Raw genomic sequence first — 57,671 nt, 5'->3', positions numbered from 1 at the left:
GGGGCTTCGCACCAGCGCGCGGCACCCCTGCCACCAGCGAGACTCATCGGCGTACCACTTCGAGGAACCGGTGCGGCACTGCGCGCCGCTCATCCGTCAACCGACATAGGAGACTTACCGTGACATCGGCTGTGACCATTCCCAGGCACGGGGGCACTGGAGGGCCTACGGCCGTTGCCGCGCGGGCGCGGCAGGTCGTCAAGGCATACGGGTCGGGGGAGACCCGTGTCGTCGCCCTCGACCATGTCGACGTGGACATCGCCCGCGGCCAGTTCACCGCGATCATGGGCCCCTCGGGGTCCGGCAAGTCCACCCTGATGCACTGCCTCGCCGGACTCGACACCGTGACGAGCGGCCAGATCCATCTGGACGAGACCGAGATCACCGGCCTGAAGGACAAGAAGCTCACGCAGCTGCGCCGCGACCGGATCGGGTTCATCTTCCAGGCGTTCAACCTGCTGCCGACGCTGAACGCGCTGGAGAACATCACGCTGCCCATGGACATAGCCGGCCGCAAGCCGGACAAGGCCTGGCTGGACCGGGTCGTGGAGACCGTGGGCCTGGCCGGACGGCTGGGGCACCGGCCGACCCAGCTCTCCGGCGGCCAGCAGCAGCGCGTCGCCGTGGCCCGTGCCCTGGCCGCCCGTCCGGAGATCATCTTCGGTGACGAGCCGACCGGAAACCTCGACTCGCGCGCGGGCGCCGAGGTGCTGGGCTTCCTGCGCCGCTCCGTCGACGAGCTGGGCCAGACCATCGTGATGGTCACCCACGACCCGGTGGCCGCCTCCTACGCGGACCGGGTGCTCTACCTCGCCGACGGCCGGATCGTCGACGAGATGTACCAGCCGACGGCCGACCAGGTCCTCGACCGCATGAAGGACTTCGACGCCCGGGGCCGTACGTCATGACCGTCCTGAAGACCTCGATGCGCAACTTCTTCGCGCACAAGGGACGCATGGCGCTGTCGGCGATCGCGGTGCTGCTGTCGGTGGCGTTCGTGTGCGGCACGCTGGTGTTCACCGACACCATGAACACGACGTTCGACAAGCTGTTCTCGGTGACCGCCTCCGACGTCACGGTCTCGCCCAAGGGCGCGTCGAACGACGACACCCCGCAGAACGGCGTGCCGCTGTCGCTGCCCGCGTCCGCAGTGGAGAAGGTGAAGACGGCCGACGGCGTCAAGTCGGCCGAGGGCGCGGTCAGTTCCCTGAACGTCACCGTCGTCGACGGCGACAACGACAACATGGGCTCCAGCACCGGCGCGCCCACCATCGCCGGCAACTGGACCAGGAACGACCTGCGGTCGATGGAGATCACCTCCGGGCACGCACCGCGCGGGCCGACCGAGGTGATGGTCGACGCCGACACCGCCGACAAGCACCACCTCAAGATGGGCGACGAGCTGCGCACCATCGCGCAGACCGGTGACTTCACGGCGCGGATCGTCGGCATCGCCACCTTCAAGGTGACCAACCCCGGTGCCGCGGTCGTCTACTTCGACACCGCCACCGCCCAGCGCGAACTGCTCGGCGCCACCGGCCGGTTCACCCAGATCAACGTCACCGCCGCGGCCGGCGTCTCCGACGCGCGGCTCAAGCGGAACGTCGCACAGACGGTCGGCACGGGGACGTACAAGTACCAGACCGCCAAGGAGAACGCCGACGAGAACCGCAAGGGCGTCGGCGAGTTCATGAACGTCATCAAGTACGCCATGCTCGGCTTCGCCGGCATCGCGTTCCTGGTGGGCATCTTCCTGATCATCAACACCTTCTCGATGCTGGTCGCCCAGCGCACCCGCGAGATCGGCCTGATGCGGGCGATCGGCTCCTCCCGCAAGCAGGTCAACCGGTCGGTGCTGGTCGAGGCGCTGCTGCTCGGCTTCGTCGGCTCGATCCTCGGCGTCGGCGCCGGTGTCGGCATCGCCGTCGGCCTGATGAAGATCATGGGCACGATGGGCATGGACCTGTCGACCCGGGACCTGACGATCAAGACGACCACCCCCGTGGTGGGCCTGATCCTCGGCGTGATCGTCACCGTCCTCGCCGCCTACCTGCCCGCCCGCCGAGCCGGCAAGGTCTCCCCGATGGCCGCGCTGCGCGACGCCGGTACGCCTGCCGACAGCAGGGCGGGATGGATCCGGGGCGTCATCGGCCTGCTCCTCACCGGCGCCGGCGTGGCCGCGCTGTTCGCCGCCGCCTCGGCGAAGAAGGCGAGCGACGGCTCGCTCGTCCTCGGCGCGGGCATCGTCCTGTCCCTGATCGGCTTCGTCGTCATCGGCCCGCTGCTGGCGGGCGGTGTGGTCCGGGTGATCAGCGCCGTGCTGCTGCGTGCCTTCGGCCCGGTCGGCCGTATGGCCGAGCGCAACGCCCTGCGCAACCCGCGCCGTACGGGGGCCACGGGCGCCGCCCTGATGATCGGCCTCGCGCTGGTCGCCTGCCTGTCGGTGGTCGGCTCCTCCATGGTCGCCTCCGCGACCAGCGAGCTGGACAAGTCGGTCGGCGCGGACTTCATCGTCACGGGCCGCCAGCGGATCGTCCCGCAGGCCCAGCAGGCGATGGAGCGGACGCCGGGCCTGGCCCATGTCACCAGCTACAAGGAGATCGGCGCCACGCTGACCTCGCCCGACGGCAAGACCGACGACAAGGGTGTGACGGCCGCGGACCCGTCGTACGCCGGCGACCTGCGCCGCACCACCACCGAGGGCACCCTGAAGAACGCCTACGGCAAGGACGCCATGGCGGTCGGCTCCGACTACGCCAAGAAGCACGGCGTGCACGTCGGCGACACCATCACGGTCGCCTTCAAGCACGGCCGCACGGCGAAGCTCAAGGTCGCCGCCGTCACGGACGACGACACCGCACTCGACAAGGGCTCGCGCTACATGAGCATCGCGACCATGGCGAAGTACGTCCCGAAGAGCCAGATCCCGCCGAACGTGATCATGTTCGCCAAGGCCAGGGAAGGCCAGGAGAAGCAGGCGTACGCGGCTCTGAAGACGTCACTGAAGAAGTGGCCGCAGTACCAGGTCAGGGATCAGACCGACTACAAGAAGGAACTGAAGGACCAGGTCGGCCAGCTCCTGAACATGGTCTACGGCCTGCTCGCCCTGGCGATCATCGTCGCCGTCCTCGGTGTGGTGAACACCCTGGCCCTGTCGGTGGTCGAGCGGACGAGGGAGATCGGCCTGATGAGGGCCATCGGCCTCTCCCGCCGCCAGCTGCGCCGCATGATCCGCCTGGAGTCGGTGGTCATCGCCCTCTTCGGCGCCCTCCTCGGCCTCGGCCTGGGCATGGGCTGGGGAGCGACCGCCCAGAAGCTCCTCGCCCTGGAGGGACTGAACGTCCTGGAGATCCCCTGGCCGACGATCATCGGAGTCTTCATCGGCTCGGCCTTCGTGGGCCTGTTCGCGGCACTGATCCCGGCGTTCAGGGCGGGGCGGATGAACGTGCTGAACGCGATCGCGACGGATTAGCCGCCCAGGCTGAGCCGACGCCACGACCACCGCATACGGGGGTTGCGGGGGAAAGCCCGGTGCCGGGGAGCCTTGGGGGGCTTCCCGGCACCGGGTATGTGTGGGCCGGGATTTCCGGGCCATGGTCGGTGATACCGGCCGGCCCGGCGCTCGAGGACGAGGCCGTCCGGGCCGAGGCGGACGAGGATGTCCGGGCCGAAGCGGGGGTCCGGGGGCGGCAGCCCCCAGCGAGCGGCCACACCGACCCCGGCGACCGTAAGACCGGCGTTGTCCACAGGCCCCGGCACCGGCGAGCGCAGCGTCGTACGCTGGAGACCCCCCGGCCGTCGGACGAGTCGGGTCATTCGTGTTGCCCACCCCCGGACGAAAGCCCCCTCCATGAGCCTGCACGGTCTGCTCGACGCCGTCGTCAAGGACGCCGCCCTCGCGGAAGCGATCAAGGCGGCCGAGGACGGCAACCGGATGCACATCGACCTGGTCGGCCCCCCGGCGGCCCGCCCCTTCGCCATCGCCGCCGTTGCCCGCGAGGCCGGCCGCCCGGTGCTGGCGGTGACGGCGACGGGACGCGAGGCCGAGGACCTGGCCGCCGCCCTGCGCTCACTGCTGCCCTCCGAGGGCGTCGTCGAGTACCCCTCCTGGGAGACGCTCCCGCACGAGCGGCTCAGCCCTCGCAGCGACACCGTCGGCCGCCGCCTCGCCGTACTGCGCCGCCTCGCCCACCCGAGGCCCGACGACCCCGAGACCGGACCGGTCTCCGTCGTCGTGGCACCCGTACGATCCGTGCTCCAGCCGCAGGTCAAGGGCCTGGGCGACCTGGAACCGGTGGCCCTGAGGACGGGGCAGACCGCCGACCTCAACGCCATCGTGGACGCCCTCGCGGCCGCCGCGTACTCCCGTGTCGAGCTGGTCGAGAAGCGCGGCGAATTCGCCGTACGCGGCGGCATCCTCGACGTGTTCCCGCCCACCGAGGAACACCCCCTGCGCATCGAGTTCTGGGGCGACGACGTCGAGGAGATCCGCTACTTCAAGGTCGCCGACCAGCGCTCCCTGGAGGTGGCCGAGCACGGCCTGTGGGCGCCGCCCTGCCGTGAGCTCCTGCTGACGGAAGACGTCCGTACGCGCGCGCGTGCCCTCGCCGAACAGCACCCCGAGCTGGGCGAACTCCTCGGCAAGATCGCCGAGGGCATCGCCGTCGAGGGCATGGAGTCCCTGGCCCCGGTCCTGGTCGACGACATGGAGCTGCTGCTCGACGTGCTGCCCAAGGGCGCGATGGCCGTCGTGTGCGACCCGGAGCGGGTACGCACGCGTGCCGCCGATCTGGTGGCGACGAGCCAGGAGTTCCTGCAGGCCTCCTGGGCGGCCACCGCCGGCGGCGGCGAGGCACCCATCGACGTCGGCGCGGCCTCCCTGCGGTCCATCGCCGACGTCCGCGACCGCGCGCGCGAGCTGGACATGATGTGGTGGTCGGTGTCGCCGTTCGCCGCCGACGAGGAGCTGACGGACACATATGCCGTTGACGCGGCGGGGGACACGCTCAAGCTCGGCATGCACGCGCCCGAGACCTACCGCGGCGACACCGCGCGCGCCCTCGCCGACACCAAGGGCTGGCTCGCCGACGGCTGGCGCACGGTCTTCGTGACCGAGGGCCACGGCCCCGCGGCCCGCACGGTCGAGGTCCTCGGCGGCGAGGGCATCGCCGCCCGCCTCGACGCGGACCTCGCCGAGCTCAGCCCCTCGGTCGTCCATGTCTCCTGCGGCTCGATCGACTACGGCTTCGTCGACCCGGCGCTCAGACTCGCCGTCCTGACGGAGACCGACCTGTCGGGCCAGAAGGCGGCCGGCCGGGACGGCGCCCGCATGCCCGCCCGCCGCCGCAAGACCATCGACCCGCTGACCCTGGAGCCCGGCGACTACATCGTCCACGAGCAGCACGGCGTCGGCCGCTACATCGAGATGGTGCAGCGCACCGTCCAGGGCGCCACCCGCGAGTACCTCGTCGTCGAATACGCCCCCGCCAAGCGCGGCCAGCCCGGCGACCGCCTCTACATCCCCACCGACCAACTGGAGCAGATCACCAAGTACGTCGGCGGCGAGGCACCCACCCTGCACCGCCTCGGCGGCGCGGACTGGACGAAGACCAAGGCCCGCGCGAAGAAGGCCGTCAAGGAGATCGCCGCCGACCTGATCAAGCTCTACAGCGCGCGGATGGCGGCCCCGGGACACGCCTTCGGCACGGACACCCCCTGGCAGCGGGAGCTGGAGGACGCCTTCCCGTACGCCGAGACCCCCGACCAGCTGACAACGATCGCCGAGGTCAAGGAGGACATGGAGAAGTCGGTCCCGATGGACCGCCTGATCTGCGGCGACGTCGGCTACGGCAAGACCGAGATCGCGGTGCGCGCCGCCTTCAAGGCCGTCCAGGACGGCAAGCAGGTCGCGGTCCTCGTCCCGACCACACTGCTGGTGCAGCAGCACTTCGGGACGTTCAGCGACCGGTACTCGCAGTTCCCGGTGAACGTGCGCGCGCTGTCCCGCTTCCAGACCGACACCGAGGCCAAGGCGGTCCTGGAGGGCCTGCAGGACGGCGCGGTCGACATCGTCATCGGCACCCACCGCCTGTTCTCCTCGGAGACCAAGTTCAAGGACCTCGGCCTCGTCATCGTCGACGAGGAGCAGCGCTTCGGCGTCGAGCACAAGGAGCAGCTGAAGAAGCTCCGCGCGAACGTCGACGTCCTGACCATGTCCGCGACCCCGATCCCCAGAACCCTGGAGATGGCGGTCACCGGCATCCGCGAGATGTCGACGATCACCACCCCGCCGGAGGAGCGCCACCCGGTGCTCACTTTCGTCGGGCCGTACGAGGAGAAGCAGATCGGCGCGGCCATCCGCCGCGAACTGCTGCGCGAGGGCCAGGTCTTCTACATCCACAACCGGGTCGAGTCGATCGACCGCGCGGCCGCCCGGCTGCGCGAGATCGTCCCCGAGGCGCGCATCGCCACCGCCCACGGCCAGATGTCGGAGTCCACGCTGGAACAGGTCGTCGTCGACTTCTGGGAGAAGAAGTACGACGTCCTTGTGTCGACCACGATCGTCGAGTCCGGCATCGACATCTCCAACGCCAACACCCTGATCGTCGAGCGCGGCGACACCTTCGGCCTCTCGCAGCTCCACCAGTTGCGCGGCCGCGTCGGCCGGGGCCGCGAGCGCGGCTACTCCTACTTCCTGTACCCGCCGGAGAAGCCCCTGACCGAGACCGCCCACGAGCGGCTCGCGACCATCGCCCAGCACACCGAGATGGGCGCGGGCATGTACGTGGCGATGAAGGACCTGGAGATCCGCGGAGCGGGCAACCTCCTGGGCGGCGAACAGTCCGGACACATCGCGGGCGTCGGCTTCGACCTGTACGTCCGTATGGTCGGCGAGGCGGTCGCGGACTACCGGCGGCAGCTGGAGTCCGGCGAGATCGAGGAGGAGCCGCCGCTCGAGGTCAAGATCGAGCTGCCCGTCGACGCGCACGTCCCGCACACCTACGCCCCCGGCGAGCGGCTCCGCCTCCAGGCGTACCGGGCCATCGCCTCGGCCAACACCGAGGAGGACATCAAGGCCGTACGGGAGGAACTCGTCGACCGCTACGGCAAGTTGCCCGAGCCGGTGGAGAACCTGCTCCTGGTGGCGGGCCTGCGCATGCTCGCGCGCGCGTGCGGCGTCGGCGAGATCGTGCTGCAGGGCACCAACATCCGGTTCGCGCCCGTGGATCTGCGGGAGTCGCAGGAGCTGCGGGTCAAGCGGCTGTACCCGGGCACCGTCATCAAGCCGGCGGTGCACCAAGTGCTGGTGCCGCGCCCGAAGACCGCGAAGGTCGGCGGGAAGCCGCTCGTCGGGCGGGAGTTGCTGGGCTGGGTCGGGGAGTTCCTGGCGTCGATCCTGGGTTCCTGACCGCGCCCCTTCCGGTCACCGTTCGAACGGGGCTGCGTTCGCTGCGTTCTCTGCGCTCTCTGCGTTCCCGGTGCTGAACAGCATGGCCGCGAGGGTGCGGAACACCTCCTCGGGGTCCCGGCCGCCGACGGGGTCGTCCAGGTTGTGGCTGAGGAGCAGCGTGGCGAAGCCGTGGGCGAGGGACCAAGCCGCGACTTCGGCGAGCCGTGCGTCGGCGCCGCGGCGCTCCGGGGCCACGGTGGCGACGGCCTCGCGCAGCGCGTCGCCTGCGAGGGCGCGGGCGGTGGCGAGTTCGAGGTCGCCGGCGCGCAGCAGTTCCGGAGCGAACATCACCTGGAAGTGCGCGGGGTGCTCACGGGCGAAGCGTACATAGCGCACACCCGCGTCGCGCAGGCCCGAGGCGTCCCGCAGCGCGGACGCCAGCAGCCCGAACCCCTCTGCCGCGATGACCGTGAGCAGCCCGGTGCGGTCCTTGAAGTGGTGGGCGGGCGCCGCGTGCGAGACACCGGCGCGGCGGGCGAGGTCGCGCAGGCTCAGCGCCGAGGGGCCGTCGGCGGCGATGACGTCGAGCGCGGCGGTCAGGATGGCGCGACGCAGGTCGCCGTGGTGGTACGGGCGTTGCGCGGAGCCGGAGCCGGAGCCGGAGCCCGAGCCGGTGCCGGCGGCGGGGCCGGAGCCAGCGGCGGCGCCGGGACTGGGGCTTGAGGCGGGCCTGGTGGGGGTCATGCACAGCAGCGTACGCCGAATCTAGGCATTGACAAGTTCCCCACGCTCGGGCAATCTTGTCAGTGTCAAGTTGTGAGTGATCGTCATCCACCCCGGACGCGGTGAGGAGTCACGTCATGTCTGAGCACGTCAGCAGGACCGTCGAGGGCGAGACCGTGCCGGACGGCGCCGTCGAGCCCGGCCGCGCGCGGCAGCTGTGGCACCTGCTCGAACCCCTGCACGCGATCCTGTACTACGCCCCGGAAGCCTTCGAGGAAGCCGCCGCACTCGGATTCGACACCGCGGAGCGCTGGCCGAGCTACTTCCCGTACCGCGCCGCGCCGTTGGGAGCGGTCGGCAGCGAACGCGTGACCTCCGCCTTCTACAGCTTCAACCCCCGCATGGTCGCCGAGCACATCGACTCGGCGTGGACGATCGCCGCTCCGGAAGCGGTCCTGAAGGCCAGGGAGCGGACGGTCGACCGGGCGTACCGCTCGATACTGGGCGACCGCGTCGACAGCCCCGAGCTGGCCGAGGCCGCGGCCCTCGCCCGGCGCGCGGCCGAGGCGGCGAACACCGCGGGCCGCCCGCTCGCCGCCGCCAACGCCGAACTGCCCTGGCCCGAGGCCCCCCATCTGCAGCTGTGGCACGCGGCGACGATCCTGCGCGAGCACCGCGGCGACGGCCATCTCGCGGCCCTCCTCGTCGCGGGCCTCGACCCGGTCGAGTCGCTCGTGTCCTTCGCCGCGATAGGCGCCGCGTCCGTGGAGCGCTTCGAGAGCCGCGGCTGGAGCCCCGAGCAGTGGGCGGCGGCACGCGAGCGACTGACCGCCCGGGGCCTGGTCCACGAGGACGGTGCGGCGACGGAGGCTGGCCGCGACCTGCGCCGCGTCGTGGAACAGCACACCGACCAACTGGCCACCGCTCCCTGGCAGTCCCTCGGCCTGCCCGCGGTGAACCGCCTGACCGAACTGCTCGGCGACTACTGGGTCGCGGTCCTCTCCTCCGGGCTGCTGCCCGCGGAGTCGACCCTGGGCATCGGCAAGGTCTGACCGCCCCCGCACGACGGCCGGACGGAACGGACGGCTGAGACGGACGGCTGAGATGGGCGGCGGATAAGACCGGCCGCACGCCGACGTGCACCCAGCACCCCTCGGGCCCCCGTCCACCCGCACCCCCCCGACGGCTACCGTGGGGTCAGGACCAGTCCGCCCGCTCGGAGGCGGTACAGGGGAGGCAAGGGGGGGCGCCGTGATGCGTCTGAGGAGCGGGGCAGTCACCGCTGTCGTCATGATGTTCGCCGTGGCCGGCTGTACGGCCCAGCAGACCGGGGGGTCTTCCGGACCCGGGCAATCGGGTGGCGGGGGCGCTGCCCTGACCGCCGCGGACTCGCTGACCGTCAAGGGACGTGCGCCGAAGACCGGTTACTCCCGCGCCAGGTTCGGCACAGCCTGGGCGGACACCGACTCCAACTCCTGCGACACCCGGGACGACATCCTCAAACGCGACCTGAAGGAGGTGAAGTTCACCGGCGGCACCTGCAAGGTCTCCTCCGGCCTGCTGGACCCCGACCCCTACTCCGGCAAGGACATCACCTACCGGCGCGGCCGCAGCCAGGTGGACATAGACCATGTCGTCGCCCTCTCGGACGCCTGGCAGAAGGGCGCCAAGTACTGGGCCCCCAGCAAGCGCATAGCCCTGGCCAACGACCCGCTCAACCTCCTGGCCGTCGACGCCGGCACCAACCGAGGCAAGGGCGACGGCGACACGGCCACCTGGCTTCCGCCCAACAACTCCTACCGCTGTGCGTATGTCGCCGCCCAGGTAGCGGTGAAGAAGAAGTACGACCTGTGGGTGACCGCTGCCGAAAAGGCGGCCATGAAGAAGGTCCTCACGACCTGCCCGAACCAGAAACTCCCCTCCGGCGGCAACCCGACGAAGGCACCGGAGCGGTTCCGGGCGCACTGAGGGGACTGGGGCTGGGGGAACCGGCCAATTGGGGGAGGGGAGGGGGAGGGCGGGGGGAGGGGCCCCGAGGAGGTAAAACCGTTTCCCGGCCGTCGGCCCCACCGCATACGGTCGCCCGCATGGACGTGAAGGTAACGAGCCTCGCCGAGCAGCCCGGCAAGCTGGAGCAGGTTCTCGGTATGGCCGACACCTGGCCGGAGTTCACCGTCAACGACCCTGTGGGCAACGCCTACTACGGTCGTATCCCCACCGAACTGCCGGAGTACGTGCTGTTCGCCGAGGACGAGCGGGGCGAAGTGGTCGCGCACGGCTACAGCGTGCCCTTCGCTCTCGGTGCCGAGGGCCGCGGTACTTTGCCCGCCCGCGGCTGGGACCAGGTGCTCGGCTGGGCCTTCGCCGATCTGCGCCGTGACATCCGTCCCGACACGGTCAGCGCCATCTCCATCGTCGTGGCGCCGCACGTCCAGGGGACCGGTCTGTCCGGCCGGATGCTCTCGGCGATGCGTGACAACGCCCGGGCGCACGGCTTCAGCGAGGTCGTCGCCCCGGTCCGCCCCAGCGCCAAGCACCTCGAGCCCCGCACCCCGATCGAGGAGTACGCGTACCGGGTGCGCGCCGACGGTCTGCCGCACGACCCGTGGTTGCGCGTCCACGCCCGGGCCGGTGCCACCATCGACTCCGTCGCCCCGGCGTCCATGACCGTGGCCGCCTCGCTGGAGGAGTGGCGCCGCTGGACCGGGCTGCCCTTCGACACGGAGGGCGACATAGACGTACCCGGCGCACTGGTCCCGGTCCGCTGCGAACCGGAGCGCGGATACGCCGTGTACGTCGAGCCCAATGTGTGGATGCGGCATCCCCTGTGAGTGGCGCCGCATCCCGGCTCAGCTGCCCAGCGCGTCCAGGTCGAGGATCTTGCCGACGGGCTTCTTCGCCGGCACCGGCTGGTTGTAGGCACCGAGGGTGAGGTGCACCGGGTCCTTGACGGACGTGCTGTCGATCTTCAGCAGATACGGCTTGCCCTCGGTGGCGACGTACAGCGTGTACTGGTCCTTGCCGTCCTTCTCGTGCAGGACGATCGCCGGCGTTCCGTCGACCGTTGTCGTCTTCCCCCGGGTGGCGTCCGAGTTGACGTCTGCGGCGCCACCGAGCACCGAGTCCAGGTCGCAGAAGCTCGCGATGTCCTTGGCGTCCTGGCCCTTCACGGCCATCTTGGTCCACTTGCCGGCCAGCATCGCCACGGCGGCGTCGGTGTCGGCCTTGGACTCGCCCTTGCTCTGGGCGCGCAGGAACGCCTCGTCGTACTTCATGTAGATGGTGTCCCCGGTCTTGATCAGGTCGGCCTTGCCCTGACCGCCCATGCTCATGGTGCCGGCGCATTCGCCCTTCTTGTTCAAGGCCATGTCGAGCTGGATGGTGCCGTTGCTCTCGTCGTCGGCGACATCGCCCTTCAGGCGCAGCGACGAGGCGCCGGTGGTGGCCTTCAGCGCCCGGTCGGCGATGTCACCGCCGGTGAGCCCGGCGAACGGACCCTTCGGCTTGCTGTCCGCCTTGTCCTGCCCCGGCAGACAGCCGGTGAGCCCCGCGGTGGCCGCGGCGGCGAGACAGAGGGCGGCAAGTGCGGTGCGACGCATGGGAGTTCCTTGGTGAGTGTGGTGAGCGGAGTGGGTGGATGGTGCTCCGGTGGAGCGGGGATGCGGTGCCGTACGGCGATCGGTGCTGCCGCACGGCGACGGTGATGCCGCACGGCACCGACGGCGCACACTCGGCCAGGCGGCCAGGCGGCCAGGCGGCTGGGCGCCCGGGTCAGGCTGGGTCAGGCTGGGTCAGGCCGTCTTCTTCCAGTCCCCGCAGCCGTCGGTCTTGAAGTAGGCGTCGGTGGAGCGGATGGTGACGACGGCGGTGCCGGTCACGTTGTTGTTCGCGATGATCGAGTTGAGGCCGTGCTCGGCGTCCTTGGTGCGCTCCCAGTAGCAGGAGTCGTCGGCGTTGCCGGTGGACTTGTAGGTCCCGGGGGCGATGTCGGTGCCGACCTTGAACATGCCGCCGTGGCCGTCCATCGTCGAGGCGCGTGAACCCTTCGCCTTCGGGTCGACGGCCTCCCAGTCCTTGCAGCCGCTGGACTTGAACAGCTTGTCGGTGGGCTTGATGGTGACGTAACTGGTCCCGCTGACGTTGTCGTTGGCCAACAGCGAGTCCGTCTCGCCCGAGGCGTCCTTGGCGCGCTCCCAGTAGCACATGTCGTCGGTGTTGCCGCTGGTGCGGTAGGTGCCGGGCTTGACGTCCGAACCGATCTGGAAGTCGCCGTCCCCGTCGAACGCGGCCTTCTTCTTCGAGGCGGCTTCCGATCTGCCCGAGTCCTTCTTCCCGCCGGTCTTGTGCTCGGCGGACGTCGAAGAGCCCTTGCCGCTGCTGTCGGACCTGCCGCCGCTGCCGCCGCTGCCGGCGTTCGCCGACACGGCCCCGATGACGACGATCCCCACGACGGCGCCCAGCGCGACCTTGCCCTTCATGCCCATGGCTGTCCCCTCCCCGAGACGGCGACCGCCTCCCTCTGGCGACCGCTCGTTCGCTGGGTCAATAAGAGCAGAGCCTGTGAACCGAGTCAACACGATTCACACGATGAGTCTCGTACACGGGCGTGAATGGGTGGATCACATGTTCGCCGGTATGCTCGGTGTCACACACGGGACGAGGGGAGCGGGGCGGGTGCAGGACAACGCGACAGAAGTGACCGCCGCCGGAATTGCACGGCTCGCCGGCGTCGGCCGCGCCGCCGTCAGTAACTGGCGCCGCCGGCATGCCGACTTCCCGAAACCGGTCGGCGGCACCGAGACCAGCCCGTCCTTCGCCCTTGCCGAGGTCGAGGCATGGCTGCGCAAACAGGGCAAGCTCGCCGAAGTCCCCTTGCGTGAACGCGTCTGGCAGCAGCTCGCCGGCCACCCGGAGGGCCCGGTCACGGCCCTGGTGCACGCGGGCTGTGCGCTGCTGCTCATCCATGAACGCCCGACCGACTGGCTGGAGATCAGCGCCGGCTCCGACGAGCGGCTGGCCGCGATGCTGCCCGCCGCGCTGGAGCAGGTGATCGCGCCGCGGTTCGGTGTGGCGCGGGGTCGCCGTGTTCACAGCCGACAGGCCGCGGGTGGGGCGGCGGCTGTGAACACTCCGGCCGATGTGAACAGGCCGGGGGCGGCTCACAGCCCCGGAGCTGTGAACACGCGGGCCATGGCGGACGCCCCTCGCGATGTGAACGCCGTGAACACCCCGGCCCAGGTTCACACCCCACCGCCGGCCAACCATTCGGCCGCAGTTCACACCCCTCCCGCGGTCACCGCCCCGCCCGCTGTGAACACCGCCCCGGTCGTGAACGGCACCCCTGCAGTTCACATCCCCACCGCCCCCCAACTCCTCCCCTCCGTCCCCCTCCTGCGCGGCGCCGCCGAGCTGGCGGCCGAGACGGGAGCGCGGCAGACCTTCGAGTTCCTGCTGGGGCGGCACCTGGACGCCAACCCGCGCCAGTACACGCTCACCCCCGCCGAGCTCGCCCGGCTCATGGCCGACCTCGCCGGCCCCGCCCGCACCGTGCTCGATCCGGCCTGTGGCACCGGCGCCCTGCTGCGTGCCGTCGAGACCCGCCCCGACCAGCAGCTGTACGCCCAGGACAGCGCGCCCGACCTCGCCGCGCTCACCGCGTTCCGGCTCGCGCTGCATGCCCGGGCCGGCGTGCGCGGCGCGGCCGGCGACACCCTGCGCGGTGACGCGTATCCGGAGCTGCACGCCGACGCCGTCCTGTGCCACCCGCCGTTCAACGAGCGCAACTGGGGGCATGACGAACTCGCCTACGACCCCCGCTGGGAGTACGGCTTCCCGGCGCGCACCGAGTCCGAGCTCGCCTGGGTCCAGCACGCGCTGGCCCGGCTGAAGGACGGCGGCACCGCCGTGCTGCTGATGCCGCCCGCCGCCGCCTCCCGCCGCTCCGGCCGGCGCATCCGTGCCGACCTGCTGCGGCGCGGTGCGCTGCGGGCCGTGGTCGCGCTGCCGGTGGGTGCGGCGCCGCCGTACAACATCCCGCTGCACGTATGGGTGCTGCGCCGCCCGGACAAGGCGCCCGCGCAGCCAGAGGTGCTGCTCGCCGACACCGGGCAGTTCGCCACCGAGGGGCGCGGCAGGCCGGACTGGCATGCGGTGCGGGACGCCGTCCTCGACTCCTGGCGCGCCTTCGAACGCGCCGGGCGGCTGGACGAGCGCCCGGGGCTGGCCCGTTCGGTGCCCGTGATCGAGCTCCTCGACGACGACGTGGACCTCGCCCCCGCCCGCCACCTCCCGCCGCCCGCCGCGGCCGACGGAGCGGAGCAGCTCACGGCCGTGCGCGAGCGGCTCGGCGAGACCCTGCGCCTGACCACCGCCCTCACTCCGCCGCCCGCCGACTCCGCGCGGCCCGTGCGCTGGCCGCTCACCACCATCGGTGAGCTCGCGCGCGGGGGCGCCCTGGTGCTGCGTACCGGCGGCAATGGCGGCCGCGCGCGCGTGCCCGTCCTCACCGACCACGACGTCCTCGCCGGAACCGCGCCCTCCGGGACGCTCCCCGAGAGCGACGAGGAGGCCGTGCTCACCGAGCCGGGCGACGTCGTCGTCCCGGTGCTCGGCGGCGGCTCGGTGGCGCGCGTGATCGACGAGGCGACGGGGGGTGCCGCCCTGGGGCGCAACCTGGTGCTCCTGCGCCCCGATTCCACGGCGCTCGACTCGTGGTTCCTCGCCGGCTTCCTGCGCGGCACCGCCAACAACCGCCAGGCCAGCAGCTACGCGTCCACCGCCACACGCCTCGACGTGCGCCGCCTCCAACTGCCGCGGCTCCCGCTCGACGAACAGCGGCGCTATGGCGCGCGCTTCCGCGCCCTGGACGAGTTCGAGCGGGCGCTCAGGCGCGCGGGCCGGCTCGGGGAGCAGCTCGCGCGCGGGATGTACGACGGCCTGACCGACGGCACGGTGGCGCCCGAGTGAACCGGCGGGGGCGGCGGGTCCTGTGCTGCCGCCCGCTCCCGCCCGCTCCCGCCCGGAACGTCCGGCTCCGCGCGTCCCTGTCCGTACCTGCGATGTTGTGGGAAGTGATCGGCACGACAACGGTTCGGTACAACCCGGACCGCTTGTCCGTGTCGGGCCATATGCTCGAAGCGACAATCGCATGACCGGCGTTGTCCGTGCCGCGGACGCCGCCGGACGGACATGTACGCCCTCTTCAGGCATCAGGAGCACACATGCAAGGCCACGGCTACGCACAGCCGGTGAAGCGGCCACCGGACACCGCGGTGCTGGTCTTCCTGCGCGTGCTGTTCGTGGTGATCGGGTTCACCTGTATCGGCTTCGCGGCCTGGGCGATGCTGTTGCGCCTGGCCATAGTGACCCGCAAGTCGCTGGACTGGGGCCTGTTCGTGGCGGTACTGGCCGCCGACGTCCTCAGCATCGTGCTGCTGGGCAGCGAATCCGGCGACGAGATCCACACCGCCGGCGGCTACCTGGGCATCTACTTGCTCCTCGGCACCCTCGTCGCCGCGACGGCGTACTACCTCGCGGCGGACATACGACACTTCCAGCGGTTGCGGGACGCCTACCGCGCGCAGCAGCCGATGGGGCCGGCGTACGCCTATCCGCACCCCGCGTCGCCGTACACCGCGGCGACCGTGCCGAGCACCCCGCAGTCCCCGCACACCCCGCCCCCGATGCCCCACACACCTCACACTCCCCCGCCCCAGCCGCCGACAACGGCGCCGCCCCAGCGTCCGGCACCCGCCCGTATCGACCAGGTGCGCGCCGAGCTGGACGAGCTCAGTGACTACCTGCGCAAGCACGACGGGCATCACGAGGGCAACTACGAGGGCGGACGGTGACCGTGGCGACAGGACGTGTCGTCGCCGGCCGCTACGAACTGTCCACGCTCATCGGGCAGGGCGGCATGGGCCAGGTCTGGACGGCGTACGACAAGCGGCTCGACCGGCGCGTGGCGGTCAAGCTGCTGCGCCCCGACAAGGTGGCGGGGCAGGAGGCCGACGAGCTGCGCCGCCGGTTCGTGCGCGAGTGCCGGGTGACCGCACAGGTCGACCACCCCGGTCTGGTCACGGTGCACGACGCGGGCAGTGAGGGCGAGGAGCTGTTCCTCGTCATGCAGTACGTCGACGGCGCCGACCTCTCCGACCATCTCGCCGAGCACGACCCGTACCCGTGGCAGTGGGCGGTCGCGGTCGCCGCGCAGCTGTGCGCCGTGCTGAGCGCCGTGCACGCGGTGCCGATCGTCCACCGTGACCTCAAGCCGCGCAACGTGATGGTGAAGCAGGACGGCACGGTCACCGTCCTCGACCTCGGTGTCGCCTCCGTCATGGACACCGACACCACCCGTCTGACCCACACCGGCTCGCCCATCGGTTCGCCCGCCTACATGGCCCCCGAGCAGGCGATGGGCGGCGCGGTCGGCCCGTACACCGATCTGTATGCGCTGGGCGTGCTGATGCACGAACTGCTCAGCGGGGACGTGCCGTTCGCAGGCTCCACGGCGCTCGGGGTGCTGCACCGGCACCTGTACGAGCCGCCCCTGCCCGTGCGCCGGATCCGCCCCGAGGTGCCGGAGACGCTCGAGGCACTCGTACTGCGTCTGCTCGCCAAGGACCCGCAGCACCGCCCCGCCTCCGCGCAGGAGGTGTACGAGAACCTGGCACTGCTCCTGCCCGCGCGCGGGATACCCACCGGGGCACCCCTGGACCCCACCCGCCCCTTCCTGCGCCCGCACGCCCCCTGGCCGGACCGAGCGCGCACCCCGGCGCCCCAGCCCGCCCCGGTGGCGCCCGTGCCCGACAAGCCCGATGTCGCCGCCGCCGTCGACGAGGTCAAGCGCCTCCTCGGCGAGGGCCGTATCACCCAGGCCGTCGACATCCTCGGCGCGATCCTGCCCACCGCGGCCGAACAGCACGGCGAGCACTCGCCGGTCGTCCGCACCCTGCGCAAGCAGTACGCGGCCACGCTCATGGACGACGGCCAGTACCGGCGCGCGCTGCCCGAGCTGCGCCGCCTCGCCGACGAACGCGCCTCCGAGGCCGGCCAGGCCGACCCGCAGTCCCTGCGGTTCCGCTACGACGCAGCCCAGTGCCTGGAGCAGCTCGGCGAACCGGCGGCTGCGCTCGCGGAGTACCGCGCGCTGCTGCCGTACTACGAGAACCAGTACGTCTCCGGTGACCCGCAACTCGCCCATGACGTCCGCCGTCGCATCGGCCATTTGCTGCTGGCCCTCGGCGACCGGGCTTCCGCCCATGACACGCTCGCGCGACTGGTGCTGGACGTGGAGCGCCTGCACGGACCCGGACACCCGCTGGCCGCGGAGGTCCGGCGGACGCTGCAGTGGCTGGGGCAGGTGCGCGGCTAGATTTTGCCGTTCCCTGGGGGAAGCTTGTGATCTTCAGGGGGCGGTGTTTCCCAAAGAAGGACGCCGTACCGGATAGTTTGCCGTCCGTTTAGCTGCACAGTGCACACACAGGGGTGGGGTTCCAGACATGTCCGGCCATCGGCAGTCGAAGAAGCGCAGGTACGTGGCATGGGCGGTCGCAGGTGCCGCCGTCGTCGCCGGGGCCGGCATCGCCGCGCAGGCGTCGATGGCCGCCACGACCTGGCCCGCGCAGCGGACGTACACCGGCCGCGCCTTCGACACCTGCGCCGCGCCCTCCCTGACCGCCATGAAGGCCTGGCGCACGGACGGCTTCTACGGCGCCGCCGCCGTCTACGTCGGCGGCAAGAACCGCGGCTGCGCCCAGCCCAACCTCACCGCCTCCTGGGTCAAGTCCGTCAGCACGGTCGGCTGGAAGCTCATCCCGCTCTACGTCGGTGCCCAGCCGCCCTGTCAGAGCGGTTCCAACCCCGAGAAGCTCACCGCCGCCAACGCGGCCTCCCTCGGCAAGACCGACGCGGACGACGCGGTGGCCAAGGCCTCCGCCCTGGGCATGAAGGCCGGCAGCCCGATCTACCTCGACATGGAGGCGTACGACACGACGAACACGTCGTGCAACAACGCCGTGCTCACCTACGTGCGCGCCTTCGACAAGGAACTGCGCGTGAAGACGTACCGCGCGGGCTACTACGGCTTCACCAGCTCCAGCGCGAAGGCGATCGCCAACGCCACGGACAAGACCGATCTGCCGGGCAACCTCTGGTACGCCCTGTGGGACAAGCAGAACACCACGACCGCGGACTGGCCGTTCGGGGCGAGCCAGTACACCGGCCACAGCCGTGCCCACCAGTACATGGTCAACAGCAAGGAGACCCGCGGCGGCTACACGATCACCGTGGACCGCGACGCGTGGGACGCCCCGGTGGCCATCACCGGCTGACCTCCGCGCCACGGCGGCGACGCGGCGGTGCCCGAAGCGTGCGTGAATCGTTGGTCGAATGGGTTGGCCAGAGCTTGCCCACTGCCTACCATCGATCACCGCAAGACTTTGTGCACCGTCGCACAATCTCCTCAGGAGGTTTCCTTGCCCCGCCGCCGTCGCACCGCGCTCGTCCTGTCCGCCGCGATCGCCGCCGCGGCTCCTGTCCTCGCCGCCTGCGGAAACGATGCGCATCCGGGCGCGGCGGCCGTCGTCGGCGGCCGGCGGATCACCGTCGCCCAGCTGGAGAACCGGGTGAACGAGGTGCGCCGGGCGCAGCGGGCCGCGGTGCCGGACGAGGCGCAGTACCAGCAGGTCGTCGCCTCCACCAGCAGCCTCACCCGCGACACCCTGCACAACATGGTTCTCGACCGGGTGCTGCACCGCGCCGCGCGGGACCAGGGCATCACGGTCTCCCGCAAGGAGATCCAGCAGATGCGCGCCGGTCTGGAGCAGCAGTTCGGCGGCGCCGCGGCGCTGGAGACGGACTGGCTGCAGAAATACGGCGTCGCCCCCACGCGGCTCGACGAGAACCTGCGTCTTCAGGTCGAGGCCCAGAAACTCGCCCAGAAGCTCGGCACCAGCACCTCCGAGCCCGCGTTCTGGAAGGCGCTGTCCACCGCCTCCGGCGAACTGAACATCGACCTCAACCCGCGCTACGGCTCCTGGGACGTGCAGAGGAGCAGCCGCGTGGACGCGAAGACGCCGTGGGTGCGGGACGTCACGACGAGTGGGACGCAGCAGCAATCGGCGTAGGCCCCGGGCCCCGGCCTCCCGGTCCGCCGGGGCCCCAGGCCTCTCGGGTCCTCAGGCCTCCGGGTCCCCGGGCCTCCGGGTCCCCGGGTCCCCGGGTCCTCAGACCCTCCCGGTCCTCCGGGCCCCAGGCCCGGTCACCGAATCGCGGTCATAAGATCACATCGCCCACCCTTGCCTGTGGACAACTCGCGAGGCGGCCGACGGGCGTGCGTTACGTTCGAAGCGTGAACACCACCAGCCTCGAAGCCGCCCAGGAACCGGGCCCGGCCGCGGCCCCCGGCCGTGTCGTCCTGCTCACCACCAGCCACCGCGTCGCCCCCGGGCTGCTGTCCTGGCCCGCCTGGCAGGCGCTGCACTCCGCCGACCGTGTGCTGTGCGCGGACGGGGCACACCCACAGCTGCCCTATCTGCGCGAGGCCGGGATAGCGGTGGAGGAGGCGTCGCCCACCGCCCAGGAACTGGTCGACGCCTGCACCGGCGGACACACGGTGGTGGTCGTGGCGACGGGCGAGGGGGAACCGGCCCTCACCGACGGTCTGGCCCGCCTCGCCGGTTCCGGCCGCGTGCGGATGCCGGAGCTGGAGCTGCTCCCCGCCTCCTACGACCTGCCGGGCGCACGCCTCCTCGACGTCGTTCAGGTCATGGACCGTATCCGTCTCGAGTGCCCCTGGTCGTCCCGGCAGACCCACAAGGGCCTGGCGAAGTACGGCATCGAGGAGGCGTACGAACTCGTCGAGGCGATCGAGGCCGGCGACCGCGACGAGCTCAGGGAGGAACTGGGCGACGTCCTGCTCCAGGTCGTCTTCCACTCGCGCATCGCCGAGGAGGACCCCGAGGCGCCGTTCTCCGTCGACGACGTGGCCGGCGGCATAGTCGCCAAGCTGATCCACCGCCATCCCCACGTCTTCGGCGACGAGACGGCCCAGACCCCCGAGGAGGTCAAGGAACACTGGCTGCGCACCAAGGCCGAGGAGAAGCGGCGCACCTCCGTGACCGAAGGCGTCCCGCTCGGCCAGCCCGGCCTCGCCCTCGCCGCGAAGCTCGCCTCCCGCGCGCGCACGGCGGGACTGGAGGTGCCACTGCCGCACGGCGAGGGCATCGGGTACGAGCTGCTCGCGCTCGCGGTACGGGCCGAGGCGGACGGGGTGGACCCGGAGGCGGCGCTGCGGGCGGCGGCACGGGCGTACCGGGACGCGGTGCGGGCCGCCGAGGGGGTGGAGGGCGTGGAGGGCTAGACGCCGCCCCCGAGGGACGGGCACGGGGCTTGCGTACGGGCGCGGGGGTGTGCTGGGAAAGGGAGTTGGAGGAGCCGACGGTTTCGGCGGCCGGTGCCCGCACCGCCCTCCGCGCGGCATCCGCCGCAAAGCCGGATACCGTCGAGGAGTGACCAACCAGCCCCACCCGCCGAGCCCCGCCCCCGCCGCCCCCGACCTCTTCACCTGGGAGTTCGCCGGCAACCCCTACCCGGCCTACGCCTGGCTCCGCGAGCACGCCCCCGTGCACCGGACGAAACTCCCGAGCGGTGTCGAGGCCTGGCTGGTCACCCGGTACGCCGACGCCAAGCAGGCTCTGGCCGACCAGCGGCTCTCGAAGAACCCCGCGCATCACGACGAGCCCGCGCACGCCAAGGGCAAGACCGGCATCCCCGGTGAGCGCAAGGCGGAGCTGATGACGCATCTGCTCAACATCGACCCGCCGGACCACACCCGGCTGCGCCGACTGGTCAGCAAGGCGTTCACGCCCCGCCGGGTCGCCGAATTCGGCTCGCGCGTACAGGAACTGACGGACCGGCTCATCGACGGGTTCGCTGCCGAGGGAACCGCCGACCTCATCCACGAGTTCGCCTTTCCCCTCCCCATCTACGCCATCTGCGACATGCTCGGCGTTCCGCGCGAGGACCAGGACGACTTCCGGGACTGGGCGGGGATGATGATCCGGCACGGGGGAGGGCCGCGCGGCGGGGTCGCGCGGTCGGTCAAGAAGATGCGGGGCTATCTCGCCGAGCTCATCCACAAGAAGCGCGCGGCCCTGCCCGACAGTCCCGCTCCCGGCGAGGACCTCATCTCGGGGCTGATCCGTGCCTCGGACCACGGCGAGCACCTCACCGAGAACGAGGCCGCCGCGATGGCCTTCATCCTGCTGTTCGCCGGGTTCGAGACGACCGTCAACCTCATCGGCAACGGCACCTACGCCCTTCTCAATCATCCCGAGCAGCGGCACCGTCTCCAGGCGTCCCTCGCCCGCGACGAACGGGACCTCCTGGAGACCGGCGTCGAGGAACTCCTGCGCTACGACGGACCGGTCGAACTGGCCACCTGGCGGTTCGCCACGGAGGCACTCGCCATCGGCGGGCAGGACATCGCGTCCGGCGACCCCGTCCTGGTGGTACTCGCCGCCGCCGACCGGGACCCGGAGCGGTTCGCCGATCCGGACGTTCTCGACCTCGGCCGACGTGACAACCAACACCTTGGATACGGCCACGGCATCCACTACTGCCTGGGTGCCCCCCTTGCCCGGCTGGAGGGCCAGACCGCGCTCGCCACCCTCCTCACCCGCCTCCCGGACCTCAGACTTGCGGTGGATCCGGCCGATTTGCGGTGGCGTGGCGGGCTCATCATGCGTGGACTGCGCACTTTGCCCGTGGAGTTCACTCCCGTCCGGTAAGTGGGGGAAGTGCGGCCTGCTGCGGCTCGGATCTGATGAATCATCAACTATGTGATCTTCACGTGATCTACGCGGCATTAACTTGTGACAAGTGATCGTCAGTGGATACGTTCAGTCGACAGCGCGGTACGTCGGCTTTCTGTGCCGCGCCGGTCATCGCTGTCGCACGAAAGGCTTCCGCATGCTCTCCGGGAACGGTCGTCACCGTCGCCCCCGTCAGGCTCCGGCCATCCTCGTCGCGGCCGGAGTGACCGGCTCCGCCATCGCCATCCCGCTCCTCGGTGCCGCGAGCGCCAACGCGGCCGACGGCACCACATGGGACAAGGTGGCCGAGTGCGAGAGTGGCGGCTCCTGGAGCGCCGACTCCGGCAACGGGTACTACGGCGGCCTGCAGATGTCCCAGGACGACTGGGACAAGTACGGCGGCCTCGAGTACGCCTCCAGCCCGGACGAGGCCAGCCGATCGCAGCAGATAGCCGTCGCGGAGAAGGTTCTCGCCGACCGGGGCACTAAGCCCTGGGCGACCTGTGCGCTGCTCTCCGGGCTCACCGCGAGCTCCGGGTCGGTCGACGTCGACACCGGCGTCTCGGGGTCCGGTTCGTCCGGCTCGTCTGGCTCGTCTGGCTCGTCCGATTCTTCGAGCTCCTCCGGCTCCTCTGTTTCGTCCGACTCGTCCGACTCGCCTTCGAAGTCGGACTCCTCGGAGGAGGCCTCGCCCTCGACAAGCGCCGACAAGGACAGCGAGGCGAAGGACAACGATAAGAACGAGGACAAGGGCGAGGATTCCGCTAAGTCGGACAAGTCGGATTCTGCGGGTTCGGGCGACTCGCAGGGGAGCGGCGATGCACCCACAGAAGCCCCCAAATCGGGCGACTCCGACAACTCGTGGCAGAACGGCGGGTCTTGGAGTCTGGTCGACACCGGCGCCGTCGGGGGCGGTCGTCACCGTGGGACCAGTGCGGACGAAAGCACAGCAAACGGTCAGGACTCCGCCTCCGTGGGCCGTCACGCCTCGCGTACCTACACGGTCCGCGACGGCGACACCCTCGTGTCCATCGCCGACTCCCTTGACGTCGACGGCGGATGGCGTGCGCTCTATGCCGCCAACAAGGCGGCCATCGGCGCCGACCCGAACGACATCACCGCCGGTCAGACCCTGGACGTCGGTACCGAAAACGGCGGAAAGTAGCGGGAGTTGACGCCCCACTTTCACGCCTAATGTCCGGTTTGGTGAAAGTGTGGGATGAGTCTCAGAAGCCCTGATCGTCTTTGAAATTCCCCGGATCGCGTGTCTACGGTCGAGTCCGCTCGTCACCACGAGCCCCGGCTGTCGCAACGCCGAGTCCTGCCAGCGGCCGCACGGGAACAGTCGTCGCGTCACGCGCCGTAGGCAGGAGCGGGGGACCCAAGGTAAGTGCCGCGCCGGGCAGTTGAGCCGGAGCGGCTAGGGGTGGAGCCACGCCTCCCAGTGGAGGTGTGGCCGGGCAACTCAACCGGCCCGAACCCGACAGCTCACCTCGCAGGCGTCGGTGAGGGGATCCATCCATGCTGTTTTCCGTCAAGGGCAAGCACCGTCGTCCCTCGAAGGCCAAGGCCACGCGTGCCATCGCGCTCGCCGGTGTCACCGGCGCCGCCATCGCCGCCCCGCTGATGGCCTCCGGCACCGCCGCCGCCGCCACTGCCTCCGAGTGGGACGCCGTCGCCAAGTGCGAGTCCGGCGGCAACTGGTCGATCAACACCGGCAACGGCTACTACGGCGGTCTGCAGTTCTCGGCGTCGACGTGGGCCGCGTACGGCGGCACGAAGTACGCCGGCACCGCGGACAAGGCCACCAAGGCGCAGCAGATAGAGATCGCCGAGAAGGTCCTCGCCGCCCAGGGCAAGGGCGCCTGGCCGGTCTGCGGCACGGGCCTGTCCAGCGCCCCCTACGGCGGCGCCGCGGCGAGCTCCTCGAGCACCGCCACCCGCTCGACGGAGAAGCCGGCCGCCTCCCGCTCCGCCCAGCGCCCGGCCGCCAAGACCGTCACCACCCCGACCGGCAAGAAGGTCAAGAAGGGGGACGGCGAGTACAAGGTCGTCAAGGGCGACACCCTCGGCTCGATCGCCCAGAAGCACAAGGTCAAGGGCGGCTGGCAGAAGCTGTTCAAGCTGAACAAGGACATCGTCCAGGACGCGGACCTCATCTACCCGGGCCAGCAGCTGCACCTGAAGTGACAGGCGCCTGGTAGCCGAATCACAGGCCGCTCCCCACCGTGCTCCCCGCAGTGGAGGGCACGTGGGGCCCGCCCCCCCCCGTCCCCACGGTCTCCCCGCCCCGGTGCGTATTCCCCCGTACGCGCCGGGGCGGGGTTTGTTCCAGGGCCGCTGTGCTCGTGCTTGGGCCGCTGTGCTCGTGCTTGGGCCGCTGTGCTCGTGCCGTTCCGCCGGAGCCGTCCCTCTCGCCGCGTTCTTCTCGCGATGTTTCTCGAGCCGTTCTCCACCCCGCCTTTGTTTCGAGCCGGAACAATGGGTACGGTCGAACCCTGTCCACGGGACGGTCGGTCGGTGGCCGATGCCCCCGGGACGGTTAGGCTCTAGTCGCAAGGCACCCCAGCCCCGCACTTCCAGCGTCACATCCCAAGAAGGAGATGCTCGTGCCGTCCATCGACGTCGTCGTAGCCCGGGAAATCCTGGACTCCCGAGGCAACCCCACGGTCGAGGTCGAGGTCGGCCTCGACGACGGCAGCACGGGTCGTGCCGCCGTTCCGTCCGGCGCCTCCACCGGTGCCTTCGAGGCCATCGAGCTCCGCGACGGTGACCCGAACCGCTACCTGGGCAAGGGCGTCGAGAAGGCCGTCCTCGCCGTGATCGAGCAGATCGGCCCGGAGCTGGTCGGCTACGACGCCACCGAGCAGCGCCTGATCGACCAGGCGATGTTCGACCTGGACGCCACCGACAACAAGGGCTCGCTCGGCGCCAACGCCATCCTCGGCGTCTCCCTCGCCGTCGCCCACGCCGCCTCCGAGGCCAGCGACCTCCCCCTCTTCCGCTACCTGGGCGGCCCGAACGCGCACCTGCTGCCGGTGCCGATGATGAACATCCTGAACGGCGGCTCGCACGCCGACTCCAACGTGGACATCCAGGAGTTCATGATCGCCCCGATCGGCGCGGAGTCCTTCTCCGAGGCCCTGCGCTGGGGCGCCGAGGTGTACCACACCCTGAAGAAGGTCCTGAAGAGCAAGGGCCTGTCCACCGGTCTCGGCGACGAGGGTGGCTTCGCCCCGAACCTCGGCTCCAACCGCGAGGCCCTCGACCTCATCCTCGAGGCCGTCAAGCAGGCCGGCTACGTCCCCGGTGAGCAGATCGCGCTCGCGCTCGACGTCGCCGCGTCCGAGTTCTACAAGGACGGCAAGTACGAGTTCGAGGGCAAGTCCCGCTCGGCCGCCGAGATGACCGAGTACTACGAGGAGCTCGTGGCGGCCTACCCGCTCGTCTCCATCGAGGACCCGCTGTTCGAGGACGACTGGGCCGGCTGGAAGGTCATCACCGACAAGCTCGGCGACAAGGTCCAGCTGGTCGGCGACGACCTGTTCGTCACCAACCCCGAGCGCCTGGCCCGCGGCATCGAGGAGGGCACCGCCAACGCCCTGCTCGTGAAGGTGAACCAGATCGGCTCCCTGACCGAGACCCTGGACGCCGTCGAGCTGGCCCAGCGCAACGGCTTCAAGTGCATGATGTCGCACCGCTCCGGCGAGACCGAGGACGTCACCATCGCCGACCTGGCCGTCGCCACCAACTGCGGTCAGATCAAGACCGGCGCCCCGGCCCGCTCCGAGCGCGTCGCCAAGTACAACCAGCTGCTGCGCATCGAGGAGATCCTCGACGACGCCGCGGTGTACGCCGGCCGCAGCGCGTTCCCCCGCTTCAAGGGCTGACCCTTCCCGGGGTAAGGCTTAGCCAGTCGTACGTACGTCCCCGTACGCGGTCCCGTACCGTGTCCGGGGACGTACGCACGTATGAGGGAGGCGGGGACATGGCCGCGAAGGACCGGGACCGGTTCTCCACCGCGACCAGACTGCGGCTGTTCGGCGAGCAGACGGCGGCCCGGGTCTACCGCTCCCAGACCAAGCGGCAAGCCCGCCGCTCCCGGCTCACCGGCCGGGCCGCGCTGCTCGCCCTGGTGCTGTGCACGATGGTGGTGGCCCTGGCCTATCCGATGCGGCAGTACGTCTCCCAGCGCGCCGAGATCGCCAATCTGGAACGGCAGAAGCAGCGGGCCCAGGAACGGGTCGAGCAGTTGCGCGACCTCAAGGCGCGCTGGCAGGACGACTCCTTCGCCGAGCAGCAGATCCGCCGGCGGTTGCACTATGTGATGCCGGGGGAGACCGGTTACGTCGTGATCGACCCCGGTGCGGCCAAGCAGGCGCACGCTTATCTGGGGGCGGCCGACCGCCCCTGGTACGCCAACGTCTGGGACGGGGTCGACAAGTCCGACGCCTCCGACCAGTGAGCCGGCGGCGCTCAGAGGGCCCCGGCCAGTGAACCGACAGCCAGAGAAAGACAGCCTGAAGACAGTCATGGAAACGCCTCCGCGCCCCACTCCGCGCACCGAGCCCACCGACGCGGACGTCGAGGCCTTCAAGCAGCAGCTCGGACGTCCGCCGCGCGGGCTGCGGGCGATCGCGCACCGGTGCCCCTGCGGCCAGCCGGACGTCGTGGAGACGGCCCCGCGCCTGCCCGACGGCACGCCCTTCCCCACGCTGTACTACCTGACGTGCCCCAAGGCCTCCTCGGCCATCGGCACCCTCGAGGCGAACGGCGTCATGAAGGAGATGACGGAGCGGCTGCAGACGGACCCGGAGCTGGCCGCCGCCTACCGCGCCGCGCACGAGGACTACATCCGGCGCCGGGACGAGATCGAGGTGCTGACGGGCTTCCCGAGCGCCGGCGGCATGCCGGACCGGGTGAAGTGCCTGCACGTGCTGGTCGCCCACTCGCTGGCCGCCGGACCGGGTGTGAACCCCCTCGGCGACGAGGCGCTCGCGATGCTGCCCGAGTGGTGGATGAAGGGGGCCTGTGTGACCGTCCCGAAGGAGGAGGACCAGTGACCCGGGTCGCCGCGATCGACTGCGGTACGAACTCCATCCGTCTGCTGGTCGCCGACGCGGACCCGGAGACGGGTGAACTCGTCGACCTGGACCGCCGGATGACCATCGTGCGGCTCGGACAGGGCGTCGACCGCACCGGACGGCTCGCTCCGGAGGCGCTGGAGCGGACCTTCGCCGCCTGCCGCGAGTACGCGGCGATCATCAAGGAGCACGGCGCCGAGCGGCTGCGGTTCGTGGCCACCTCCGCCTCCCGGGACGCCGAGAACCGCGACGAGTTCGTCCGGGGCGTCCTCGACATCCTCGGGGTCGAGCCGGAGGTCATCTCGGGCGACCAGGAGGCCGAGTTCTCCTTCACGGGCGCCACGAAGGAGCTCACGGGCCGCGACGACCTCACCAAGCCCTACTTGGTGGTGGACATCGGCGGCGGCTCCACCGAGTTCGTCGTCGGCGACGACCACGTCGGGGCCGCGCGGTCCGTGGACGTGGGCTGCGTGCGGATGACCGAGCGTCATCTGGTGCACGAGGGCGTCGTGAGCGACCCGCCCACCGCGGAGCAGATCGCCGCCATGAGGGCCGACATCGAGGCCGCCCTCGACCTCGCCGAGGAGTCGGTCCCGCTGCGCGAGGCGCACACCCTCGTCGGGCTCGCCGGGTCGGTCACGACCGTGTCGGCGATCGCCCAGGAGCTGCCCGAGTACGACTCCGCCCGCATCCACCACTCCCGTGTCTCCCACGACCGGGTCCGGGAGATCGCCGAGTGGCTGCTGCGCTCCACCCACGCCGAGCGGGCCCGCATCCCGTCCATGCATCCGGGCCGGGTCGACGTGATCGGCGCCGGGGCCCTCGTGTTGCTTGCGATCATGGAGCGGATCGGGGCGGAGGAGGTCGTGGTGAGCGAGCACGACATCCTCGACGGCATCGCGTGGTCGGTGGCCTGAGCCGCCCTCGCGGGGTGGTCCGGGTCTCTTTTCCTACCGATCAGTAGCTCTCTGCTGAGCAGTTCGCATAGCGTATGAGCGCGTTCCGGGGGTGGTGACGCACCCCTTCGGGGCACGCTCTCGAGAAAGTTCGTGAAGTTCTTCACAAGGAATTCGGCCCTGTCGAGGGGCCGAAGGTCCTTCATTGAGCCGTCCGAGGGTTCAACGGCCCTCCGAGCGCACTCGGGAGGGCGTCACGGAGGTGCTCGGCGACGGTGTCGCCGGAGGGCCGCGCGGGGGCCTCACGGGCCCTCCGAGTGCACGGAGAGGCAGCTCACGCGGCATTGACAACGGGTCGGGGTGCACAGCGGTTCCGACTTGTCGACATGACCTGTGTCACGCGGGTCGCGGAGTGTAGCACGGGCCCTCAAGAAGCTTGTGAAGGGGCGCACGAGCGGCCCCCTAGGGGCGGGTGGATACTCGATGGCATGAGCACCACGGAGCGTCCCAGGATCCTCGTAGTAGGCGGTGGGTACGTAGGCCTGTACGCAGCTCGGCGCATCCTCAAGAAGATGCGCTACGGCGAGGCGACCGTCACGGTCGTCGACCCCCGGTCGTACATGACCTACCAGCCCTTCCTGCCCGAAGCCGCCGCCGGCAGCATCTCCCCTCGCCACGTCGTCGTCCCGCTGCGACGCGTGCTGCCGAAGGCGGAGGTCCTCACCGGCCGGGTCACCACCATCGACCAGGACCGCAAGGTCGCGACGGTCGCCCCGCTGGTCGGCGAGGCGTACGAACTGCCCTTCGACTACCTGGTGATCGCGCTCGGCGCGGTCTCCCGCACCTTCCCGATCCCCGGCCTTGCCGAGCAGGGCATCGGCATGAAGGGCATCGAGGAGTCCATCGGCCTGCGCAACCACGTCCTCGAGCAGCTCGACAAGGCCGACTCCACGACCGACGAGGAGATCCGCCGCAAGGCACTCACCTTCGTCTTCATCGGCGGTGGCTTCGCCGGTGCGGAGACCATCGGCGAGGTCGAGGACATGGCCCGGGACGCGGCCAAGTACTACAAGAACGTGTCACGTGAGGACATGCGCTTCGTCCTCGTCGACGCCGCCGACAAGATCCTTCCCGAGGTCGGGCCGAAGCTCGGCCAGTACGGCAGGGAGCACCTGGAGAGCCGCGGCGTGGAGATCTACCTCTCCACCTCCATGGACTCCTGCGTCGACGGCCACGTGGTCCTGAAGAACGGCCTCGAGGTCGACTCCAACACGATCGTCTGGACGGCCGGCGTCAAGCCGAACCCGGCGCTCGCCCGCTTCGGCCTGCCGCTCGGTCCGCGCGGTCACGTCGACTGCGCGCCGACGCTCCAGGTCCAGGGCACGGACTACATCTGGGCCGCGGGCGACAACGCCCAGGTGCCGGACGTCGCCGCCCGCAAGGCCGGTGTCGAGAACGCCTGGTGCCCGCCGAACGCCCAGCACGCACTGCGCCAGGCCAGGGTGCTCGGCGACAACGTGATCTCCGGTATGCGGGGCTTCCCGCAGAAGGACTACTCGCACGCCAACAAGGGCGCGGTGGCCGGTCTCGGTCTCCACAAGGGCGTTGCGATGATCGTCATGGGCAAGACGAAGATCAAGCTCAAGGGCCGTCTGGCCTGGTACATGCACCGTGGCTACCACGGTCTGGCCATGCCGACCTGGAACCGCAAGATCCGCATCTTCGCGGACTGGACCCTCGGCATGTTCCTCAAGCGCGAGGTCGTGTCGCTCGGCGCCATGGAGAACCCGCGCGAGGAGTTCTTCGAGGCCGCCAAGCCGGCGCCGGTCGCCGCGGCGAAGACCGGGGAGAAGGCCAAGGCCTCCTGACCCCAGGTCACCGAACCGCCCGAAGGGGCCGCCTGCCATCCGTGGTGCAGGCGGCCCCTTCGGCATGCACGGCGGCAGGTTCCCGGTGACGGGGCAGGCCGTGCCGCTTCGTGGCGTGGCGTCGGTGTGATGGTTCGGGGGAGCGTGTCGGCACGGGCCGGGTGAGGGGGAATGACGTCGGCGTGGACGGTCGTTACCGGGAGACCGGATGGAGACCGGAACCAATGGGCCGATTCCATTCACGGAGGTGTGCGCCATGGCCGACGCCGCGTCGCGGCTGACGAGTCTCGCCGAGCAGCTGCTGGGAGAACCGCTCCCCGTACGGATCCGCGCCTGGGACGGTTCGCTGTCCGGCCCGCCGGGCGCCCCGACCCTGGTCGTCCGCAATCGCCGGGCCCTGCGCCGCCTGCTGTGGAAGCCGGGCGAACTGGGCCTGGCCCGGGCCTGGGTGTCCGGCGACCTGGAGATCGAGGGCGATCTCTACGCCGCCCTCGACGCGATGTCCGGGCTGGTGTGGGAGCGCGCGGAGGGCTCCAGGACCCTCCTGCAGGCGCTGCGCGACCCGGACGTCCGGGCGGCCGCCGTCCGGCTGCTGAGGCTCGCCGGCCCCCTGCTGCCACCCGCCCCGCCCCGGGAGGAGGTCCGCCGCACCACCCGTCGTCTGCACACCCGGCGCAGCGACAGACGCGCCATCAGCCACCACTACGACGTCGGCAACGACTTCTACGAGCTCGTCCTCGGCCCCTCCATGGTGTACTCCTGCGCCTATTGGGAGGACGCCGGCACCCTCGAGTCCGCCCAGCGCGACAAGCTCGAACTGGTCTCCCGAAAGCTCGGCCTGACCCCAGGTCAGCGGCTCCTCGACGTCGGCTGCGGCTGGGGCTCGATGGCCATGCACGCGGCCCGCGAGCACGACGTGAGCGTCGTCGGCGTCACCCTGTCCCAGGAGCAGGCCGCGTACGCCCGCAAGCGCGTCGCCGACCAAGGCCTCACCGACCGGATCGAGATCCGGGTGCAGGACTACCGGGACGTCGCCGACGGCCCGTACGACGCGATCTCCTCCATCGGCATGGCCGAACACGTCGGCTCGGAGCGCTATTTCGAGTACGCCACCGTTCTGTACGGCTTGCTGAAACCGGGCGGCCGGCTCCTCAACCACCAGATCGCCCGCCGCCCGCAGCGCGACGAGTCGTCGTACCACCCGGACGCGTTCATCGACGCCTATGTCTTCCCCGACGGCGAGCTGGCCCCGCTCGGCTCCACCATCACCCAGTTGGAACGCGCCGGGTTCGAGGTGCGCGACGTGGAGTCGATCCGCGAGCACTACGCCCTCACCCTCCGCCGCTGGGTCGCCGCTCTGGAGTCCGGCTGGGACCGCGCGGTACGGCTCGCCAGCCCCGGGCGCGCCCGCGTCTGGCGCCTGTACATGGCGGCCTGCGCCCTCTCCTTCGAACGCAACCGCATCGGCGTCAACCAGGTCCTGGCAGTGCGCACACCCGAGTCGGGGATGTCCGCGATGCCGTTGCGTGCCCGCACGTGGAACTGAACGCGCGAGGCCCCGTTCCCTTCGGGCGTGGCCGGAAGGGAACGGGGCCTCGACGCTGTACGGCTACTCCGACTTGATGGCGGCAAGCATGTTCAGCCGGGCCGCCCGCCGGGCCGGCCACAGCGCGGCCAGGACGCCGACCGTGCCTGCCAGCAGCAGGAAGACGGCTATCCGGGCCCAGGGCAGGACCAGTTCGTAGGTCGCCATCTTCGTGCCGAGCAGCTCACCGGCGGCCCAGCCGAAGAACACGCCCAGACCGATGCCCAGCACCCCGCCGAACAGGGAGATGACCAGGGACTCCAGGCGTACCATCCGCTTGACGGACTTGCGGTCCAGGCCGATCGCGCGCAGCATGCCGATCTCCTGGGAGCGCTCGAAGACCGACATGGCCAGGGTGTTGATGACCCCGAGGACCGCGACGATCACCGCCATGCCGAGCAGGCCGTAGACCATGTTCAGCATCAGCGTGAACATCTTCGCGATGTCGTTGGAGATGTCCTGCTTGTCCTGGACCTTGATCGCCGGGTTGGAGCCGAGGGCCTTCTCCAGCTTGTCCTTGGCCGTGCCGGTTGCGCCGTCCGCGGTCTTGACCCAGACCTGCATGTCGGCCGGGTCGCTCAGGTGCGGGGTGAGGAGCTTGTTGTCGAGGATGATCCCGTTGAGCATGTCGTTGCCCTCGTAGATCCCGGCGACGGTCAGCTTCTGCGCCTTGCCGTCCTCGTAGTGCACGGTGAAGTCCGAGCCGGCCTTCCAGCCGTATTCCTTGGCCTTGTCCTTGTCCACCACGACCTGCGTGCCGCCCACCTCGAAGGTGCCGGCGTCCACCTCCAGGTCCATCAGCCGGGCGATGGCGGAAGCGTTCACGCCGGTCAGGAACTCGGTCGCGCCGTCGATGCGGGATTCGCCGTTGCGCAGCGGGCTGCTGGCCGTGACGCCGTCCGTGGCGGCGATCTTCGTCGCCACGTCGGGGGAGAGCGGGCCGCGGTTGGCCATCGAGACGACGTAGTCCGCGCGGATGGCCGAGCCGGCCATCTTGTCGATGGATGTCTGCAGGCTGCCCGCCATCACCGTCATGCCGGTGATCAGGGTCAGGCCGATCATCAGCGCGGACGCCGTGGCCGCCGTACGGCGCGGGTTGCGCACCGAGTTCTGGCGGGCCAGCTTGCCCGAGACACCGAAGGCGCGCAGCACCGGGGCCGCGGCCGCGATCAGGGGGCGGGACAGCAGCGGGGTCAGGATGAACACGCCGATGATGAGCAGGACCGCGCCGATGCCCATCGGGCCCTGGGCGGCGTCGGCGTCCATCGAGGTGGCCGCGAGGACCACCGCGATGCCGGCCGCCGAGAACAGTGCGCCGAGCGTGTTGCGCAGCACCAGCGACTTGGTGGTCGCCTTGGCGTGCACGCTGCTCATCGCCGCCACCGGCGGGATCTTCGCCGCCCGGCGGCCCGGCAGCCAGGCGGCCAGCATGGTGATGACGATGCCGACCGCGAGGGCGGTCGCCACGGTGCCCGGCGTGATCACCAGCGGGCCGTCGGGCACGCTCGCGCCGAAGGAGCCCAGCAGGCTCCGCAGCCCGGCGCCGATCCCGATGCCGGCCACCAGACCGGTCACACCGGCGACCGCGCCCACCACGAACGCCTCGATCAGCACCGAGCGGGTGACCTGACGGCGGGAGGCGCCGACCGCCCGCAGCAGGGCCAGTTCCTTGGTGCGCTGGGCGACCAGCATGGTGAAGGTGTTGGCGATGATGAACGTCCCGACGAACAGCGCGATACCGGCGAACACCAGCAGACTCTGCTTCAGACCGCTCATCGAGGAGGAGATCATCTGCGCCTGGTCGTCGGCGAGCTGCTTGCCGGTGGTGGTCTCCACCAGGCGCGAGGGCAGCGCCTTGTCCAGCCCGGCCTTGAGTGCGCTCTGGCTGGTCCCCGCCGCCGCCTTCACGTCGATCTCGTCGTACGTGCCTTTCTTGCCGAACAGCGTCTGCGCGGTCGGCGTGTCGAACAGGGCGAGGCTGCCGCCCGCGGCCACGTTGCCGTCGTCGGTGGTGAAGATGCCGCTGATGGTCGGGGTGAGGACCGGGCCGTCGACCGAGATGCGCACGGTGTCGCCGACCTTGTAGCCGGCGCGCTCGGCGGTCCTGGAGTCGATCAGCACCTCGCCCTTGCCGCTCGGGGCGTGGCCGCTGACCAGCGGGTAGCGGGCGTCCTTGGAGCCCCAGTAGTTCCCGCCCGCGGACTGCCAGCCGCTGCCGAGCAGCTTGCCGTCCTTGTCGGCGATCGCGGTGAAGCCGCTGACGACACCGGTCGCGGAGGCGGCCCCCGGGGTCTTCGCGGCCCTGTCGAGCAGAGCCTGGGTCAGCTTGGGGGTCTTGCCGACCTTGTCGCCCTTGGAGTCCTGGTACTTGGGCTGCACGGCGACGTCGACCTGGTCGAAGCCCTTGGCGGAGCTCTTCTGGTAGGCGTCCGAGATGGTGTTGGTGAAGACCAGGGTCCCCGAGACGAACGCGACGCCGAGCATCACGGCGAGCACGGTCATGAGGAGCCGGGCCTTGTGCGCGAATACGTTGCGCAAGGCGGTGCGGAACATGGGTTCTCTTCGGTCCGTGGTGTGGTCGGCGGTCAGCTGGTGCGGCCCTTGGCGTCGAATCGCTTCATGCGGTCGAGCACCGAGTCCGCCGTCGGTCCGTGCATCTCGTCGACGATCCGTCCGTCCGCGAGGAACACCACCCGGTCCGCGTACGCCGCGGCCACCGGGTCGTGGGTCACCATCACCACCGTCTGGCCCAGTTCCCGGACGGAGTTGCGCAGGAAGCCCAGCACCTCGGCGCCGGAGCGCGAGTCGAGGTTTCCGGTCGGCTCGTCGCCGAAGATGATGTCGGGCTTGGAGGCGAGGGCACGGGCGACGGCGACGCGCTGCTGCTGGCCGCCGGACAGCTGGGACGGGCGGTGGCCGAGCCGGTCCGCCAGGCCGACCATCCGGATCACCTGGTCGAGCCACTGCTTGTCCGGCTTACGGCCCGCGATGTCCATGGGAAGGGTGATGTTCTCCGCGGCCGTCAGCGTCGGCAGCAGGTTGAACGCCTGGAAGATGAACCCGATCTTGTCCCGGCGCAGCTTGGTCAGCTGCTTGTCCTTCAGCGAGCCGAGCTCGGTGTCGCCGATGCGCACGGACCCGGAGGAGAAGGTGTCCAGACCGGCCACACAGTGCATCAGCGTCGACTTGCCGGACCCGGACGGCCCCATGATCGCGGTGAATTCGGCCTGCCGGAACTCGGCGGAGACCCGGTCGAGGGCGACCACCTGGGTCTCGCCCTGTCCGTAGATCTTCGACAGATCCGTGGCACGCGCGGCCACTGCGGTGGTCCGGTCGGCGATGGGTGTGGTGGTCACGGAAGGGCGCTCCTGTCGGGACGGCGGCGTTCGTCGGTACTGGTACATCGTCCCGGCCGCCCATCGCCGTGTAGTCACCCGCTGATCCCGTTCCAGAGGCAGACTCCGGTCGGACCGGAGGGCGCCATGTCATACCTGGGGATGACGGCCGACCCCGAGTCGGGGACGGGAAGACGTCGAGAACAGGTGGAGCCCCCTCGTTCGGACGGTGAAATTCCGTCATTCCGTGTACGTGCACACCCACCGCGCGTAACGCTATTGGCAAGTGCGGATGGCCCGTACCGCGGGCTGATGCTCCCTCAGACCTCAATAAAATAAGACAACATCGGGTCAGCCCTACCGCTGTTCGGGGGATGTATCCCGATAGGCTCGGGATCTCGAAGCGGAGCCCATGGCCTGCCCGGATGGTGGAATGCAGACACGGCGAGCTTAAACCTCGCTGCCCCTCGCGGGCGTACCGGTTCAAGTCCGGTTCCGGGCACTTCCCGCGCCTGTCTACGGCGCCACGGGATCACCGTTTCCCAGTTGCAGCCACCACACGTCGTCGTGGTCGCGGCTGAGGTACACCATCTGTCTCTCCCCGTCGCCGAAGCGGAGCTTGACGGCGGCGAGGTACGGCACGACGGGCTCCTGCACGGTCGCTTCGACCGGTTCGCCGGTGTGTGTGCCGTACCGGGATGTCGGGCGCCGCGCGGCCCGTTCCCGGCCGGCGTACCAGGGGGCACCGAGGCGAGCCAGGTCGTTCGCGTCGCCGGCCCGGAGGCGCTGGACGTACACCTTGGCGAGCAACTCGACGTCGTCGGCCACCTCTTGGTGCCGGGGTAGTCGAACTTCACCGGACGGACCGTCACCTTCACGGCGGGGGTGTCACGCAGGGCGTAGGGGGCCGGCTCCCGGAGCAGGCGGCGGCTCTTGCCGTTCTCGGAGCGGCGGTCGCTGACGTGGCGCGGGTCGCCGCAACCGTTGACATGGGGCGAGGGCGGTCGGAGACTCCTGCGAGGGGAGAAGTGAAGGAAATTTCACCAGGCGAACAACGGAAGGGAACGACCGATGCGTACCACCGTCGGCATCATCGGCGCCGGACCCGCCGGTCTGCTCCTCGCGCGGCTGCTGCACACCGCGGGCATCGACTCGGTCGTCCTGGAGAGCCGCGACCGCAGCTACGTCGAACAGCGGCAGCGGGCCGGGATCCTGGAGCAGGGGACCGTGGACGTGCTGCGCGCGGTCGGTGCCGGGGAGCGGATGGACCGGGAGGGGCTGCGGCACGACGGGATCGAGCTGAGGTTCGCCAAGCGGCGCCACCGCGTCGACTTCCCCGCGCTCACCGACGGCCGGTCCGTGCTGGTCTACGCCCAGACCGAGGTCTGCAAGGACCTCATCGCCCTCCAGCTGAAGGAGGGCGGCCCGCTGTTGTTCGAGGCGGAGGCGCTGGCCGTGGAGGGAGCCGACGGCGAGCGTTGCCGGGTGCGGTTCCGGCACGAGGGGCGCGAGGACGTCCTGGAGTGCGAGTCCGTCGTCGGGTGCGACGGGTTCTGGGGGGTGGCCCGTAAGGCCGTACCCGAGTCACTCTCCCGGGTGTTCGAGCGGACGTACCCCTACGCCTGGCTCGGCATACTCGCCGACGTCGCCCCCTCCCACGACGAGCTCGTCTACGCCCGCCACGACCGCGGCTTCGCCCTCCTGTCCATGCGTTCCCCGTCCGTCTCCCGCCTCTATCTCCAGGTGCCCGCGGAAACGGACGCCGAGGACTGGAGCGACGAGGACATCTGGGCCGAGCTGGAACGCCGCTTCGAGACCGCCGACGGCTGGCGCCTGCAGCGCGGGCCGATCACCCGGAAGTCGGTCACGCCGATGCGCTCGTACGTCCACGAGCCCATGCGGTACGGCCGTCTGTTCCTCGCCGGGGACGCCGCCCACATCGTGCCGCCGACCGGTGCCAAGGGGCTCAACCTGGCCGTCGGTGACGTCGTCACCCTCGCTCGGGCGCTCGCGCACGAGAAGGAGACGGGGTCGGCGGAGCTGCTGGACTCCTACTCCGCGACCTGTCTGCGTCGCATCTGGCAGGCCGAGCGGTTCTCCTACGACATGACGACACTGCTCCACCGGGCCCCCGACGCCACCGCGTTCGACGACCGGCTCCAGCTGGCCCGGCTGGAGCGGATCGGTGCCTCCCGCGCGGCCGAGACCGATCTCGCCGAGGCGTACACCGGCTTCCCGCTCGACTGACCGGTTTCCGGCCGGTTCCGGAGAGGTAGCGGGTTGGTCATGGAATGGAGCCCTCCATGGCCGGGAATGAGGCACCCGCGTAGCGTGTTGGCGAGCACGCAGGGGAAAGATCCTCCCCAAGAACTAGGGTCAGTCTTTTGCCAACCTATTACTCTTGAGCCAAGGCCACGCAGGGTGGCCATGGAGGAGTGAAATGAGGAGCAGTAACCCGGTCTTCTCGCGACGGGGGTTCAGCCGCGACAACGGCTACGCGGGCTTCAACACCGCGCCGCAGGCCGGGTACGCACAGGGCAACCCCTATGCCCAGGGCAACCCGTACGCCCAGGGCGGGAACCCCTACGCGCAGAACCCTTACGCCCAGCAGGACCAGCAGTACGGCGCCCCGCCGCAGGCCCCGGTCACCACCGGCCGGATGACGATGGACGACGTCGTCATGCGCTCCGCCATGACGCTCGGCACGGTCGCCATCGGCGCCGTCCTGGCGTGGGCGGTGCTGCCGGTCTCGGCGACCAGCTACGGCCTGGCGTTCGTCTCCGCCATCATCGCGATGGTGCTGGCGCTCGTGCAGAGCTTCAAGCGCACCCCCTCGCCCGCGCTGATCCTGGGATACGCCGCCTTCGAGGGCGTCTTCCTCGGCGTCATCAGCGAGATGTACAACAGCCAGTGGAGCGGCGCCCCGTTCCAGGCGGTGCTCGGCACCATGGCGGTCACGGCCGCGACCCTGCTGGTCTACAAGGCCGGCTGGATCCGCGTCACGGCGCGCTACGCCCGCATCGGCATGTCGATCGCCATCGCGTTCGTGCTGGTCATGGCAGTGAACCTGCTGCTGGTCGCGTTCGGCGTCGCCTCCGACGGCGGTCTGCGCAGCTTCGGCCCGCTGGGCGCGATCGTGGGCATCATCGCCATCCTGCTCGGCGCCTTCTTCCTGACCCTCGACTTCAAGCAGATCGAGGACGGCATCGCCTACGGCGCGCCGCGCGAGGAGGCCTGGCTGGCCGCGTTCGGCCTGACCCTGACACTCGTGTGGATCTACGTGGAGATGCTGCGGCTGGTGGCCATCTTCAGTAGTAACGACTAACGCACGGCGCGGCATCGAGGTGCCGCGGTGACAGGAAGGGCCCCGGCTTCGTCCGGGGCCCTTCGTCGTATGCGTGGTGCGCGCCTAGAGCAGTTTGCGCGCGGCCCTCCTCAGGTCGTATTCATGAACGATTGCCTTGGCGTGGCCGTACGCGAGGTTGTGCTCGTGGCGGAGCCAGCTGACCTTCTCCTCGAAGCGGAAGAGAGCGGGGCCTTCCTCGACGGCGCGAAGCCAGTCCGAGACTTCACGGCCGGTGCAGTGGGGGATGCGGGCGAGCAGATTGCGATGGGTCTCCTCGGAGAAGACTTGGGACATCGGCGCCTCCGGACGCATTCGATGAAGCCGGTCCTTCACGTCACCGTGCCTGAGCGTTGGCGTATTGGCAACAGTCCAGGTGCGACGCGTAGTCTCGCGGCGTGGTTGACACGACACCTCTGACCCGAGCCGTGGATCACTTCGCCGACCGGCTGCGGGCCGCGCCGCAGAGCCGCCTCCAGCGGAGCGCCGCAGCCGAAGCGCTGGCGCTGGCCAGGGATTTGGCACTGCGTGCCCAGCGGATCGAGGATCCCTCGGGGGAGCCTCGAGAGATGCCGGACGCGGGCATGTTCGCGGTCGCCGACCAGATCACCGTGGCCGTACACGACTTGGCACTCGTGCTGAAAACCGACGCCGAGGTGGAGGAGGCGGTGACGTTGGTGGAGGAGGCACAAAAACGCGCCGGGGTCTGAGGGACCTCCGGCGCGTGGGCGGCGGGCCGCCGCGATCGTCGGCTACAGGGACGCGATGACCCGGTCGGCGAGGATGTAGACGTTCTCCTCGCCGCACGCGAACGTCAGCGTGTACGCGCCCGAGATCCCCGAGCCGCCGAGGAGGTACGGGTTCTCGCCCGCGCGGAGGGCGGCCGCGAGGCGCTCCGCCGTCTCGCGGTGGCCCGGCGTCATGCACAGGGTCGTGCCGTCGGCGAAGACATAGACGTCGAGGGTGCCCAGCGGGCCCGGGCGGACGTCGGTCAGCTCGACCCGATCCTCGGCCAGCTGCTCCAGGGCGGTCGCGGTGCGCTCGTGGTCGTTCACGACGGGCGACTGCACCGGTACGAAGTCCGGGTGCGAGGGGTGGCGGCGGCGGGCCGCGGCCAGCTCCGGGGAGTCGCTGGGGGTACCTCCCTGGACGAAGTCCTTGGGGGAGAACTCGTCGGCGTCCGCGGTCGGCTCCGTCACCGGCTCCAGCGGCTCCAGGCCCACGAAGTCGGCCTGCCGGGGCAGGAACATCTCGCTGTCGGCCAGAGTGTCGGCCAGGCCGAGCAAGGAGGGCGCGTCGGTGACGTCACGGGACTCCTGGGCGGCCCAGAACGCGCGCGCCTCGGCGAGCTCCCGCTCCCGCTCCTCGGCAAGGGCCTCGGCCACCGCGGCGCGTATCTCCTCGGTGTCGGCCGTGGTGCGGGCGGCGGGCAGCAGGGCGCGCGTCGCGGCCGCCTGGCTCTCGGCGAGCTGGTTCTGCAGGGCCGCGACCTGGCGGCGCAGCACCAGCACGGTGCGCAGGACGGCGACGCCCACGGCACCGGTGGCGGCCGTGGTGAGCAGCAGGGCGAGGGGCATGGCGCTCACTGACGTACTCCCTGGTTCAAAGTCGACCCCCGACTTCCTACATCAGCTTGAAGGGTGGACTAACCAGCTGTCAGTGCGTAACGTCACGAATCGGACAGGCGCTTGGCCCTGGTTTTTACCCGTACAACCGCTCTGACCTGCGTTGATATCTCCCCTGAGGGAGATAGGTCACATCCTGGGGGAGATTGGATCACAAATCGACCCGACGTTCGGATTTGGATCGAACGCCGGGTCGAAAGGTCACGCTGGGTCCCGCGACGGTCACCGTGCGGGACCCGTCCGGATCAGCTGAGGCGCTCGATCACCATCGCCATGCCCTGGCCGCCGCCGACGCACATCGTCTCCAGGCCGAACTGCTTGTCGTGGAACTGGAGGGAGTTGATGAGCGTGCCGGTGATGCGGGCGCCGGTCATGCCGAAGGGGTGGCCGACGGCGATGGCGCCGCCGTTGACGTTCAGCTTGTCGAGGTCGATGCCGAGGTCCCGGTAGGAGGGGATCACCTGGGCGGCGAAGGCCTCGTTGATCTCGACCAGGTCGATGTCGTCGATGGTCAGGCCGGCGCGGCGCAGGGCCTGCTGGGAGGCCTCGACCGGGCCGAGGCCCATGATCTCGGGGGACAGGCCGGAGACGCCGGTCGACACGATCCGGGCCAGCGGGGTGAGGCCGAGCTCGCGGGCCTTGGTGTCGCTCATGATGACGACCGCGGCGGCGCCGTCGTTCAGCGGGCAGCAGTTGGCGGCGGTGACCATGCCATCGGGGCGGAAGGCCGGCTTGAGGCCCGCCACGCCCTCGAGGGTGACGCCGGCGCGCGGGCCGTCGTCCTTGCTGACCACCGTGCCGTCGGGGAGGGTCACCGGGGTGATCTCGCGCTCCCAGAAGCCGTTCTTGATGGCCTCTTCGGCGAGGTTCTGCGAGCGGACGCCGAACTCGTCCATGTCCTGGCGGGTGACGCCCTTCAAGCGGGCGAGGTTCTCCGCGGTCTGGCCCATGGCGATGTAGGCGTCGGGGACGAGACCGTCCTCGCGCGGGTCGTGCCAGGTCGTGCCCTCCTGCTCGGCGACCGCGGCGGTCCGGGCCTCGGCCTCGGCGAAGAACGGGTTGTGCGTGTCCGGCAGGCTGTCGGAGTTGCCCTTGACGAACCGCGAGACCACCTCGACACCGGCCGAGATGAAGACGTCGCCCTCGCCGGCCTTGATGGCGTGCAGGGCCATGCGGGAGGTCTGCAGGGAGGAGGAGCAGTAACGGGTGATCGTGCAGCCCGGCAGGTGGTCCATGCCCATCTGCACGGCGACTATCCGGCCGAGGTTGTTGCCCTGCTCGCCGCCGGGAAGGCCGCAGCCGAGCATCAGGTCGTCGATGTCCCGCGGGTCCAGCTCGGGGACCTTGGCGAGGGCCGCCTGGATGATCGTGGCGGTGAGGTCGTCCGGGCGCAGGTCCTTGAGGGAGCCCTTGAAAGCGCGGCCGATCGGGGAACGGGCGGTCGAGACGATGACGGCTTCGGGCATCACGGCTCCAGTTCAAAAGGGGCGGCGCGGAGCGCCTCGTTGAGGGGTGGCGGTCGGGCGACGGGAGGGCGTACGGGGGATTGGCGGCTGCTTGGGAAGTTACCCGTACGTATGGCCCGGGTCACGTATGAAGGGGTGTGACCCTGACCGCAATTGTCTAAGCGCTTGCTTGGCCGCCCGCCCCTCCCGAGGCACTGGCACCCCGAGGCACCAGCACCCCGAGGCACACTGGCACCCCGAGGCGCTCGCGCACCCCGGGGCGCTCACAGCGCTCACACTCCCCCTATACCCACCCGCTCCCCGACTCGGTCGGCCAGGAGGCGGGTTCCTGGGAGGCGGATTCCGGCACGGAAGGTTCCACCGGGGCGGGCGGCGCCTCCGGAACCCGGCGGCGCCTGCGGCGCTTGAGCAGTGCCCACGGGCCCCGGGGGCCGGTCGGCATCGCCGCCGTGACCTCCGTACCCGCCTCCGAGGCGGCCTCGGCCGCGGCACGGGCGACCGGCAGGAAGCCCTCGCGCCGGGAGACGTCCGGCCGCTCCTCCTCCGCCGGCCACAGGCCCAGGGCCGCGCAGACGGTCGGCAGCACCGCCATCGCCGCCGTGGCGTAGCCCTCCGCGGAGGGGTGGTAGTTGTCGGGGCCGAAGAGCTCGCGCGGGTTCGCCGCGAACTCGGGGCCAAGCAGGTCGCCGAGGGACACCGTGCGGCCTCCCTGTTCCACCACGCCGATCGTCTGGGCCGCCGCCAGCTGCCGCGAGGCCCGGCGGGCCAGCCAGCGCAGCGGCTGCTGGACCGGTTCGATCGTGCCCAGGTCCGGACAGGTGCCGACGACCACCTCGGCGCCGGCCGTGCGCAGCCGCCGTACCGCCGCCGACAGATGGCGCACGGAGCGGGTCGGCGGCATCCGGTGCGTCACGTCGTTCGCGCCGATCATGATCACGCAGACGTCCGGGATCGGAAAGGGAGAGGACAGCACCAGCGCCACCTGGCGGTCCAGGTCGTCCGACTGGGCCCCGGGCAGGGCGACATTGCGCAGGTCCACCGGCCGCTCCGCCACCGCCGCCAGCCCGTGGGCCAGCAGTGCGCCCGGGGTCTGGCCCGCCCGGTGCACGCCCTGGCCCGCCGCCGTGGAGTCGCCGAGCAGCGTCAGCCGCAGCGGCGGTTCGCCGGGGATGGCATAGGAGTCGCCGTACAGGCCGTCGGCCATCGGCACATGGTTGCTCGTGCCGTTGCCCACCCGGCTCCTGGCCATCCGCACCTCGGCCAGCAGCAGACCGACGGCCGCCGCGCCGACCAGCCCGACCCCGCCGCCGCCGTACGCCGCACCGGCCGCGATCCGCCGGGCCACCCTCGCCCTCGACATGCTCGTCATGCGTCGCCGCCACCTCCTCGTAGCCGTACATCCACTCATTGCCCCGTACTGGCCGTCGGCCAATCTCAACAGGGAGTGAACGCACTTCCCGGGCCGTAGGCTGGCGGAACAATCACGACCATTTTTTTGAAAGCGACCGGAGACAACGGTGCGATTCCACGACTCGATGATCAGCCTCGTCGGCAACACCCCGCTGGTGAAGCTCAACAGCGTGACCAAGGGCATCCAGGCGACGGTCCTGGCCAAGGTGGAGTACTTCAACCCCGGCGGTTCGGTGAAGGACCGCATCGCCCTGCGCATGATCGAGGCCGCCGAGCAGAGCGGGGAGCTCAAGCCGGGCGGCACGATCGTGGAGCCGACCAGCGGAAACACGGGTGTCGGGCTGGCGATCGTGGCCCAGCAGAAGGGCTACAAGTGCATCTTCGTGTGCCCCGACAAGGTGAGCACCGACAAGATCAACGTCCTGCGTGCGTACGGCGCCGAGGTCGTCGTCTGCCCGACCGCCGTGGCCCCCGAGCACCCGGACTCGTACTACAACGTGTCGGACCGGCTGGTGCGTGAGACGCCCGGCGCGTGGAAGCCCGACCAGTACTCCAACCCCAACAACCCCCTTTCGCACTATCACTCGACCGGCCCCGAGCTGTGGGAGCAGACGGAGGGGAAGATCACCCACTTCGTGGCGGGCGTCGGCACCGGCGGCACCATCTCCGGCACCGGCCGTTATCTGAAGGACGTCAGCGACGGCGGGGTGAAGGTCATCGGTGCCGACCCCGAGGGCTCCGTCTACTCCGGCGGCTCCGGGCGGCCGTACCTGGTCGAGGGCGTCGGTGAGGACTTCTGGCCGACGGCCTATGACCGGACCGTCGCGGACGAGATCGTCGCCGTGTCCGACAAGGACTCCTTCCAGATGACCCGGCGCCTGGCGAAGGAGGAGGGCCTGCTGGTCGGCGGCTCCTGCGGCATGGCCGTGGTCGCCGCCCTGCGGGTCGCCGAGCGGCTGGGCCCGGACGACGTCGTGGTCGTCCTGCTGCCGGACAGCGGCCGTGGTTACCTCAGCAAGATCTTCAACGACGAGTGGATGGCCGACTACGGCTTCCTGGAGGACGAGGGCCCCAGCGCCCGTGTCGCCGACGTCCTCAACGACAAGGAGGGCGGCTCCATCCCGTCGCTCGTCCACATGCACCCGGAGGAGACCGTCGGCCAGGCCATCGAGGTGCTGCGCGAGTACGGCGTCTCGCAGATGCCGGTCGTGAAGCCGGGCGCCGGTCACCCGGACGTGATGGCCGCCGAGGTCGTCGGGTCGGTCGTGGAGCGCGAGCTGCTCGACGCCCTGTTCAACAAGCGGGCCTCGCTCGACGACCCGCTGGAGAAGCACATGGGCGCCCCGCTGCCCCAGGTCGGCTCCGGTGAGCCGGTCGCGGACCTGATGTCCGTGCTCGGTGAGGCGGACGCGGCGATCGTCCTCGTCGAGGGCAAGCCGACCGGTGTGGTCAGCCGGCAGGACCTGCTGGCCTTCCTGGCCAAGGGCGGGAAGCAGTAGCCAACGCCCGGTGAACTGCCCGTGCCGGAGCCGAACTCGGGGTGTCGCGTCCGGATGGGGACTTCGCGGAAGTGGTACGAGCGTGTCACGTGCGCGCAGCACCCGCTTAACACGGGTCCGGCACATTAGTGGGTGTCGGCAGGGCGGGAGCGGCTCCCCGCCCAGGCCGGCGCCGAACGGCGCCAAGGACCTCCGGAGCGGCTCCCGGACCTCCATGGACGCCACGGACGCGCAGCCCGGCCCTGACCCGGCCCGCGTCCCTCGCGGGGACCGTCGTCGTCCCGACCCCCGGCAACGGGGGTGCGGCGGTCCCCGCGCACAATCTTTTGTCCGGGTGGAACCCGGGTCCCTTCTGAGGTTCGCCCGTTCGCCTTCAAGGCTCGCCGGACCGGTTCGTCCCTAGAGCTCGCCGGACCGGTCCGACCGCCGCCCCGAGAAGAGCCCGGGGTTGAGGCGCACGGCCTGGACCACATTGACGCCGACGATGCCGATCCACGCGGCGAAGAGCCCGGGCAGGTTCCCGAGGGCGCCGCCGATCGCGGACAGCGGGATCGCCAGCACCAGCGAGACGATGGCGAAGCCGAAGCGCTCGCCCCATGAGTCCGTGCCCTTCGCGGACCTGGCCCCGCGGGCGACCTGCATCTGCTGCTCGGCGAATTGCCGGCGCAGCCGACGCTCGACCGCGGTGTCGATCCGCTGGTCGACCTTCTCCAGGAAGGAGTCGACCAGCGCCGGCTCGTACTCCTCGCCGAGTTCCCTACGGGCCCGCAAAGTGGCGTCGAGGTCCTTCTTCAGGTCGGCGTCCTGCGCTTCCATTCCCGTCATACGGGCCACGTTAGGGAGTCGGGGTCCGCGCCGCACTGGGGATAGCCCCCCGGTCGGTGCTGGGGCTGTCAGGGCAGCAGGTTGACGAGCCCGGTGTCGAGGTCGAAGCGTGCGGCGTCGACATGGGCCGCGGTGAAGGCCGGGTCGGCGCGGATGACGTCCCGGACCCAGGCGGTGTGGGCCCGCATGGCGTGCTCGGCCCAGTCGCCGGGGACCGCGCGGGTGCGGTGCGCGGCCGGGGCGATCTCGGCCACCAGCAGCTCCAGGTGTCCCGGCACGGGCACCCCGGAGCGCAGATGGTCGAGCGTCGCCGCGATCGCCCCGCACCGCTCGTGCCCGAGGACCAGCACCAGCGGGATGCGCAGTTCCTCCACGCCGTACTGGATGGACCCGAGCACCGCCTCGTCGAGCACCTCGCCGGCGGTCCGGGTGCACAGCAGGTCCCCGAGCCCCTGGTCGAAGACCAGCTCCGGCGGTACGCGCGAGTCGATGCAGCCGACGATCACCGCGAACGGCTGCTGCCCGGCCGCGAGCGCCCGGCGTATCCCTCCCGACTCGTGGGGGTGCAGGGGGCGTCCGGCGGCGAAGCGCCGGTTGCCGGCCAGCAGTTGGTCGAGTGCCGCGCGAGCGGTGGCCGGGCAGGGACGGGGGACGGTGGCGGTCGGCGGCGGGGCGGCGGCCAGCGCGCCGACGGCCGTGGCGGCCAGGAAGGTCCTGCGGTTGGAGGCCATGGCGCTTCCTCCGGTGTCGTGCTTGCAGCGCACCATCACCGTAAGCACCCGTGGGATCACAGTGCGTGGCTGTTTAACGACTCTTGGTGTCCCTTGCCCGTCTGCATAGCATCATGCAGAGTTCTAGTTGAGTGAATAGGTTGGCTGAATAGAGAGGGGCATGGTGGACGCACCCGCATCCGTGCACTCCGGACTCGTGCTCCTCGACGGGACCGGCCTCGGCGTCGAGGACGTCGTGCGTCTCGCCGACGGCGCCGTGCGGCCCGTTCCGGGGAGCGACGCGATGCGGCGCGCGGAGGAGTCCTGGAACGCCGCCCGGCAGATCGCGGCCACCGGACGCGTGTACGGCCGCTCCACCGGCGTGGGCGCGAACCGCAACGAGGACGTGCCGACCGAAGCCGCCGCCGGACACGGGCTGCGCCTGCTGCGCAGCCACGCCGGCGCCATCGGCGCGGAGCTGCCGGCCCGCCAGGTGCGGGCGATGCTCGCCATCCGCGCCAACCAGCTGCTCGCCGGCGGCGCCGGGCTGCGGCCCGGCGTGATCACGGCCCTGTGCGAGGCATTGGAGACGGGTGCGTATCCGGTCGTCAACGAGTTCGGCTCGGTCGGCACCGGCGACATCGCGGCGCTGGCACAGACCGGGCTCGCGCTGGTCGGGGAGCACCCGTGGCGGGGCGCCGGGCCGCCCGCGCCCCAGCCCCTGGACAACAACGACGCCCTCGCCCTGATCAGCAGCAACGCGCTCACCCTCGGCCAGTCCGCGCTCGCCCTGAACGAGCTGCGCGGGCTCATCGAGGCCACCCAGGTCGTCGCCGCCCTCTCGCTGCTCGCCGTCGACGGCTCGCACGAGGCGTACGCCGCCCCCGTCCATGCCGCCCGACCGCACCGGGGCAGTGTCGAGGTGGCCCGGCGGATGCGGCAGCTGACCGGCGCAGCCGACCGGCCGGTGCCCCCGCTCGGCCGGATCCAGGACCCCTACGGCTTCCGCTGTCTGCCCCAGATCCACGGCCCCGCCCATGACGCGGCGGACGCGCTGGAGCAGGTGCTGACCGTGGAGATCAACGCGGCCGCGGAGAACCCGCTCATCTCCCCCGAGGACCTGGCCGCCTATCACCACGGCGGCTTCTACCAAGCCCAACTCGCCCTCGCCCTGGACCACTTCAGGCTCGCGGTCACCCAGGTGGCCCGCCTGTCGACGTCCCGCCTGTCCACCCTCAACGAGCCCGCCTACACCCGGCTGCGCCCGTTTCTGGCGAATCACGAGCCCGCCTCGTCCGGCGTGATGATCCTGGAGTACGCGGCCGGGGCCGCCCTCGGCGATCTGCGGGCCTTCTCGGCCCCCGCGTCGCTCGGGCACGCTGTACTCTCCCGGGGCGTCGAGGAACAGGCAAGTTTCGCCTCGCTGGCCGCCCGCCAGACGCTGCGTGCCTGCGGTGCGTACCGTCTGGTGGTCGGCTGCGAACTCGTGGCCGCCGTACGGGCGCTGCGCCAGCGGGATCTGAAGCCCGACCCGGAGCTTCCGGCCGGGCGGGCGCTGGCGCTCGCCGAGTCGGTGCTCGACGAGGACCCGGCCGACCGCCCGCTCACGGACGACGTGACGTCGGCGGCCGCACTGCTTGACCGGTTCACGGACATCTGGAGGGGGAGCGGGACATGAGCGTCGACAGGAGTACGGGTGTGACGGACAGCCCTGCCACACGGCTGCAGGCGCTCTTCGAGGGGCACCGGCTCACACCGACCCAGCGTCGCATCGCGCACAGCATGGTGCGGCGGGCCGCCGACGTGCCGTTCCTGTCCAGCGTGGAGCTGGCGGAACTCGCCGGGGTCAGCCAGCCGTCCGTGACCCGCTTCGCGGTCGCCCTCGGCTTCGACGGCTACCCGGCCCTGCGCAGGCATCTGCGCGAGGTCGTGCCCGCCGAACCCGCCGTGGGCCCGGGCTCGTACAACGAGTACCAGCAGGCCGTCGAGGCCGAGATCGAGAACCTGCGGCACCTGGCGGAGGTGCTGGCCGACCCGCGGCCGGTGCAGAAGGCCGGCCGCATCCTCGCCGCCTCCCGCCCGCTGCCCGTGCTCGGACTGCGGGCCGCGGCCTCCCAGGCCTACGGCTTCGCGTACTTCGCGGCCAAGGTCCACCCCGACGTCCGGCTGCTCGACCAGGGCGGCACGATGGTCCACGACCGTATCGACGCGGCCGTGCGCGCGGGCGCCTCGGCCCTGCTGTGCTTCGCGCTGCCGCGGCATCCGCGCGAGGTCGTCGACACCCTGGCGTACGCCAAGGAGTCCGGGCTGTCGGTCGTCGCGGTCGCCGACTCGGCCTTCGCGCCGGTCGCCAAGCACGCCGACCTGCTGCTGCCGGCCGCCGTCGGCACCGGGCTCGCCTTCGACACCGCGTGCGCGCCCATGCTGCTGGGACGGGTGCTGCTGGAGGCCATGTGCGACGACCTGCCGGACGCGCAGGCCCGGCTGGAGGAGTTCGACGCGCGGGCGGCGGCACGGGGGCTGTTCGTGGAGTGACCCGGCGGCTCCCGTCGCGCCGTTCTCAGACTCGTCTCACGTCGGCTCGCTAGCGTGCCCGCCCGACGGGACTGTGCCGCAAGGACGAGGAGGCGGAGCGTGGCGCGCGGAGCACGCGGAGTACGCGGAGTACGCGGAGGACAGAGCCTGGCCCGGGTGGCCGTCGTCGTACGGGCCGGGGCGGCGCCGCTGTGGTGGTGCGGAGTGGTCGCGGCGGGCATCGGCGTCCTGCCGCCTGGGGTGACCGGGCGCCGGATCGGCGTCATGGCCGGGGCCGCACTCTTCCTCATCGGCGCCGCCGTCGTGGCGTACGCGCGCCGTCGGCGCTACGCCGCCCTGGCCCGGGGCACGGCCCGTGCGGGTAAGCACGATGTGCTCCAGGACCGTGCGGTGACCGTGCGCAACTGGCGCCGGGGCCACCGCTGGTGGCTGCTGCTCGCCTTCGCCGTCGCGCTCGGCAGCTCCTTCGCCGTGCCGGCGGCTGGCGGCATGCTGCTGGCCGGAACCGGCACCGGGCTACGGCTGAAGGCCGCCTGGCTGGGCCGCCGCGAGCGGGCCGAGGACACACTGCTGTGGCTGCGCGTCGACTGGCTCGACGGGCGCAGCGGGCGTCCCGCGGGCAGGGCGGTCAAGGCCTACCGCGGGACCGGCATCGCGGCGGGCGACGCGGCCCCGGGCGGGGCCCGCCGCCGCACCGCGGCGCTCGTCTGACTCAGACCTCCAGGTCCTCCTCGATCCTCTTGAGCTGGTGCCGGGCCATCGCCAGGTTGGCCCGGGACTGGTCAAGGACCAGGTACAGGAACAGACCGTTGCCGCCGCGCCCCTTGAGCAGCCGGATCAGGTGGTACTGGCTGGACAGCGTGATCAGGATGTCCTCGATCTCGCCCTTGAGGCCGAGGTGCTCCATGGTGCGCATCTTGGCGCGGATCACGTCCGTATTGCCGGCGGCGGCCACGTTCAGGTCGAAGCTCTTACTGCCTCCCATCGTGCCCAGGGCCATGCCGCTGGTGTAGTCGACGAGCGCGACTCCGGTGGCACCCTCGATGGAGGTGAGGGCCTCTTTGAGCGCGGTCTCGGTGTTGGCCATCGTGCTGCCTCTTTTCCTTTGCTGCTTCTCAACTGTCGGTTGCGGTGCGCGCGTCGGTCGCCGGGCGCGCTTCGCTGGTGGTGGTTCGTGGTGTGCGGGTCGGTCTCGTGCGCACGGCGGTGCTCCTGGCCGCGGGGCCGGCTCGCGCCGCTCGCTTGGCCGCGGCGGCCTCGGCCGCGTCGACCAGCTCCCCGATCCGGGCACCGGCCCGGCGGCCCTCCAGGTGCAGCCGGCCGACGTTGACCCGGTCCTGGGCGAGCAGTGTCAGGACCGCCGTATGGCCCGCCGCGTAGGTGGCGATATAGCCGTCCACACCGCGGACCAGCAGTTCCCGGAATTCGCCCTGCCCGGTGGCGTCCGCCATCCGCACGGCGATGCCGAGCGCGGCCGCGGTGAGCGCGGCCAGACTCTCCGGATCGACGCCGGGGGCGTCCTGGGCGACGACCAGGCCGTCCACACCGGCGGCCAGGGCGCCGGTGAGCTGGGGAACGCGGCTGCGCAGCCGGCGCAGCTCGTCCAGGATGTCGGGCTCAGCCGCCATCAGATCTCTCCTCTCGGCGGGTCGTTGCCGTTCAAAGGGCCTCCAGCGCATTCCTGAGCCTCTTCAGCAGCGCGATGTCGGGGTCGGTGACCTGGGGGAGGGGCGGGGGTGCCGGTCCGGGCACCGTGGGACCCGGCGAGACGAGTCCCGCCGCCGCCAGCCGGCGTATGTCCACCAGCGTGTGGAACGCCTTCCGGCCCAGCTCCCGGGCTATGTCCAGGGCCGTGCGGACGCCGTTCACCCGCTCCAGGACCGCTTGCTGGCGGGCCGAGACCGGCGGAGCCGCCACCGGGTCGGCCCGGATCAGCGGGCCGCTGTCGGTCGTCGGGTCCGGCCAGATCCGGTGCAGGAGGGCGCGGCGGCGCAGCGTCTCGCGCTCCAGGGCGATGACCGGCACCGGGCACAGGGTGGCCGGGCGGGGCGTGGCGCCGTACCGGAAACGGCCCGGGGTGCTGCTGGGAGCCAGGGCGAAGTACCCGGCGTCGTACAGCGCGCCCAGATGGCACAGCTCCAGCGTGCCCGTGGTCAGCCGGCCGGCCTCGAGCAGCCGGCGGGCGGTGCCGGGCGCGCCGTCGGCCCTGCCCGCCGCCTGCAGCCAGTCCGCCGCGTCGAGCGTGCCGTGGGCCGTGAGGAGCACGTCGAGGCCCGGGGCGAGGGGGCTCTCGGCGTGCACCACGCGGCCCTCGGCGAGGTGGAGGCTGCCGTGCTCGCGGACGAGGACGCCGGTGGCCCGCTCGTCGGCGAGCCGGGTCAGCATCGGCGAGAGGGCGCGCTGGCCGTGCTCCCGTGCGGCCACCTTGTCCCGTACGGGCAGGGGCGGAGGCGTCCCGACCACGGTCATGCCAGCACCAGCCGATCCGCCATTTCGCCGAGCCGGATGCGGGCGAGCGCGAGATTGCCGTCCTCTCTGGCCAGCCACAGATGCAGGAACACCGTGCTGTCGAAGGACGTGACCACGAACCGCAGCAGGTGGTAGCTGTCCCGGTTGCTGACGATCAGGTCCTCGACCGGTGGCCGTTCGCCGTCCGGGTCGCCGGACGCGAACGCCCCGTGCTCGGCGGCCAGCCGGGCCAGTTCGGCGGCCTCGGCCGCGGTCGTCTCGTGGTCACCGCCGGGAGCCTCCCCGACGGTGCCCAGGGCCAGTCCGCTCGTCCAGTCCACGAGCGCCGCGCCCCGGGCACCGGGCAGTCGCATCGCTTCCAGCAGGCACTCGTCGATTCCGGGCACCGCGGTTCCCCTCCCACCTGGAACTCCGGCTGAGTGACGGAGACACTACGCAACGTGTGCGGGGAGAGTGAGTCTTCTGGCATTTTCCGGTGGAACATGCGTCCGTCGACTAGGGTGGGTCAACTTGCCTGCTTGTCACATCAGTTGATCGTCGTAGCAGTCGGGGTGTGTCAACGGCTTCCTGACCCCCGAAGGGTGGTGAGGGCGGACGCGTGCGCCCCTCCCGAATCGGCCACGATCTCGTCGAGCGTCTGCGGCTCGCGCACCGTCGCGAAGGCCACGCCCCCCGACCCGTCCGGCGCGAAGCCGTGGATCCCGGGCCGGACGAGGGAGTTGTACGCGTAGTGATGGGCGAAGTAGTACGCACCCGTGTCCAGCGCCGCCGCGTAGTCGCCCGGCTCCAGCAGCGGCAGGGCGCGTCCCTCGGCGAGCAGGTCGCCCGAGAAGCAGGCGGGACCCGCGACGTCCTGCACCACCTCGGGCCCCGGCTTGGGGCGCCCCTTCGCGTCGTACGCGGCGATCCTGAGCGGCCACGCCCCCGGCACGTACACCGTCCGCGTCGCCACCTGCACGCCCGCGTGCGTCACCGCGACCCGCCGCCCGCCGGCGCTCTTGGTGTACTCCACCCGTGCCACCACGGTCCCGTGCTTGGCCAGCAGCGACCGGCCGAACTCGGTCACCAGCCCGTACCGCCCGTCGAACAGCCCCGGCACCGCCTCGCCCAGCAGTCGCGCGTACTGCGCGTACGTCGGCGTCGTCACGTCCGAGACGAAGTTCACGGGCAGCCCGCCGCCGATGTCGAGCGTGTCGATCTGCCGCCGCCCCGCGCGCGCGTTGATCTCCTCGGCGAGCGCGTACGTCTCCGCCACGCCCTGCGCCATGAGCGACAGCGGAATGCCCTGCGAGCCGGTGTGCGCGTGCAGCCGGGTCAGCCACGGACGGTCCGCGTACGCCCGTACGACCCACTCCCGGGCCCCCTCGTCGCGCAGTGCCACCCCGAACTTCGAGGTCGCCGTCGCCGTCGAGGTCGCCTCGATCGAACCACCGCCGACCTGCGGATTCACCCGGATTCCCAGCGGGGAGCGGCTGGGGGCCGACCGCATCAGCGCGTCGATGCGGTCCAGCTCCTGCGGGCTGTCCGCGTTGACCGCGATCCCCAGCGCCAGTGCCTCGCGCAGTTCGGTCCCGGTCTTGGCGGGCGAGTCGAGGACGGTGCGGGCCGGCGGGGTCCCGGCGGCCCGCGCCAGCGCCAGCTCGCCCGGACTGGCCACCTCCGCGCCCATGCCCTCCTGCTCCAGCAGCCGCAGCACCGGCACCAGCGGGGTCGCCTTCACCGCGAAGGCGTGCAGCACCGGCGTCCCCGGTGCCACCGCCGCCTCGAACGCCGCCCGCAGTGCCGCCGCCGACTCCCGGATGCCGGTGACGTCCAGCAGCCCGGCGACGGGTGCCGAGGGCCCGACCAGCCCCCGCTCCACCGCGGCCCGCACCGCCTCGTCGCGCCGGGCGACCCGCTCCGCGTCGTCCCCGGGCCCGCCGCCCTCGTACCTGGTGTCACCGCTGCCCACGACGTCCCCCGTCCTGTCGCTGTCCGCACCCATGCATCCAGCCAAACACCCGCGACGCGCAGATGCCGGCACGCCGATGTATTGACTAGTTCTATTCAGAGCGCCAGGATGTGAATATCCGCAGTAACAAATCCACTGGGAGCAATCCGCTAGGAGGCAGACCATGTCAGGACCCCGCCCCGTACGAGCGCCGCGCGGTACGGAACTGAGCGCCCTGGGATGGCAGCAGGAGGCCGCCCTGCGGATGCTCCAGAACAACCTCGACCCCGAGGTCGCCGAACACCCCGACAAGCTCGTCGTCTACGGCGGCACCGGCAAGGCCGCCCGTGACTGGCGTTCCTTCGACGCCATGGTCCGCACGCTGCGCACCCTCAAGCAGGACGAGACCATGCTGGTCCAGTCCGGCCGCCCGGTCGGCGTCATGCAGACCCACGAATGGGCCCCGCGCGTCCTGATCGCCAACTCCAATCTGGTCGGCGACTGGGCCAACTGGGAGGAGTTCCGCCGTCTGGAGGCCCTCGGCCTGACCATGTACGGCCAGATGACCGCCGGCTCCTGGATCTACATCGGCACCCAGGGCATCCTCCAGGGCACCTACGAGACCTTCGCCGCGGTCGCCGCGAAGAAGTTCGACGGCACCCTCGCCGGCACGATCACCCTGACCGCCGGCCTCGGCGGCATGGGCGGCGCCCAGCCGCTCGCCGTGACGATGAACGACGGCGTCGCGATCTGCATCGACTGCGACCCGCGCGCCATCGAGCGGCGCATCGAGCACCGGTACCTGGACGTGAAGGCCGACAGCCTGGAGCACGCCCTCCAGCTGGCCACCGAGGCCCGCGACGCCCGCCGCCCGCTGTCCATCGGCGTCCTTGGCAACGCGGCCGAGCTGGTCCCGCAGCTGCTGGCCATGAACGCCCCCATCGACATCGTCACCGACCAGACCTCCGCCCACGACCCGCTGTCGTACCTCCCGGTCGGAGTCGACTTCGACGACATGGCCTCCGCCGCCGCCAAGGACCCGGCCGGCTTCACCACCCGCGCCCGCGAGTCCATGGCCAAGCACGTCGAGGCGATGGTCGGCTTCATGGACGCCGGCGCCGAGGTCTTCGACTACGGCAACTCCATCCGTGGCGAGGCCCAGCTGGCCGGTTACGACCGGGCGTTCGCCTTCCCCGGCTTCGTCCCCGCCTACATCCGCCCCCTGTTCTGCGAGGGCAAGGGCCCCTTCCGCTGGGCCGCCCTGTCCGGCGAGGCCTCGGACATCGCCAAGACCGACAAGGCGATCCTGGAGCTCTTCCCGGAGAACGAGTCCCTGCACCGCTGGATCAAGATGGCCGGCGAGCGCATCCACTTCCAGGGCCTGCCCGCCCGTATCTGCTGGCTCGGCTACGGCGAGCGCGACAAGGCCGGCGAGCGCTTCAACGACATGGTCGCCTCCGGCGAGCTGGCGGCCCCGCTGGCCATCGGCCGCGACCACCTGGACTGCGGCTCCGTCGCCTCCCCGTACCGCGAGACCGAGGCCATGCTCGACGGCTCCGACGCGATCGCCGACTGGCCGCTGCTCAACGCGATGGTCAACGTGGCCTCCGGTGCCTCCTGGGTCTCCATCCACCACGGCGGCGGCGTCGGCATGGGCCGCTCCATCCACGCCGGCCAGGTGACCGTCGCCGACGGCACCGAGCTCGGCGGCGAGAAGATCCGCCGCGTCCTCACCAACGACCCCGGCATGGGCGTCATCCGGCACGTGGACGCCGGATACGACATCGCGGAGTCGGTGGCGGCCGAGCGCGGTGTCCGGGTGCCCATGCGCGAGGGTGACCAGGCGTGACCTTCCACAGCATGTGGGCGGAGCTGCTGCCGATCGGCCGCAGCTCCGCCTCCGGCGGCTACCGCCGCTACGCCTGGACCGGTGCCGACGCCGAGTGCCGGGAGTGGTTCAAGGCGCAGGCCCAGGCGCGCGGGCTCGCGTACGAGGTCGACCGCAACGGCAACCAGTGGGCCTGGCTCGGCGACCCCGCCGCGGGCGACGCCGTCGTCACCGGGTCGCACCTGGACTCCGTGCCGGACGGCGGGGCCTTCGACGGGCCCCTCGGCGTCGTGTCCTCCTTCGCGGCTCTCGATGAGCTGCGGGGGAGGGGAACGGAGTTCAGCAGGCCCCTGGCCATCGTGAACTTCGGCGACGAGGAAGGCGCCCGGTTCGGGCTCGCCTGTGTCGGGTCGCGGCTCACCGCGGGACACCTCACCGTCGAGCAGGCGCACCGGCTGACCGACGGCGACGGGATCAGCCTCCCGAAGGCCATGGAGGCCGCCGGGTACGACCCCGACGCCATTGGGCCGGACCCGGAGCGGCTCGCCCGGATCGGCGCCTTCGTCGAACTCCACGTCGAGCAGGGCCGGGCACTGGACCTGAGCGGTGACCGGGTCGGCATCGCCGGCGCCATCTGGCCGCACGGCCGCTGGCGGTTCGACTTCCGCGGCGAGGCCAACCACGCCGGCACGACCCGGCTGGTGGACCGGCGCGACCCGATGCTGTCGTACGCCGAGACCGTGCTCGCCGCCCGTCGTGAGGCCGAACTCGCCGGTGCCGTGGCCACCTTCGGCAAGATTGCCGTCGAGCCGAACGGCGTCAACGCCATCCCCTCCCTGGTGCGCGGCTGGCTGGACTCCCGGGCCGCCGACCAGGAGACCCTCGACACCGTCGTGGACGGCGTGGAGAAGGCGGCCCGCGAGTACGCCGCCGCGCACGGCGTCGACCTGGACGTCGTCCGTGAGTCCTTCACGCCGGTCGTCGAGTTCGACCACGCCCTGCGCGACGAACTCGCCCGCATCCTCGGCAAGGACACCGACCTGAGGGTGCCCGTCCTCGGAACCGGCGCCGGACACGACGCCGGAATCCTCTCGGGGAGCATTCCGACCGCCATGCTGTTCGTGCGCAACCCCACCGGCGTCTCGCACTCCCCGGCCGAGTTCGCGGCCGAGGACGACTGTGTGGCCGGGGTGACCGCGCTCGCCGACGTACTGGAAGGGCTGGCCCGCAGGTGACCACACGGACCTATTGGCTGGAGCACGCCTGGCTCGACACCCACGTCGAGCCGGGCGTGGCCGTCACGGTGTCGATCGGCGGCGGTGCCGCGGGTTCGGACGGCCGTATCACCGCCGTCCGCACCGACGTGCCCACCCCGCCCCCCGGTGCCGAGATCCTCCGCGGCCTCACCCTCCCGGGGCTCGCCAACGCCCACAGCCACGCCTTCCACCGCGCCCTGCGCGGCACCGTCCAGGTCGGCTCCGGCACCTTCTGGACCTGGCGCGAGGTCATGTACTCGTTCGCCGACCACCTGACCCCCGAGACCTACCACGCCCTCGCCCGCGCCGTGTACGCGGAGATGGCGCTGGCGGGTGTCACGGCGGTCGGCGAGTTCCACTACGTGCACCACGCGCCCGGCGGCACCCCGTACGCCGACCCCAACGCCATGGGCGAGGCGCTCATCGCGGCCGCCGCCGAAGCCGGTATCCGCATCACCCTCCTCGACACCGCCTATCTGTCCTCCGGCTTCGGGCAGCCGCCCAACACCCACCAGCTGCGCTTCTTTGACGGCAGCGCGGAGGCCTGGGCCGAACGCTGTTCAGTTCTCAAGGAACGGGATCACGCACGGATCGGGGCGGCCATCCACTCCGTGCGGGCCGTGCCCGCGCGGGAGCTGGCGACGGTGGCACGGTGGGCCGAGGAGCGGCGGGCCCCGCTCCATGTGCATCTGTCCGAGCAGACCGCCGAGAACGACGCCTGCCAGGAGGCGCACGGCTGTACCCCCACCCGGCTCCTCGCCGACCACGGCGTCCTCGGCCCGCGCACCACCGGCGTCCACAACACGCACCTCACCGACGAGGACATCGCCCTGCTCGGCGGCTCCGGCACCGGCACCTGCATGTGCCCGACGACGGAACGCGACCTGGCCGACGGCATCGGCCCCGCCGTGGCCCTCCAGCGCGCGGGCTCCCCCCTCTCGCTCGGCTCCGACAGCCATGCGGTCATCGACCTGCTCGAAGAGGCACGCGCGATGGAGCTGAACGAGCGGCTGCGCACCCGCTCCCGGGGCCACTGGACGGCCGCGGCACTGCTGCGCGCGGCTTCGGCGGACGGTCATGCGGCCCTGGGCTGGGGCGAGGCCGGCACCATCGAGGCCGGTGCGCTCGCCGATCTGACGACGATCTCCCTCGACTCGGTCAGGACAGCGGGGCCGCTCCCGCGACTCGGCGCGGAGACAGCCGTATTCGCCGCCTCCGCGGCGGACGTGCGGCACACGCTGGTGGGCGGCCGCCATGTCGTGCGCGACGGCGCCCACACCCTCGTACCGGATGTGCCGTCAGCGCTGGCAGCGGCCGTCGAAGCCCTGCGCGGCTGAATCCCACCGTCATCCCTGAGGACACCATGAGCAGCAGCACCGCCATCACCAACATCGCCACGCTGGTCACCAACGATCCCTCCCTAGGTGACGGTTCTCCCCTCGGTCTGATCCAGGACGCGGCCGTCGTCATCGACGGGGACCGTGTCGTGTGGACCGGTGAATCCAGCAAAGCACCCGCCACTGACAACCGGGTCGACGCCGGGGGCCGGGCGGTGCTGCCGGGCTTCGTCGACTCCCACTCCCACCTGGTCTTCGCGGGCGACCGGACGCAGGAGTTCAACGCCCGGATGTCGGGGCGGGCGTACAGCGCGGGCGGCATCCGGACGACCGTCGCGGCCACCCGTGCCGCGACGGACGAGGAGCTGGAGGCGAACCTCACCCGCTACCTCGCCGAGGCCCTGCGCCAGGGCACGACCACGTTCGAGACGAAGTCCGGCTACGGCCTGACGGTCGCCGACGAGTCCCGCGCCCTGCGCATCGCGTCCGCGCACACGGACGAGGTCACCTACCTCGGCGCCCACATCGTCTCGCCCGACTACGCCGAGGACCCGGCCGCCTACGTCGCCCTGGTCACCGGCGAGATGCTCGATGCCTGCGCCCCGCACGCCCGCTGGATCGACGTCTTCTGCGAGAAGGGCGCCTTCGACGGTGACCAGGCGCGGGCGATCCTCACCGCGGGCATGGCCAAGGGCCTCCAGCCCCGCGTCCACGCCAACCAGCTCTCCTACGGCCCCGGCGTC

At 71.1% G+C, this 57,671-nt stretch carries 49 protein-coding genes, 1 tRNA gene and 1 riboswitch (1 of these 51 only partly in view); of the genes, 33 read left to right on the top strand and 17 right to left on the bottom strand.

All coding sequences use genetic code 11. The features are described 5' to 3' along the window. Positions 1–119 precede the first annotated feature (119 nt). The 3 genes from Q8A52_RS04190 to mfd all read left to right on the top strand — a co-directional run bounded on the left by Q8A52_RS04190 (position 120) and on the right by mfd (position 7,408). Complete coding sequence (locus tag Q8A52_RS04190; protein ID WP_316748942.1) at positions 120–908, top strand: ABC transporter ATP-binding protein; 789 nt, start codon at positions 120–122, stop codon at positions 906–908. Further along, entirely contained in the window at positions 905–3,472 is a 2,568-nt protein-coding gene (locus tag Q8A52_RS04185) for an ABC transporter permease (protein WP_316748940.1), read from the top strand. The genes Q8A52_RS04190 and Q8A52_RS04185 overlap by 4 nt, the downstream gene beginning before the upstream one ends. A gap of 378 nt (positions 3,473–3,850) precedes the next feature. Then, positions 3,851–7,408 (top strand): transcription-repair coupling factor, encoded by a 3,558-nt coding sequence (gene mfd, locus Q8A52_RS04180; RefSeq protein WP_316748938.1) that lies wholly within the window; start codon positions 3,851–3,853, stop codon positions 7,406–7,408. A 15-nt stretch (positions 7,409–7,423) separates the two neighbouring features. On the opposite strand, the gene Q8A52_RS04175 is transcribed toward mfd, so the two are convergent. Continuing rightward, the gene (locus Q8A52_RS04175) at positions 7,424–8,134 is read right to left on the bottom strand and encodes a TetR/AcrR family transcriptional regulator (RefSeq protein WP_316748935.1); all 711 of its coding nucleotides are present in this window, start codon (positions 8,132–8,134) and stop codon (positions 7,424–7,426) included. 116 nt (positions 8,135–8,250) lie between these two features. Here Q8A52_RS04175 and Q8A52_RS04170 point away from each other — a divergent pair, with 116 nt between their 5' ends. From Q8A52_RS04170 to Q8A52_RS04160, 3 genes are all read left to right on the top strand, one after another. After that, entirely contained in the window at positions 8,251–9,165 is a 915-nt protein-coding gene (locus tag Q8A52_RS04170; RefSeq protein WP_316748933.1) for an SCO6745 family protein, read from the top strand. A gap of 202 nt (positions 9,166–9,367) precedes the next feature. Further along, positions 9,368–10,081 (top strand): HNH endonuclease family protein, encoded by a 714-nt coding sequence (locus Q8A52_RS04165; RefSeq protein WP_316749947.1) that lies wholly within the window; start codon positions 9,368–9,370, stop codon positions 10,079–10,081. 119 nt (positions 10,082–10,200) lie between these two features. After that, the gene (locus Q8A52_RS04160; RefSeq protein ID WP_316748931.1) at positions 10,201–10,944 is read left to right on the top strand and encodes a GNAT family N-acetyltransferase; all 744 of its coding nucleotides are present in this window, start codon (positions 10,201–10,203) and stop codon (positions 10,942–10,944) included. A gap of 18 nt (positions 10,945–10,962) precedes the next feature. Here the strand turns inward: Q8A52_RS04160 and Q8A52_RS04155 are convergent, their stop codons facing one another. Both Q8A52_RS04155 and Q8A52_RS04150 read right to left on the bottom strand, forming a co-directional pair. Continuing rightward, positions 10,963–11,712 carry a hypothetical protein gene (locus Q8A52_RS04155; protein ID WP_316748929.1) on the bottom strand — a complete coding sequence of 250 codons (750 nt, stop codon included), beginning with the start codon at positions 11,710–11,712 and terminating at the stop codon, positions 10,963–10,965. Positions 11,713–11,904: 192 nt separating this feature from the next. Next, on the bottom strand, positions 11,905–12,597 hold the full coding sequence (locus Q8A52_RS04150) for a hypothetical protein (protein ID WP_316748928.1): 693 nt from the start codon (positions 12,595–12,597) through the stop codon (positions 11,905–11,907). A gap of 190 nt (positions 12,598–12,787) precedes the next feature. Between Q8A52_RS04150 and Q8A52_RS04145 the strand changes: the two genes are divergently transcribed. The 15 genes from Q8A52_RS04145 to Q8A52_RS04075 all read left to right on the top strand — a co-directional run bounded on the left by Q8A52_RS04145 (position 12,788) and on the right by Q8A52_RS04075 (position 31,321). Further along, positions 12,788–15,079 carry an N-6 DNA methylase gene (locus tag Q8A52_RS04145; RefSeq protein ID WP_316749945.1) on the top strand — a complete coding sequence of 764 codons (2,292 nt, stop codon included), beginning with the start codon at positions 12,788–12,790 and terminating at the stop codon, positions 15,077–15,079. 254 nt (positions 15,080–15,333) lie between these two features. After that, a complete protein-coding gene (locus Q8A52_RS04140; RefSeq protein WP_316748926.1) occupies positions 15,334–15,963 on the top strand; it encodes a hypothetical protein in 630 nt (209 codons plus the stop codon). A gap of 38 nt (positions 15,964–16,001) precedes the next feature. Then, positions 16,002–17,486, top strand: a complete 1,485-nt coding sequence (locus Q8A52_RS04135; RefSeq protein ID WP_316749942.1) for a serine/threonine-protein kinase — start codon at positions 16,002–16,004, stop codon at positions 17,484–17,486. 127 nt (positions 17,487–17,613) lie between these two features. After that, entirely contained in the window at positions 17,614–18,444 is an 831-nt protein-coding gene (locus Q8A52_RS04130) for a glycoside hydrolase domain-containing protein (protein WP_316748924.1), read from the top strand. A 144-nt stretch (positions 18,445–18,588) separates the two neighbouring features. Continuing rightward, complete coding sequence (locus tag Q8A52_RS04125; protein WP_316748922.1) at positions 18,589–19,239, top strand: SurA N-terminal domain-containing protein; 651 nt, start codon at positions 18,589–18,591, stop codon at positions 19,237–19,239. 224 nt (positions 19,240–19,463) lie between these two features. Next, a complete protein-coding gene (locus Q8A52_RS04120) occupies positions 19,464–20,474 on the top strand; it encodes a nucleoside triphosphate pyrophosphohydrolase (RefSeq protein WP_316748920.1) in 1,011 nt (336 codons plus the stop codon). Positions 20,475–20,622: 148 nt separating this feature from the next. Further along, on the top strand, positions 20,623–21,903 hold the full coding sequence (locus Q8A52_RS04115; RefSeq protein WP_316748919.1) for a cytochrome P450 family protein: 1,281 nt from the start codon (positions 20,623–20,625) through the stop codon (positions 21,901–21,903). Positions 21,904–22,084: 181 nt separating this feature from the next. After that, positions 22,085–23,092, top strand: a complete 1,008-nt coding sequence (locus tag Q8A52_RS04110) for a transglycosylase family protein (RefSeq protein ID WP_316748918.1) — start codon at positions 22,085–22,087, stop codon at positions 23,090–23,092. Positions 23,093–23,275: 183 nt separating this feature from the next. Beyond that, a riboswitch (cyclic di-AMP (ydaO/yuaA leader) is annotated at positions 23,276–23,444 on the top strand. 4 nt (positions 23,445–23,448) lie between these two features. Beyond that, positions 23,449–24,117: a transglycosylase family protein gene (locus Q8A52_RS04105; protein ID WP_316748916.1), complete on the top strand. Its 669-nt coding sequence runs from the start codon at positions 23,449–23,451 to the stop codon at positions 24,115–24,117. 413 nt (positions 24,118–24,530) lie between these two features. Further along, on the top strand, positions 24,531–25,817 hold the full coding sequence (eno, locus tag Q8A52_RS04100) for a phosphopyruvate hydratase (RefSeq protein WP_316748914.1): 1,287 nt from the start codon (positions 24,531–24,533) through the stop codon (positions 25,815–25,817). 98 nt (positions 25,818–25,915) lie between these two features. Then, positions 25,916–26,392 carry an FtsB family cell division protein gene (locus Q8A52_RS04095; protein WP_316748910.1) on the top strand — a complete coding sequence of 159 codons (477 nt, stop codon included), beginning with the start codon at positions 25,916–25,918 and terminating at the stop codon, positions 26,390–26,392. 67 nt (positions 26,393–26,459) lie between these two features. Next, positions 26,460–26,990 carry a DUF501 domain-containing protein gene (locus Q8A52_RS04090; protein WP_316748908.1) on the top strand — a complete coding sequence of 177 codons (531 nt, stop codon included), beginning with the start codon at positions 26,460–26,462 and terminating at the stop codon, positions 26,988–26,990. Then, a complete protein-coding gene (locus Q8A52_RS04085) occupies positions 26,987–27,928 on the top strand; it encodes a Ppx/GppA phosphatase family protein (RefSeq protein ID WP_316748906.1) in 942 nt (313 codons plus the stop codon). Before Q8A52_RS04090 ends, Q8A52_RS04085 begins: the two co-directional genes overlap by 4 nt. A 467-nt stretch (positions 27,929–28,395) precedes the next feature. Beyond that, the gene (locus Q8A52_RS04080; RefSeq protein ID WP_316748904.1) at positions 28,396–29,775 is read left to right on the top strand and encodes an NAD(P)/FAD-dependent oxidoreductase; all 1,380 of its coding nucleotides are present in this window, start codon (positions 28,396–28,398) and stop codon (positions 29,773–29,775) included. 256 nt (positions 29,776–30,031) lie between these two features. Next, positions 30,032–31,321: a cyclopropane-fatty-acyl-phospholipid synthase family protein gene (locus tag Q8A52_RS04075; RefSeq protein ID WP_316748902.1), complete on the top strand. Its 1,290-nt coding sequence runs from the start codon at positions 30,032–30,034 to the stop codon at positions 31,319–31,321. Between the two features lie 63 nt (positions 31,322–31,384). On the opposite strand, the gene Q8A52_RS04070 is transcribed toward Q8A52_RS04075, so the two are convergent. Both Q8A52_RS04070 and Q8A52_RS04065 read right to left on the bottom strand, forming a co-directional pair. Continuing rightward, entirely contained in the window at positions 31,385–33,913 is a 2,529-nt protein-coding gene (locus Q8A52_RS04070; protein WP_316748899.1) for an ABC transporter permease, read from the bottom strand. Positions 33,914–33,945: 32 nt separating this feature from the next. Further along, positions 33,946–34,716: an ABC transporter ATP-binding protein gene (locus Q8A52_RS04065; RefSeq protein ID WP_316748898.1), complete on the bottom strand. Its 771-nt coding sequence runs from the start codon at positions 34,714–34,716 to the stop codon at positions 33,946–33,948. A gap of 398 nt (positions 34,717–35,114) precedes the next feature. On the opposite strand from Q8A52_RS04065, the gene Q8A52_RS04060 reads away from it, so the two are divergent. Beyond that, positions 35,115–35,197 (top strand) — tRNA-Leu (locus tag Q8A52_RS04060). Between the two features lie 14 nt (positions 35,198–35,211). Here Q8A52_RS04060 and Q8A52_RS04055 read toward each other — a convergent pair. Then, entirely contained in the window at positions 35,212–35,523 is a 312-nt protein-coding gene (locus Q8A52_RS04055; RefSeq protein WP_316748896.1) for a hypothetical protein, read from the bottom strand. A gap of 243 nt (positions 35,524–35,766) precedes the next feature. On the opposite strand from Q8A52_RS04055, the gene Q8A52_RS04050 reads away from it, so the two are divergent. Then, on the top strand, positions 35,767–36,942 hold the full coding sequence (locus Q8A52_RS04050; protein ID WP_316748894.1) for a 4-hydroxybenzoate 3-monooxygenase: 1,176 nt from the start codon (positions 35,767–35,769) through the stop codon (positions 36,940–36,942). A gap of 193 nt (positions 36,943–37,135) precedes the next feature. Further along, positions 37,136–38,020, top strand: coding sequence for a Bax inhibitor-1/YccA family protein (locus Q8A52_RS04045; RefSeq protein WP_316748892.1), 885 nt, complete (start codon positions 37,136–37,138; stop codon positions 38,018–38,020). An 84-nt stretch (positions 38,021–38,104) separates the two neighbouring features. Here the strand turns inward: Q8A52_RS04045 and Q8A52_RS04040 are convergent, their stop codons facing one another. Continuing rightward, entirely contained in the window at positions 38,105–38,335 is a 231-nt protein-coding gene (locus Q8A52_RS04040; RefSeq protein WP_316748890.1) for a DUF4287 domain-containing protein, read from the bottom strand. 101 nt (positions 38,336–38,436) lie between these two features. On the opposite strand from Q8A52_RS04040, the gene Q8A52_RS04035 reads away from it, so the two are divergent. Beyond that, a complete protein-coding gene (locus Q8A52_RS04035) occupies positions 38,437–38,748 on the top strand; it encodes a hypothetical protein (RefSeq protein ID WP_263209552.1) in 312 nt (103 codons plus the stop codon). 42 nt (positions 38,749–38,790) lie between these two features. Here Q8A52_RS04035 and Q8A52_RS04030 read toward each other — a convergent pair whose 3' ends face one another. From Q8A52_RS04030 to Q8A52_RS04020, 3 genes are all read right to left on the bottom strand, one after another. Then, positions 38,791–39,624: a hypothetical protein gene (locus tag Q8A52_RS04030; protein ID WP_316748887.1), complete on the bottom strand. Its 834-nt coding sequence runs from the start codon at positions 39,622–39,624 to the stop codon at positions 38,791–38,793. 284 nt (positions 39,625–39,908) lie between these two features. Beyond that, positions 39,909–41,129 (bottom strand): acetyl-CoA C-acetyltransferase, encoded by a 1,221-nt coding sequence (locus tag Q8A52_RS04025; RefSeq protein ID WP_316748886.1) that lies wholly within the window; start codon positions 41,127–41,129, stop codon positions 39,909–39,911. A 283-nt stretch (positions 41,130–41,412) separates the two neighbouring features. Then, positions 41,413–42,498 carry an SGNH/GDSL hydrolase family protein gene (locus tag Q8A52_RS04020; RefSeq protein WP_316748884.1) on the bottom strand — a complete coding sequence of 362 codons (1,086 nt, stop codon included), beginning with the start codon at positions 42,496–42,498 and terminating at the stop codon, positions 41,413–41,415. Positions 42,499–42,646: 148 nt separating this feature from the next. Here Q8A52_RS04020 and Q8A52_RS04015 point away from each other — a divergent pair, with 148 nt between their 5' ends. Continuing rightward, the gene (locus tag Q8A52_RS04015) at positions 42,647–44,038 is read left to right on the top strand and encodes a cystathionine beta-synthase (protein ID WP_316748882.1); all 1,392 of its coding nucleotides are present in this window, start codon (positions 42,647–42,649) and stop codon (positions 44,036–44,038) included. 399 nt (positions 44,039–44,437) lie between these two features. Here Q8A52_RS04015 and Q8A52_RS04010 read toward each other — a convergent pair whose 3' ends face one another. Further along, positions 44,438–44,854, bottom strand: a complete 417-nt coding sequence (locus Q8A52_RS04010) for a hypothetical protein (protein WP_316749940.1) — start codon at positions 44,852–44,854, stop codon at positions 44,438–44,440. 77 nt (positions 44,855–44,931) lie between these two features. Beyond that, positions 44,932–45,594 (bottom strand): carbonic anhydrase, encoded by a 663-nt coding sequence (locus Q8A52_RS04005; protein ID WP_316748880.1) that lies wholly within the window; start codon positions 45,592–45,594, stop codon positions 44,932–44,934. 160 nt (positions 45,595–45,754) lie between these two features. Here Q8A52_RS04005 and Q8A52_RS04000 point away from each other — a divergent pair, with 160 nt between their 5' ends. From Q8A52_RS04000 to Q8A52_RS03990, 3 genes are all read left to right on the top strand, one after another. Continuing rightward, positions 45,755–47,251, top strand: a complete 1,497-nt coding sequence (locus tag Q8A52_RS04000) for an aromatic amino acid ammonia-lyase (RefSeq protein WP_316748878.1) — start codon at positions 45,755–45,757, stop codon at positions 47,249–47,251. After that, a complete protein-coding gene (locus tag Q8A52_RS03995; RefSeq protein WP_316748875.1) occupies positions 47,248–48,108 on the top strand; it encodes a MurR/RpiR family transcriptional regulator in 861 nt (286 codons plus the stop codon). Before Q8A52_RS04000 ends, Q8A52_RS03995 begins: the two co-directional genes overlap by 4 nt. A 156-nt stretch (positions 48,109–48,264) precedes the next feature. Then, positions 48,265–48,819 carry a hypothetical protein gene (locus Q8A52_RS03990; RefSeq protein WP_316749938.1) on the top strand — a complete coding sequence of 185 codons (555 nt, stop codon included), beginning with the start codon at positions 48,265–48,267 and terminating at the stop codon, positions 48,817–48,819. A gap of 1 nt (position 48,820) precedes the next feature. Here the strand turns inward: Q8A52_RS03990 and Q8A52_RS03985 are convergent, their stop codons facing one another. The 5 genes from Q8A52_RS03985 to Q8A52_RS03965 form a co-directional block, all read right to left on the bottom strand. After that, positions 48,821–49,195 (bottom strand): roadblock/LC7 domain-containing protein, encoded by a 375-nt coding sequence (locus Q8A52_RS03985; RefSeq protein WP_316748874.1) that lies wholly within the window; start codon positions 49,193–49,195, stop codon positions 48,821–48,823. 28 nt (positions 49,196–49,223) lie between these two features. Beyond that, positions 49,224–49,736: a roadblock/LC7 domain-containing protein gene (locus tag Q8A52_RS03980; RefSeq protein WP_316748872.1), complete on the bottom strand. Its 513-nt coding sequence runs from the start codon at positions 49,734–49,736 to the stop codon at positions 49,224–49,226. A 31-nt stretch (positions 49,737–49,767) separates the two neighbouring features. Next, on the bottom strand, positions 49,768–50,577 hold the full coding sequence (locus Q8A52_RS03975; RefSeq protein WP_316748870.1) for a transcriptional regulator: 810 nt from the start codon (positions 50,575–50,577) through the stop codon (positions 49,768–49,770). Continuing rightward, entirely contained in the window at positions 50,574–50,963 is a 390-nt protein-coding gene (locus Q8A52_RS03970) for a hypothetical protein (protein WP_316748867.1), read from the bottom strand. Before Q8A52_RS03970 ends, Q8A52_RS03975 begins: the two co-directional genes overlap by 4 nt. Positions 50,964–51,133: 170 nt before the next feature. Next, positions 51,134–52,561, bottom strand: coding sequence for a type III PLP-dependent enzyme domain-containing protein (locus tag Q8A52_RS03965; protein ID WP_316748866.1), 1,428 nt, complete (start codon positions 52,559–52,561; stop codon positions 51,134–51,136). A gap of 130 nt (positions 52,562–52,691) precedes the next feature. Here Q8A52_RS03965 and hutU point away from each other — a divergent pair, with 130 nt between their 5' ends. The 4 genes in view from hutU to hutI are tightly spaced (at most 26 nt apart) and all read left to right on the top strand, a layout consistent with a single transcriptional unit that may run on beyond the window. Further along, positions 52,692–54,356 (top strand): urocanate hydratase, encoded by a 1,665-nt coding sequence (gene hutU / locus Q8A52_RS03960; protein WP_316748864.1) that lies wholly within the window; start codon positions 52,692–52,694, stop codon positions 54,354–54,356. Then, entirely contained in the window at positions 54,353–55,570 is a 1,218-nt protein-coding gene (locus Q8A52_RS03955) for an allantoate amidohydrolase (protein ID WP_316748862.1), read from the top strand. The genes hutU and Q8A52_RS03955 overlap by 4 nt, the downstream gene beginning before the upstream one ends. After that, a complete protein-coding gene (locus Q8A52_RS03950; protein WP_316748861.1) occupies positions 55,567–56,928 on the top strand; it encodes a formimidoylglutamate deiminase in 1,362 nt (453 codons plus the stop codon). Before Q8A52_RS03955 ends, Q8A52_RS03950 begins: the two co-directional genes overlap by 4 nt. 26 nt (positions 56,929–56,954) lie before the next feature. Further along, positions 56,955–57,671 carry the 5' portion of an imidazolonepropionase gene (gene hutI / locus Q8A52_RS03945; protein ID WP_316748859.1) on the top strand. Its footprint extends 459 nt past the window's final position, so the window shows 717 of its 1,176 coding nt (coding positions 1–717); it begins with the start codon at positions 56,955–56,957; the stop codon falls past the right edge of the window.

It is taken from the genome of Streptomyces herbicida (genome assembly GCF_032656585.1).
GTDB lineage: Bacteria > Actinomycetota > Actinomycetes > Streptomycetales > Streptomycetaceae > Streptomyces > Streptomyces herbicida.
This window is presented reverse-complemented; position numbering and strand designations above follow the sequence as displayed.

Coding starts and splice junctions, on each gene's coding strand:
- Q8A52_RS04025 (WP_316748886.1), bottom strand. CDS start 41,129: ATGCCCGAAGCCGTCATCGTCTCGACCGCCCGTTCCCCGATCGGCCGC.
- Q8A52_RS04010 (WP_316749940.1), bottom strand. CDS start 44,854: ATGGAAGCGCAGGACGCCGACCTGAAGAAGGACCTCGACGCCACTTTG.
- Q8A52_RS03995 (WP_316748875.1), top strand. CDS start 47,248: ATGAGCGTCGACAGGAGTACGGGTGTGACGGACAGCCCTGCCACACGG.
- Q8A52_RS04130 (WP_316748924.1), top strand. CDS start 17,614: ATGTCCGGCCATCGGCAGTCGAAGAAGCGCAGGTACGTGGCATGGGCG.
- Q8A52_RS04070 (WP_316748899.1), bottom strand. CDS start 33,913: ATGTTCCGCACCGCCTTGCGCAACGTATTCGCGCACAAGGCCCGGCTC.
- Q8A52_RS04170 (WP_316748933.1), top strand. CDS start 8,251: ATGTCTGAGCACGTCAGCAGGACCGTCGAGGGCGAGACCGTGCCGGAC.
- Q8A52_RS04080 (WP_316748904.1), top strand. CDS start 28,396: ATGAGCACCACGGAGCGTCCCAGGATCCTCGTAGTAGGCGGTGGGTAC.
- mfd (WP_316748938.1), top strand. CDS start 3,851: ATGAGCCTGCACGGTCTGCTCGACGCCGTCGTCAAGGACGCCGCCCTC.
- Q8A52_RS04140 (WP_316748926.1), top strand. CDS start 15,334: ATGCAAGGCCACGGCTACGCACAGCCGGTGAAGCGGCCACCGGACACC.
- Q8A52_RS04040 (WP_316748890.1), bottom strand. CDS start 38,335: ATGTCCCAAGTCTTCTCCGAGGAGACCCATCGCAATCTGCTCGCCCGC.
- eno (WP_316748914.1), top strand. CDS start 24,531: ATGCTCGTGCCGTCCATCGACGTCGTCGTAGCCCGGGAAATCCTGGAC.
- Q8A52_RS04175 (WP_316748935.1), bottom strand. CDS start 8,134: ATGACCCCCACCAGGCCCGCCTCAAGCCCCAGTCCCGGCGCCGCCGCT.
- Q8A52_RS04155 (WP_316748929.1), bottom strand. CDS start 11,712: ATGCGTCGCACCGCACTTGCCGCCCTCTGTCTCGCCGCCGCGGCCACC.
- Q8A52_RS03985 (WP_316748874.1), bottom strand. CDS start 49,195: ATGGCCAACACCGAGACCGCGCTCAAAGAGGCCCTCACCTCCATCGAG.
- Q8A52_RS03965 (WP_316748866.1), bottom strand. CDS start 52,561: ATGGGTGCGGACAGCGACAGGACGGGGGACGTCGTGGGCAGCGGTGAC.
- Q8A52_RS03975 (WP_316748870.1), bottom strand. CDS start 50,577: ATGACCGTGGTCGGGACGCCTCCGCCCCTGCCCGTACGGGACAAGGTG.
- Q8A52_RS04110 (WP_316748918.1), top strand. CDS start 22,085: ATGCTCTCCGGGAACGGTCGTCACCGTCGCCCCCGTCAGGCTCCGGCC.
- Q8A52_RS04185 (WP_316748940.1), top strand. CDS start 905: ATGACCGTCCTGAAGACCTCGATGCGCAACTTCTTCGCGCACAAGGGA.
- Q8A52_RS04000 (WP_316748878.1), top strand. CDS start 45,755: ATGGTGGACGCACCCGCATCCGTGCACTCCGGACTCGTGCTCCTCGAC.
- Q8A52_RS04160 (WP_316748931.1), top strand. CDS start 10,201: ATGGACGTGAAGGTAACGAGCCTCGCCGAGCAGCCCGGCAAGCTGGAG.
- Q8A52_RS04150 (WP_316748928.1), bottom strand. CDS start 12,597: ATGGGCATGAAGGGCAAGGTCGCGCTGGGCGCCGTCGTGGGGATCGTC.
- Q8A52_RS03980 (WP_316748872.1), bottom strand. CDS start 49,736: ATGGCGGCTGAGCCCGACATCCTGGACGAGCTGCGCCGGCTGCGCAGC.
- Q8A52_RS04090 (WP_316748908.1), top strand. CDS start 26,460: ATGGAAACGCCTCCGCGCCCCACTCCGCGCACCGAGCCCACCGACGCG.
- Q8A52_RS04105 (WP_316748916.1), top strand. CDS start 23,449: ATGCTGTTTTCCGTCAAGGGCAAGCACCGTCGTCCCTCGAAGGCCAAG.
- Q8A52_RS04045 (WP_316748892.1), top strand. CDS start 37,136: ATGAGGAGCAGTAACCCGGTCTTCTCGCGACGGGGGTTCAGCCGCGAC.
- Q8A52_RS04165 (WP_316749947.1), top strand. CDS start 9,368: ATGCGTCTGAGGAGCGGGGCAGTCACCGCTGTCGTCATGATGTTCGCC.
- hutU (WP_316748864.1), top strand. CDS start 52,692: ATGTCAGGACCCCGCCCCGTACGAGCGCCGCGCGGTACGGAACTGAGC.
- Q8A52_RS04075 (WP_316748902.1), top strand. CDS start 30,032: ATGGCCGACGCCGCGTCGCGGCTGACGAGTCTCGCCGAGCAGCTGCTG.
- Q8A52_RS04005 (WP_316748880.1), bottom strand. CDS start 45,594: ATGGCCTCCAACCGCAGGACCTTCCTGGCCGCCACGGCCGTCGGCGCG.
- Q8A52_RS04095 (WP_316748910.1), top strand. CDS start 25,916: ATGGCCGCGAAGGACCGGGACCGGTTCTCCACCGCGACCAGACTGCGG.
- Q8A52_RS04050 (WP_316748894.1), top strand. CDS start 35,767: ATGCGTACCACCGTCGGCATCATCGGCGCCGGACCCGCCGGTCTGCTC.
- Q8A52_RS04020 (WP_316748884.1), bottom strand. CDS start 42,498: ATGACGAGCATGTCGAGGGCGAGGGTGGCCCGGCGGATCGCGGCCGGT.